The organism is Arenibacter sp. 6A1 (assembly GCF_012272855.1).
GTDB lineage: Bacteria > Bacteroidota > Bacteroidia > Flavobacteriales > Flavobacteriaceae > Arenibacter.
In genome coordinates, this window is sequence record NZ_JAAXCQ010000022.1 from 1 (window position 1) to 57671 (window position 57671).

A 57671-nucleotide genomic window follows, 5' to 3' on the forward strand; every position below is an offset into this window, starting at 1 on the left:
AATTACAGCTTTTTAAACAGTTTTCCTATTTTAAATCACCTCAAAACACTAGCAAAATCAATACTTCAACAGTTATTCAACTCTTTTTTCAGGGGATGGCTAAATTAACTAAACACAGTGCTACCGCTGGAAGACAACCATTTGTTTTCCCTAACTCATCTTACGAAGACGGATCTGGCGGATATGTAGCCAACAATAACCGTTTGACATCAGGAGGCGGGAATGCTTTTTGGGATTCATATAACGATGTAAAAGAAAATTATGTAACAGATGCGACCACCCTTAAATTAAGGGAAGTTTCTTTAACCTATTCTTTGGACCAAAAAGTATTGGAACAAATAGGAGTAGATAACTTAACCATTGGATTGTACGGCCGTAACCTTTTGACCTTAAGACCAAAGGACAATGTTTATACCGATCCTGAATTTAACTTCACCACAGGAAACGCTATAGGAGTTGGTACACAGTCTCAGACTCCTCCGACTAGACAGTTTGGTTTAAACTTATCTGTAACTTTTTAAAAAAAAAACATGAAAACAAGAAATTTTAAAAATTCTACCATATTACTGCTCGCCATTTTGTTGGGAGCCGTGAGCTGTAGTGACTACTTGGATGTCAACGACAATCCAAATGATCCTCCTATTTCTACCCCGCAATTGACTTTGCCGGTGGCACAGGCGAGTTTGGCAAACTTAAATGCCAGATCAATGACCTACTTGGGCCAATATATGGCCTACAACTGGGCTACACCCTCTAACTGGTCTGCCAACGCAGATTTTGCTAGATATAACGTTACCACAAACTTCTTCACGACTGTTTTTGAGACCAGTTATGTAGATATCTTCAAAAACCTGACGTATATAGAAACTTATGAAGACCCTACTGGCGCAGTTGATTATAGTGCTTACAAGGTTATTTCATCTACCCTTAAGGGGTTCCAATACCAATATTTGGTAGACCTTTATGGCGATGTTCCTTATAGCGAGGCAAATCAAAGAGGAGCAAATACGACTCCAAAGTATGACGATGCCGAAACCGTTTACAAAGCCAATATCGATGCTTTGACACAAGCGGCCACCTTGGCATTAAACTTACCAGACACCGCTGAAGATCCAGGGTCACAAGATATTATCTTTAATGGCCATATGGACGAATGGGCTGCCTTTGCCAACACTATTAAGCTTAGAATGTTGGTTAGATTGAGCAACACAGGACAAGACAGCTACATCAAGGATCAAATTGCATTAATCAACGCTAATGGTGCTGGTTATATCGCATCCGATGTTAATGTAAATCCTGGTTATTCTGATGCTTCAGACAAACAAAGTCCTTTTTACGGTTATTTCCGTAATGTAAACACCAATTCACAAACCGATAGAGGTGACTTTACAGTAGCTAGTGATTATGCCTTGGACTTCTTAGCCGAAACCAATGATGACCGTTTGTCTAGAATTTATGCGCCTGCTCAATCAGGAGGTGCCTTTAAAGGTGCTCCACAATCTACGGTACTTCCAGGAAGCGGATTCACCAGTAATGATCTTTCAAAAGTAGGTCCAGGCCTTCTAAGAAGTGCTGATCAGGACCAACCAATTATGTTACTTTCTGAAAGCTTATTGCTTCAGGCAGAGGCTGCTGTTAGAGGTTACATCCCTGGTGGAGACGCTGCTGCAGAGGCTCTTTACAATGAAGCCATTACAGAGTCTTATATCTACCTAGGTGTCGAAGATGCCGAAGCTGCTGCACAGGCCTACTACACGCAAGATTTGATTAATGTAGGATGGACCTCTTCTTCTAATAAAATAGAAGCAATCATTACACAAAAATGGGTGGCATTGAACAGTACTTCCTCTATTGAATTGTGGATTGAAAAAACAAGGACCGGTTTTCCAGCAGGATTACCTGTCCCTGCAGAATCTGATGGTGTACGTCCAGTAAGACTGTTATACCCAGCATCTGAGGTAGCAAGAAACAAAAACAATGTTCCTTCCCAATCTGTTGGTGACGCATTTACTAGTAACCCATTTTGGAAATAAAATATTCAAACGATGAAAAATATATTATATAAACTAAATTATGTTGCAGTCGCAATTGCTGCCATGTTCATGGTTTCCTGCGATGCACTTCTCGAACAAGATGAAACCGATTTTGGTCAAGGACCAATATTGGCTCAATTCGAAAAGACGAAAGCCGAATTAAATATCATAAAGGATCCTGAAAACACGCCTATTGATTATGAGGTTGCCATCACTTTTTTCGGTGGAAAAAATGTACCCTTAGACAGAGACGTTGAAGTATCTATTGCCACCAGTGCTGATTCGGAAGCTAAGGAAGGTGTAGAATTTGAGTTGAATGCCACCTCCTATACCATCCCAGCAGGTGAGACTTCGGTAATAGCGAGTATAAAGATCCTTACCGGAAATTTGGTTCCTTTTGAATTTAAGGACATTGTTCTTGAAATTACAAGTTCATCAGAATCGGTATCCGATAACAACACTACCGCTATCACCCTGAAGGCTCTTGACTCTAATACTTTGGCAGGAACTTACACGGTTGAAGTTGGTGAATATTGGAATTCTGGAAATTATATCGCTAGTTACGCAGGCAGAACCTTTGTTGTTGCCGCTATTGCACCAGGATTGTACAGACATGAAGGTATTGCCTTCTGGCCTGATGGAAACGATTTCTATTTTACGGTAGATGCAGAAACTAATGTTATAACCGTTTTAGGCAATGACCCTGATGGAACTCCGACCTTACTGAATGGATCTCCAATTATGAACTGTGCTGGCGGAAAATTTGAAATGGTTCCATGTACAGATGAGACCAACAAAGCTACTTTACAAGCAGATGGACATCATATTATAGAACTTACCACCGGTTATTTTAGAGGTGCAGGAGCTACTAGGGAATTTTTACAAAAGCTGGTTAGAAACTAATAGTAAACAGCAAACTTTTTAATACTCAAGAAAAGTCGCCTAAATTAAGTTTTAGGCGACTTTTTATTTAAAGAAAGTGCATGTCTAAATAACAGCATTGTTTAATACAACTTTTATTGGTTTATACTTGAAATAGCAAAAAATAGCCCTTCAAATCCTAGAGTGGCCCTGCCATAGCAGCAGTCACCTTTACCATGAATTAAAATTCTAAAGGAACACTCCTTATACTTTACAATAGTTAAACTTGAAAGAGGCATACATTAATTTGAATGCCTCTTTTTTTATTCTCCAAAATTATACAGCCCAAAAAATAAGACACCATCCATCAAGTTTAAAGCAATATGAATCACTGATACAATACCTTAAAGTATAAATCAAATGTTCTAATGAAAATTTTCCCCCATAACAACTTCAATTTTTTATACCTTTGCCAGATGAAAAATGAGGACTACCAAATTTTTGGGATTCGCGCTATTATAGAAGCTATAAACGCCGGTAAAACCTTGGATAAGGTTTTTATACAAAAGGGATTAAAAGGGGATTTAATCAAGGAACTAGAGACCTTGATCCGTAAAAACGGCATAGGTTTTTCCTATGTCCCTATTGAAAAACTAAACAGGCTTACCAGAGGAAACCACCAAGGGGTTATTGCCTCTATCTCGCCCATCGCATTTTACGAACTCGAAGAATTGGTCGAGAAAGTGCTGGCAAATGAAAACAAGGTTCCCTTGTTCCTATTGCTAGATCAGCTTTCCGATGTCCGTAACTTTGGCGCAATTATTAGAACTGCCGAATGTACCGGTGTAGACGGTATCATCATACAAAAGAAAGGTGCCGCTCCAGTAACTGCAGATACCATTAAAACTTCTGCAGGGGCCGCTTTTAAAGTACCTATTGCCAAAGTAAACCATTTAAAGGATGCTGTTTTCTATTTACAGGCCTCTGGCATTAAGGTAATTTCTGCTACTGAAAAAACAGAAAGCACCATTTATGACGTTTCCCTAAAAGAAGCTTCAGCAATTGTAATGGGCTCGGAAGATGTGGGTATAACCCCATCCATTTTAAAAGCCTCGGACGCTACGGCAAAACTACCATTATTAGGAGAAATAGGTTCGTTAAACGTATCTGTTGCCTGTGGAGTGTTTTTGTACGAAGCGGTAAGACAACGCTTAAATTAGGGATCTTTTTTCCTTTCCTTATACTCGTAAATAATTTGAATGGAGTCTACACTTGTGTCGGCTCCATTTTCTTTTTGTTCTATAAAATTCCCGTCCTCATCAAAATGTTGTAGAAATACATCATCCTCTTCTGGGTAATCTTCATGCTCCCAATCGTATTTTTTTACAGCTGGCAATTTGGCCTTGACAAGGATAGCCAACAGCAACCCGCTCAGGAACCCACCTAAATGCCCCTCCCACGATATATCTTCCTTTACGGGAAAAATATACCATAGCAAACTACCATACACAAACACCACTATAAGAGATAGGGCCACCAACCGATAGTGTTTTGTAAAAATTCCTTTAAAAAAAATAAAACTTGCCAACAGATAAATAACACCGCTTGCCCCAATATGATACGAAGGCCTACCGATGGCCCAGGTCATTAAACCAGAGAGCAACACCCCCCCTACCATTATACGCAGTGCTATACTCCTATAAAAATATACCAATGCCGCCAAAAGGATCGCCAATGGTATGGTATTATTATAAAGATGTTCCACAGAAGCATGCAAAAAGGGACTAAAAACAACCCCTCTTAATCCTTTTAAAGTCCTAGGGTAAACACCATACTCATTTAGGTTTATGCCAAATTGGAGCTCTGCCCAATAGACCGTCCATATAGAAAGTACAGCACCCAAAGGAACTAATAGTATCCAATCCGAATATGTAAAATACTTCTGCTCTGTCATAACGAACACCAAAAAAACTCTAGGACATGGTGCTATACGAATGTAACATATTGTCTCCTAATTCTAAACTTTTTTAAATACTATAAAGTAATACCAGGGGAATGCTCTGGGAATAAGAGTCCTGCACACATACTAATCCAAAGCCCATATTTCGTTGTTAAGCCTACCAGGTTTTTCCTGTAGACCATAAATTATAATGTATAATTTTTATCTTACTTTTATACCATGAACGAGCCACTTGCAGAAAGGGTACGCCCTAAAACCCTCGAAGACTATATCAGCCAAAATCATCTAGTCGGTGAAAAAGGAGCCTTGACCCATCAAATTAAAAAAGGCATTTTACCTTCCTTAATCCTTTGGGGGCCCCCAGGCACCGGAAAGACTACCTTGGCCAATATTATCGCCCAGGAAAGCGGACGCCCATTTTATACCTTAAGCGCTATTAACAGTGGCGTTAAAGACATTAGGGAGGTCATTGAAAAGGCCAAACAAAGTGGCGGACTTTTTACCGCTAAAAACCCGATTCTTTTTATTGATGAAATTCATCGTTTTAGCAAGTCGCAACAAGACTCTCTCTTGGCCGCTGTTGAAAAAGGCTGGGTTACCCTTATAGGTGCTACCACCGAGAACCCAAGTTTTGAGGTTATTCCCGCCCTATTGTCACGATGCCAGGTATATATCCTAAATGCTTTTGGAAAGGAAGATCTGGAAGCCTTGCTCTACAGGGCTATGGAGATTGACGATTACCTGAAGTCGAAAAAAATAACGCTTAAAGAAACCGAGGCACTCATGCGCCTTTCTGGAGGTGATGGCCGTAAACTGTTAAATATTTTTGAACTCATCGTAAATTCCGAGGCCTCGGATACCATCACTATTACGGATGAAGCCGTTCTAAGTAAAATTCAGAAAAACACCGTATTATACGATAAAACTGGGGAACAACATTACGATATCGTATCTGCTTTTATAAAATCTATCCGCGGCAGCGATCCCAATGCTGCTGTATATTGGTTAGCCAGAATGATCGAAGGGGGCGAGGACGTAAAATTCATCGCTCGTCGCTTGCTTATATTGGCTTCCGAAGACATAGGCAATGCCAACCCCACGGCTTTGGTCATGGCCAATACTACCTTTCAATCGGTAACCACTATTGGCTACCCAGAAGCGCGCATCATATTAAGTCAGTGCGTCATTTATTTGGCCACTTCGCCTAAAAGCAACGCTAGCTATATGGCCGTTAACCACGCCCAGCAATTGGTAAAACAAACCGGTGATCTTTCCGTTCCTATTGCCCTGCGAAATGCCCCAACCAAATTAATGAAGGATCTAGGGTATGGACAGGAGTACAAGTATGCCCATGACTACGCCAATAATTTTGTAGCCGAAGAGTTTTTTCCAACTGAATTGTCTGGCACCAGCCTCTATAAGCCTGGAAACAATCCACGTGAAAATTCCTTAAAAGACTTTTTAAAGAACCGCTGGAAGGATAAATACGATTTGTAGAAAAGGTGTGCATCGCAATGTACAACCCACCTCATCGAATAAGAAAGCTGTAGGGCCGCTCAATAAAATTAAGTAAATGAAATGCTTTTATACCTTGTAGCATTATTGTTTGGGCGTTCCCTCCTTCGTCGGTCGGGCCATTGGCTATATCCCTTGCGCTGCTGCGGGGATGCCGCCGCTGTCCCTAACGCGGAATTCAGGGAACCATAAACAGTTTTAGCACTAATCAGGGAAGTTCAAATATCTAAAGCGGGCAAGCTTAATAAGGATAGATCAATAAATCATATTCGCCGCTAGTCCCACAACTTGTCCGAAGAGGTACGGATTATTTCCCCATACCCGCAAAAGGGGCTAACTTCCCAATATATTTTTCAATGATTATTATCAACCTGCTAAAGCCAAGGCGCAGGCTGAAACCTTATTCTAACTGCAGGTCCTTGCATTTTCTGTGCGGTACCTTTGGGTAATCGTTCCATGGAATCTTGCGTTAGCTATTGCAGCGGCATCCTTTTTTAATAGGCCATGAGCCGTTTAAAAAAGATACAGCGGAAAGAGCGACCCGATAGGGGAACGCCCATATAGAGCCGGAGATTAGGCACTCTAAAAGACCGCCAAACCGCATTAAAGTAGAAACAAAAAATAATGGTTTGCTATGAGCCATTCGCCCATTACAAACCATTATTCTTAATTGTTCACAAGTGTCGCTGTAGCCGCTCTTAGAATTTAATATTCAGCTCCTTATTGATCAACTCCTCACCTTGGTAATATTCAAAAATCCATTTCTCGCCCTTTTTATAAACAATACCATCGACCTGTTGGTCCGTTTTGGCCATATAAAAATTCTTGAGACTGGTTTGATACAACTTCATGGTGATTTTAGGAGTACTATCTACCAATTGATAGCCGTTTGTAATGGCTTGGGCATACAAAACCGCGGTATCCTTTATAAGTTTTACGTGATGCAAAGCAGGATCGGCAGCAACGGGTTCCATACTTTTAAAATATTGTTCCTCCAAGGTAGCCTTTTGCTCTACTAGCTGTTGCTGCTTAGTTGCTGCTTCATTTTCAGCGGCATCTCCAAACCTTATATTTTTATCCTTTTCCGCTGGGTCTTGCAAGCGTACGACATCGTCCTTAAAACTAATGGATACCATAGCATTTTTGTCCTTGGGCGTATAGGTATAATTTAATTTTGCAATGTCCTTAAAACTGTTTTTTATGGCTTCTGAATACGCAGCCCTATACTCCTTTTCCTTGCTTCTACCTTCTCCCGTAAGAAACACTTCTTTATTAGCGCAATCCGTTAGAGACAGCTTTACCTTGGTAGTGAACAAGGAAGAGTCGTCTATTAATTTAACCAATAGGCCTTTGCAACGATCTACCATCAGCTCTTCTGGCAAATCATTGTCGTAGACCGCTGTAAATCCGTTTTCTACAAAAAGCTGTTTCATCAGGGTACTGGTCAAGTACTGGTTCTCTGACTTAAAGGCCTCAAATTTTGCAGGAACAATGATATACTTATAATTATTTATGTCAGATTGTGCCATCCCGTAATAACTAAAAAGAAAGCACAGGGATACTATAATATTTTTCATATGGGTTTTATTTATTGTTTTAACGTTCCCACGTAATTTGCATAGCTGAATTCGCCTTTGCGACCAGCTTTTGGCCATGCTCATTTCATAAGAATCGTAAATTGATTGCTATAGACTCAGACTTATTTCTTGCCCCAAGTTATGATATTTAATCCTAACTGAAAAGAAGTGTAATGGCTATCTGCTATATTTTCAAAGGCTAGAAGATTATCCACCATCGCGTAAAAATTTACCGGACCTGCCTGTACATTTAGCCCCAACCCTATATTTGAAAAGGAATATTTATCGATGGTATAGGTGGTCTTTAATGCCAGGGAATTCCCTAATCTACGCAAATAAAAGGCGGTAAGCGCTGCTTGCGGCCCCCTTGGCCTGTTGATGGCATATAATTGTGCTCCCACTGCGTTTACATATCTCTCGCTACCCCGATAGCTAGCATATCTATAATCGCATCCACAATAATCACGAGAAGACATTGTCTCTCCAAAGTTATACCGCAGGGATCCATATAGCTTGGTAGGCCGAAAAGAAATATAGTTTTGTTTGCTTTGGTTAAAAGGGACCAATGCTTCTACCTTATCTACCAATTCCTTCCAAAAGTCAGTCTCCGTTGGGGCAAAGGCATCGGGCAAGATCACTTCGATACCCTCAACAGTAGCCTTTCCTTTTACGGTATAATTACGAACATTGGTGCTATTATAAATAAAGCCCAAGTCTAAAACACTAGCGGTCATAACAGTTTGCTCATTCAGCTGATAAGAAAACCCAAAATCGACCCCTAGCCCTAGATTGCCTCCAAAAAATAACCGCTTTGTTAAAATTCCCGATAAACGATCGGGATCTTCATCTATGGCACGGTAAATCTCTTCTATTCCCGAAGATCTAAACTCCATATCGGCATCTATGGTATTTGCCAGAAGATTATTTTCCCCCTCCTCTGTGACATAATAACCACGGTTTTTAGTGCTGTTAAAATTCACAGCACCAGAATATATTTTGGCTCGTCCTCCAACGGTCAGTTCCCTATTGATCTTTTTATTGATCCCAAAATGATAAACATTCAGTATTTCACCACGCGTTTTAAGGTGCCCTAAATTAAATTCCTTTCCGATATAATCTGCATTACCTTCGAAACCTAGTATCGCATAATCCTTAAACCAATACCCAATAGCATCCCCTTCATTATAAATTCCGAAGGAATAAAAATTGGTTGGGTTCCTCCCCCTAAAGCCTCCGCTCAACAGTTCAACCTGATAGGTGCCGCTAAGGTCATCGCCACTACCCATTCCTTCGATCAAACGGTCCCGAACCTTGTCGTTAATATCTAAACCATCATCGGCAAAAATATCGTTTACGGTCACCCCACTAGAGCCATTTTGATAAGAAATTCCGGATAGCCCAGGGATACCGGCATACCATTGAAAATCTGTCTGCATTCCCGGATTAAGCATCAGGGCTTGCGGAATATCGGTAAAATCATACAGGAGTTCTTTGTTTTGGGCATTCACAAAACTGCAGCACAACAAAGCAAAAAATAAAATTAATCTATACATTCTTATTTTAATCGAATCTTGAATTCCGCACTGGATTTCAAAATAATTTTAGGATCATCCAAGGTAGACTGGGAAGCATTGTCACCCCGATTAATTACACTTAGTCTGATACTCGAAATATTTCTTATGATTCTTTGGGTGTCCGCTTGGTTATACTCTACGGTATCATCCAAAACGATTGGTTCATTGATTGCAGGGCCTACGGACAAATCAGCACTATCTAAAATAATACCGTTTTCATCTAAATACGTAACCATAATATCTAAAGACTTAGAGGTAGTGTTTACAACTTGGTAGGTAATACTGCCTTCAATAACCCTATCGGCTATAAAATCTTCATTAAAAGCATCAAAATTGTAGTCTTCACTAAAACCAAATACTCCTGGAGGGAGGTTGTTTATGGCCGTTTCTGAAACTTCATAGTACAAAAGGCTAGCCGGCACCGTTGGAGTAATTTCCAAATCTTGATACTGATCAAAATCCTGACGTTCTACACATGATACCCCTGTTGCCATTAGGGCTAATATCATTGCTATTTTTAAAATCCTTTTCATCCTCAATAAATATAAGTAGCCAACCCTAAACTAGTAAATAGGAATTACGCTAACTGTCTGTTACAAAGTATAACCTTATAAATAGGTTTTTATTTCCTCCAGATCGTGTATAATATCGCAATATCCATGAGCAGGTTCTTTGTGGGCATTAAAGTGAAGGGTATGAAACCCCACCGCCTTGGCTCCTAAAATATCCGCTTCTATACTATCCCCTATCATCATAGATCTTTCGGGGAGGGTATTTGCTCTTTGTAAGGCTAATTGAAAAATTACCGGATCGGGTTTCTTTACTCCCGCCATTTCCGAATTTACAACCTGCCCAAAAAAGCTATCAATATTGGCATTACGCAACTTTTTATCCTGAACCTCTTGAAAGCCATTGGTAATAATATGAAGCTTGTAGGAAGGTTTTAGATAATTTAAAATTTCCATCGTATTAGGAAAAAGATGGTTATAGGTCGATAAATATTCTATATACTGATCAGACAATCGATATATAAGCTCATCGGACACTGAATATCCCAAGCGCACAAAGGTAGTTTTTAATCTTTGATATCGCAGTTCCTCCTTTGTTATTTTTCCTTCTCTGAACAATTTCCAAAAATCCATATTTAGCGGCACATACACCTTAAGAAAATCGTCCAAGGCAATTTGCACGAAATTTTCCGCTAGAATTTTCTCGAAGGTCAAAGCCGAATTCTTTTCAAAATCCCAAAGGGTATGATCCAAATCAAAAAACACATCGGTAACTGTTTCTTTATACATGTACTTTTTCTATTACATTAGCATATAATTCTTTCCATTCTACGGTACCCTCACCTCCTAAAAGTTCATTGGAAAATACCGTGATAAATTTGCCATTGACCTTTTTCACCTCCTTGTACAGGGAGCTTACAGCCAATAGGGCATCCTCCTTATTTTGGTATTTTAACAAGCCGTAATCGTGCACAGAAAAGGGATGTACCTTAATGGGCTGCTGAACCTCCAACGTAATATCATATAAATAAAATGGGGTACAAGTGCCTGCCCTAAACCCTATTTCATGACTATACCCCATGGTGTAATCATCCGTAAATCCGGCATCAATCAAATCTCTATATGTTATAGGTACATCTACCCTGTTATACCGTAACCTACAATTATTAATAGGTCTATGGATAACATTGGACAAGTTCTTTTTCTCTTGCTGTAACAAGCTTAAATCATTGAAGGAACTATAAGAGCATGACAACGCTACAATATTATAATCGGCAACAGATTTAATAAGATGTTTAAACTGATTATTATTTGGGGACACATTCTTGTCGTAGGTAGAATACTCTGCAAACTGAAAAAAGAACATCCCTTTGATACTATATTTTTTATGGGCATCTAAGAGCTCAAAGAAATTATCATAAGGGTCCTTTTTTACATTTGCCCATACGGCAACCCGTTGAAAAACCCGTTTTATACGCAAGGACGCCAAATCTAGGAGGAGTCCGCCCAAGCCCCTCACCAATCCTCTATGGGAAAAACTATGGGAGGCAGTTACATCTATTACCGAAATATATTGATATGGCTTCAGTTTATAATCTAGTTCCTTAAAGCGCTCCTTTAATTTATCCAGCAACTTATAGGCCCAAATATCGACCACAGGTTTTTGTAAAAATTTATTTTGATAGGCCAAACTATCCTTGGGCGAAAACCGCCCATGCATATCTTTTACATGTGGCAAATACTCCTCATAACGGCTCAGCAGGTAAAAACTGGCAGAAAAAATATCGAAAGGCACACTACTGCGGTCACCAGCGGCAAAAAAACATGGTGTCCCTTCCCAATCCGATACGTGAATTTGTAAATCGTTGATCCCTTGTTCAAATAGTAAATCATTGCTACGGACAAAGAATTCGTTTTGTAAGGGCTGTTTGGTATAGGTGATTTTTGGCCCGGAATGCTTAATAAAATCCTCTACCTTGGTAGTATAAGTAATTTCTATCCCTAACACCTTGGTAAATATATGTCGCATAACATACGTAAACCTCGAGGTAATTTTGTGGGTATATATCAATAACATAAAACGTTGGCGTCTAAATTATAATATAGGGCAACAACCAAAAGGTTTACAGCCTATGCTCGCTTCTCAATATTGGTGAGCTACCTTGGTTATGTATTTCTTTTTAAAGAATGTGTTCATCTGCAAAGCTAAAATATTCTTTCTGAGTTATGATCAAATGGTCCAATACTTTTATATCCAGAGCCTGGGAAGCTGTTTTTAGCTTATTGGTAATTTGCTTGTCTGCCACACTGGGCTTTAAGGTTCCCGAAGGATGGTTGTGTGCTAATATTAAACCAACGGCCCCCAATTCTAGAGCCTGTTTGAGCACCAGGCGAACATCGACCAAGGTTCCTGTAATGCCCCCTTTGCTTAATTGCCCCATTGTAAGTACGGTATTGGCATTGTTCAGATAAACAACCCAGAATTCTTCATGTGACAAATCGGCTAGCTTTGGATGTAACAATTCAAAAACATGACCACTTTCTGTGATGGATACCACCTTTTTGACCCCATTTTTTCTACGCCTTAATCCAATTTCCAAGGCTGCCGCGATGGTCACTGCCTTGGCTTCCCCAATCCCTTTAAACTGCATGAGTTGTTTTACGGACAGTTTTCCCAAATCGTTAAAATCGTTATTTACCGTTGCCAAAATGCGTTTTGCCAAAGCCACAGCACTCTCATTTCGACTCCCAGAACCAATTAAGATCGCTATTAATTCGGCATTAGAAAGGTCTCCCCTGTGTTTTAGCAATAATTTTTCCCTTGGCTTATCATCAGAAGACCAATTTTTAATAGGGATATAGGTTGGTTTTGGTTGCATTATCTAAAGATAATAATAATCGCTTACCCCAACACAATTTGACTTTAAATTACAAAAAACGAAGATAATCCCCTCATTACCAATAATTCTGACTTACAATAGGTTTCAAAAAAGCCGATACTACTATAAAAAAGAGACCGTGTTAATAAAAAATGGTTCCATACTCACTAACACAAAAATAATTCTTATAAATCAGGATTTTTTAAGGCAAGTGTACCACTGCCTTTACAATTAAATGTATCTGTACTTGCGGAATAGGGGTCGTATTCGCTTTTTCAGGGAATAAATTTACCACCACTTAGGTCGGTTACAATACTGTCTTGATACTCAAAGTCAGCCTTTAATGTTTCTTGGGCAATTCCTTATCGCTCTAAATCAAAGAATCTATGGCCTTCCATAGCTATAAACTAGTGCTATAGGGGTAGTCTATTATTGAAAATATAAAAACACTATATATGGCATTTCTTTCAACATAAGGATGTCGAAAAAATAAAGGAAGGTATAAAAATCAACAGAGCTCCTATGATCGGAGCTCTGTTGATTTTAAAAAGGACGAGCGAGTAAAATGCTGGCGCTAATAATGGAATTTACTTTTTACAAAAATTGTTGATAAACGCTCTAGTGCGATTCGACCATCTCTTTTACAGCCAATAAATCGAGTCCGCCATAATTACCGGAACTCATTAACAACAAGGCTGAGTCTGTTATGTTTTGGGAAAATAAAAATTCTTTAAAAGCAGTGGCATCGGTAAAAACTTCTAAGTTTTGTCTCTCAAAAGCAGTCACAATTTGCGCTTTGGTCACCTCTTGTAATTGTTTGATCTTTACCGACTCTGGAGAATAAAATACGACTGCCATATCTGCGGCATCTAAAGCACCTTGGTATTCCTTTAAAAATTCTGCATTTAGACTACTATAAGTATGGAGTTCTAAACAGGCTATTATTTTTTTATTTGGATATTGTTCTTTTACGGCACTTGTTGTTGCCGCTACCTTACTTGGGGAATGGGCAAAGTCCTTATAGGCAACACTGCTTTTTCCCTCGCCAATTTTTTCCAGTCTTTTAGAAGCCCCTTTAAAACTAGCAATAGCCTCATAAAAGTCGTCCTCGTCTACTCCCATGTTCTGGCAAATCCACTTTGCCCCCGCCAAATTATTGAGGTTATGTTTGCCAAAAACCTCTATCGGCATAGGACCCTCTGAAGTTTCCAAGATGGTCTCTCCATTTTCTACCTGATATTCCGGAGTACTATAAGGTAATTTCCTAATAGGGTTTTCGGAAGCCTCCACTACCCTTCTTACTTCTGCATCCTCTTCATTATAAGTAATGCTCCCTCCTTTTACAATACTATCAACAAATATTTGGAATTGCTCTACATATCCTTCATACGTAGGAAACACATTGATATGATCCCATGCAATGCCACTTAGCAAGGCAATATTAGGCTTGTACAAATGAAACTTTGGTCTTCTATCGATAGGAGATGACAAATATTCATCGCCTTCTAAAACTATAAAATCATTTTCCTCGGTCAGATGTACCATTCTATCAAACCCATCTAATTGAGCCCCTACCATATAATCTACTTCCCTACCGTGATAATTTAACACATGCAGAATCATAGATGTTATAGTGGTCTTGCCATGGCTCCCCCCTATTACGACCCTTGTTTTATGTTTTGACTGTTCATATAAAAATTCTGGGTAGGAATAAATGGTAAGCCCAAGCTCCTGAGCTCTTAATAACTCGGGATTATCTGCCTTAGCATGCATGCCCAAAATAACAGCATCCAAATTGGCATTTATTTTCTCGGGAAACCATCCGAAAGATTCCGGAAAAAGCCCTTGGTCTTGTAATCGGGTTTTAGAAGGTTCAAAAATTACGTCGTCACTTCCAGAAACGGTATATCCCTTATGGTGCAAAGCTAAGGCTAGGTTGTGCATGGCACTTCCTCCAATGGCAATAAAATGTATGTGCATTTACAAAAAATTATGCCGTAAAGATAAGGATTGTCATCACCTTATGAAATTTTACAACCTGGTTTTATCCGTGTTCTTCTTACCTATTTAACGCTTCAACAATAGAAACTTCACACTTCCTAAAATGATAAGCTATCTAACAACAATCCCGTATAGGCAATAAATATATTTTAAATAAAATATGAACAGCCGATTTACAGCTACAGCTACTAAAGGTAAACCATCATAAAAAAAAGCTATAAAAGCATACTGTAAACCCTTAACTTTCTTATTTATTTTACCAAGGAACCAAGCTTGGTATCTTTTTTGCATCTATGCTACTTTAGAAAGATTCATACCTATTCTTATGAGAAACCTTACCATCCTTATTACCGTCTTACTTTTTTCCCATTGGGGACAATCACAATCTAAAGCGCCTACTTATGCAGTGCTATGGGAGCAGGTACAAACTTTAGAAAAAGAGGCCATGACCAAATCGGCTATGGAGGTAGTTACAAAAATCTCCAATAAGGCCAGAAAAGAACGTAATGCAGTTCAAATTATAAAAGCCTTATTATATAACTCTAAATACATCCTAATTTTGGAAGAGGATGCACAGCTCAACATTATAAATAATTTTAAATCGGAAATATCCCAAAGCAGTTTTCCTACTAAAAATATTCTAGAAAGTTATTTAGCGCAAATGTATTGGCAATATTTTCAGGAGAACCGATACCGCTTTTACGATAGAACACCTACAGCAACACCTGTTGATAACGATGATTTTAGGACTTGGGACCTGACAACAATTTTTACAGCTATAGGAAGTCATTTTGATAGTTCCTTGGCTACACCTGATGCACTTCAGCAAGTAGACATTAGAGAATATTTGGAAATATTACATAAAGAAAAGGGATCCGAAATTTATAGACCTACCTTATTTGACCTTTTGGCACATAATGCAATCGATTTTTATAAGAGTAGCGAAAATAGCATCGCCAGGCCTGCCGATAAATTTGAAATTGACAATCCCGAGTATTTAAGTGAATTCTCCAAGTTTTCAACCTTTAATTTTACATCTGACGACAATACCTCTCAACAATTAAAGGCTTTATTAGCCTACCAACAACTGATAAAAGCTCATCAAAACGACGCCCTACCTTTTGCTCTGGTGGATATTGATATAGAACGATTAAAATTTATCCGTGACAATGCTATTTTTGAGAAGAAGGACCAGTATTACCTGGAGGCCCTACAACATGCTGCCCAATTATATAAGAACCAAGAAGCAGAAAGTTTCTATACTTTTGAAATTGCGCTCTTGTACCATCAGCTAGCAGAAAATTATATTCCAGGCACACAAGAAGAGCATCAATGGAAGCGAAAAAAGGCCCTAGAAATTTGCGAAACAGCCTTAAAAAAGTATCCAAAGGGTAAAACAGCAGAAAAATTCAGCCATTTACGCGCATTAATTTTATCTCAAGAACTTCAAATTACAACCGAAAAACACCTTCCTATTAACCGTACAGCCCGCCTATTGGTAAATTATAAAAATCATGACAACCTAAAATTTACCGCTTATCAAATTTCCCAAAAAGAACTTACAGCACTCCAAAACATTTACCCATTAGAAAATCAATTGCCTTTTATAGAAAAATTAAAGGTTGCTACCACCTGGGAGGCCAGATTAAAAAATGAAGGAGACTATATACCTCATAAAACGGAAGTGCTATTGCCTTCTTTAAATCAGGGGAACTACATTGTTTTAGCAACCCCTGTAGACAACGATGATAAAAAAAGTTTTGCTTTTAGCCCTGTCCAAGTAACCGATCTAGCCTTTATAGAGACTAAATCTCCCACGCATCACTTCTATCAAGTTGTAGACAGAAACAACGGAAAGCCGTTAAGTGGAGCAAAAGTAAGCTTTACCTACCAGACAGATACTAGGGCCCCATTCTTAAAAAAGTCTTTTGTTGCCGATGAAACCGGTATGGTTATCCTACCCTTAACCAAGGAACGATGGTTAAACACCACGACTAAAATCGAATATCACGGCGATACGGCATATTTTGGAAAATACAGCCTCTACCCCCGAAATAATTACGACGATTATGAGCATAGTAAACACACTACTTTCCTATTTACAGATCGGAGTATTTATCGCCCAGGGCAGCCCGTTTTTTTTAAGGGAATAGCCGTTTCACAGAAAGGACACACATCCTCCTTAATCACCAATACCCTTGTCAAAGCCCATTTACGCGATGTCAATGGCCAGGAAATAGCTGCCCAGGAATTTAAAACCAATGAATTTGGTTCCTTTGACGGCGAATTTATAATTCCCAACAATGGTCTTACAGGAACTTTTTCGATTGCCAGTACATCCGAAGATATAGCTCTGTCCGGAATCACTTCTTTTTCCGTAGAAGAATACAAGCGTCCAAAATTTAAAACCTCCTTTGATCCCATTACCGATACCTTTAGCGTACATGATAGTATAGAAGTAAAAGGTACTGCCTTAGCCTATTCTGGAAGTGCGATCAGCGATGCAACAGTACGTTATAGGGTACGCAGGCTCGTCAATTTTCCAAGATGGTTCTATTGGTTCCGCCCGAATTACGGCAGCTCCCCCCAAGAAATCGCGCATGGCGAAACAAAAACCGATGCTTTAGGCTTCTTCAACATTCCTTTTGTAGCCATTCCTGATAGTAATGTTTCCAAGGATGACCTCCCTATTTTCCTATTTGAAGTTACTGCGGAGGTGACCGATATTAATGGGGAAACCCAAAGTAGCACCACCACCATAAAGGTTGGTTACCATGCGTTATTGGCGAATATAGAGACAGCCCCATTTTTGGATAAAAACAAAAAGAACAATCTTGTAAACATAAGAACTAGCAACCTAAACGGACAGCCAGTACCCGCACAAGGAACCCTAAAAATCTATAAGCTCAAAGGTCCGGAATATGTTCTGCGACCAAGACCATGGGAAGCACCAGAGTACAAATTGGGAACTAAGGAAGAGTTTAAAAAAATATTCCCCCACGATGCCTACGACAAGGAGTCCGACCCTAACACATGGGAAAAATCGACCCTAGCCTACGAAACCAATTTTAATACCGGAAAGACCGGTGAAATTAAGTTGGGAAAAATAAAAAACTGGACTTCTGGGGTGTACCAAATAGAATTAGAAACCACTGATGCTTTTGGACAAAAGGTAAAAGACATGGCCAAGATTACCGTCCATGGATCTAATGACAAGCAAGTAACTGATCAAAAGCTCTTTGAAATAAAAACAGATCAGCACACCTATGCCCCTGGAGAAAATGCTACCCTAACTATAGGCAGTAGTGCTAAAAACTTAACGGTCACCTTATTTATAGAAAAGAACAAAACAATTGTTGACACCCAAATCATAACGCTACACAACAACACCAAAACGATCAAAATCCCCATTACCGAATCAGATTTAGGAGGGTTTTCGGTTCATTACACCTACAGTGCCTTTAATTCTTTTGAAACGGGAATTGCCAATATTAATGTCCCATATCCCAAAACAGACCTTCAAATAGAAACTGTTACGTTCCGCGATAAACTACAACCAGGCAGTGAAGAACAATGGTCTTTCACTATAAAAGGTGGACAGGGACAAAAGGTAGCCGCAGAAGTATTGGCTAATATGTACGATGCCTCTTTGGACGCCTTTCAAGACCATTCATGGAGCTTTACCCCTAGGTGGCAACCGACCTATTATTCGAGCCTATACAGCAATGCTTACCACAGTTATCGCGTCGAAAACTTTACTTATTTTAAGACCCCAAATGCTAAGTATCCTACATTTTCCCAAGCATATGATTCTTTTAATTGGTTTGGTTTTTATTTTGGGGAACGACACCGACTGTACCGCAATACTATGGTCATGAAAAAAGCCAATGGAGAAAATATCATCATCCAAGAAGATTCAGCTGCAATGGAAGAATCGGTATTGGCAGGTTTTGGAACACAAGACCAACAATCTTCCACCGAAATTGATGCTGAGAAAAACAAGAATACTATTGATCAGGTTCAAATTAGAAAAAATCTACAGGAGACTGCTTTCTTTTTTCCTCAATTACGTACCGATAAAAATGGTAATGTAAGCTTTAGTTTTACGAGTCCCGAAGCACTGACTACATGGAAGCTACAATTACTGGCGCATACTAAAAACTTGGAAAGCAAGCTTACCACCATGGAAGCCGTAACCCAAAAAGAAATAATGATAACCCCTAACGTTCCACGATTTTTAAGAGAAAGCGACAAAATTACCATCAGTACTAAAATTGCCAATATTACCGACAGCCATTTAAACGGGACCGCCAGAATTATTTTGGTCGATGCCGTTTCCGGAAAAGATATAACCAAAAACCTTTTGGTCTCTTCCCTAAACTCAAAGGATAGTATACCACCACACGAAACCCTGTCCTCTATTGCCAAAATCTCTTATACGGTAAATGCCCATGGAAATACAGAAGTTTCATGGAATTTAACAATACCCGAAAATCTTCAAGGCGTTCAATACACGATCATGGCTACGGCAGGAGACTATAGTGATGGGGAACAAAACTTATTGCCGGTACTTACCAACAGAACGTTGGTTACAGAAACCTTGCCCATGTGGGTAAAAAGCAATCAAACAAAATCTTTTGATTTAGAAAAACTAAGAACCAATACCTCATCAACCCTGAAACATCATCAGTTAAGTCTTGAAATAACTTCAAATCCTGCCTGGTATGCGGTACAGGCACTGCCCTATTTAATGGAATACCCCTTCGATTGTAGCGAACAGATATTTGCTCGATATTATGCCAATACATTAGCAAGTAGTATTGTCCAAAACCAACCAAGAATTCAGGAAGTATTTAAGCAATGGGCCAATACTGATGCAGTATTGAGTAATCTAGAAAAAAATCAGGCTTTAAAATCCATCCTTATTCAAGAAACCCCATGGCTACGGGATGCCCAATCCGAAACCGAACAAAAAAAGCGCATTGCCCTTTTGTTTAATCTTAACAAAATGAAAAATGAGCGTGAAAATGCCCTGAGAAAATTACAGAACAGCCAATTAGCTTCTGGGGCTTGGCCTTGGTTTAAGGGAGGTATTTCTAATAGGTTTATAACCCAACATATCCTTGCAGGCTTAGGTCATTTAGATCACCTTAACATTCTTAACCTTGATATGGCTACAGAGGAAATCATTAAAAAAGCCATCGCGTATTTGGATGCTGAATTTATGGAAGATTATGAAAAAATGAGAAAGGATTCCAACGCTTCCAATGCAGATCATTTAAGCCCCATTCAACTTCACTACCTTTATACTAGAAGCTTTTTTAGTAGTATTCCCGCCTCCAAAAAAGTTTCAGAAATCACCCTCTACTACAAGAAACAAGCACAGAAATTTTGGGTAAAGAAAGACTTGTACTCCCAAGGTTTGTTGGCCTTATTCCTACACAGGAGCAAGGATACCGCCAGCGCAAAAAAAATCATTAAATCCTTAGAAGAAAATAGTGTTACCAGGGAAGAATTAGGCATGTATTGGAAAGCCAACACCAATTCTTGGAACTGGAACCAAGCTGCTATTGAAACCCAGGCCTTACTGATTGAAGCCTTTTCGGAAATCAACAATGATACAGAAACGATAGATCAACTAAAACTATGGCTGTTAAAAAACAAACAGACCAATCAATGGGAAACCACCAAGGCCACTACCGACGCTGTTTACGCCCTCTTGTTACAAGGCAGCAATTGGTTGTCCGTTACTGATGCGGTTGAGGTGTCAATAGGCGAAAAGAAAATAGCGCCTTCAAAATTAAAAAATACCGCTACCGAGGCTGGTACGGGCTATTTCAAAGTTTCTTGGACAGACGATGAAATAGTCCCGGAGATGGCAAAGGTAGTATTATCGAAAAAAGGAGAAGGACCAGCATGGGGAGCAATGTACTGGCAATATTTTGAAGAGTTAGACAAGATTAGTCCGGGAAAAAGTCCGCTTCAGTTGAAAAAGAAGTTATTTCTAAAACAAGACACCGATACCGGTGAAGAACTGAGAGAAATAACGGCCTCATCCGAATTAAATTTGGGCGATGTGATCAGGGTACGTATAGAGATCCGAACAGATAGGGCCATGGAGTTTATACATATGAAAGATATGCGGGCTGCCGGACTAGAGCCCGTAAAGGTGCTATCTCAATACCAATGGCAAGACGGCCTTGGTTATTATGAAAGTACAAAAGATGCCAGTACCAGTTTTTTTATAGACTACCTTCCCAAGGGCGTTTATGTATTTGAATACGACTTAAGAGTAAATAATAAAGGGGAGTTTAGCAATGGTATTACGAGCATTCAAAGCATGTATGCTCCAGAATTCAGCAGCCATAGCAAAGGTGAAAGAATAAGCGTAAATTAGAATTTTTTAAACATTTAGCATTTACGCGTTGATATTTTTCATAAATTAACATATAATTAATTTAAAACCAAACTATTATGAACGCAACCTTTTTCATTGGATTACGAATCGTATTTGGAGTATTCCTCATTATCTTCGGATCGAATAAGTTTTTTCATTTTATGCCTGCCGGCCAAATGTCAGAAGCTGCCATGAACTATTTTTCTGCCTTAATGAGCACCAATACCATTAACATCATTGCCTTGGTAGAAATTGTCGCTGGAATATCCCTATTAATCAATAAGTTTGCCTCCTTGATGATGTTGATTCTTTTCATTATTTCAATCAACGCTATATTATTCCATGCCTTTCTAGAACCGAGCTCTATAGGTTTTGCCTTGGTATTACTGCTTTTAAATATTACCATGCTCTACGCATACAAGGATAGATATAAGGACATTTTAAGACCATAACAGCCCCTTATTTAAAACTACATAAATTTCTGATCGGGATATTGGATGTATACTCCTTTAAATCATAGGCCTTTCTAGAACAGAAAGGCCAAACTTTTTATGGTATTTAACTTCTCTTTTACTCATTTTTTTTCAAAGAAGAGAAAACCATAATATGTGTTATTATATAAAAAAGTGCTTACTTTTTGGGAGGGTATTTAGAAAATGCTTTAGCAACCAATTGTAGAAATTTTTGTTCTCGAACTTCTGGAGAACTGTTTTCATAAAAAGAACTTACAGCAATAGCTTGCCAAATAAGAGCCTCTTTTTGGCTATCGACGAAGTCTATTTGAACTTCCCTCTCTAGCTTGGAATTCCTCATCGGGATACCAATATTTACACCACCGCCCACATTTCTGCCAGATCCACCAATCCCCACTCCTACGGTGTTTCTCTGAACCCCGGTGTAAGAACGAGACTTTATATCAATTAAAATGTCCGGTTCTTCGGAAAGTCTAATCCCCTTATCGCGCAAATTAAAATCTATTGCCTTTATAAGACGTTTCCTGTCCAGTTCACTTAAACCGGTATCCATGTCTGCATAATAATTATAGGTAGCATAGGCCGAAAAATCAGCTGTCCTATCGTAATCGTACTGTACCCTTACAGCACTACAAGAAGCCAAAACCAATGCCACTAGTAAGATTCCTATTTTTTTCATGATGACCGTTTTATATAAAAGTAACAAAAAATAGCCTCCCCCTTTTATGATCAGAGCCATTAAATACCATAAAGCGATATTAAGGGAACAATATCAAAGAGAGCGTCATAGGAATCTTATTAAGGAAAAACCAAACACACTACGCCTAATCAGCCACATTGCGATTTAGCATTTCCCAAAGTCTATCTTTAAGCTCTACCAATCCTTGTTGTGCCACTGAAGACATAAACATATATGGTATTCCTTGTAGGTCCTTGTCAAGCTCCAACCTCATTTCTTCCATCAGCTCCTCATCTAACATATCGCTTTTAGAAATAGCTATCAATCGATCTTTATCTAGGAGTTCTGGGTTATACCTACGAAGTTCGTCTAACAAAATTTCATATTCCTTGCTTATATCTTTGCTATCGGCAGGGATTAAAAAAAGAAGCGTAGAGTTTCGTTCAATATGTCTTAGGAAATAATGTCCTAGCCCCTTTCCTTCGGCAGCACCTTCAATAATACCAGGTATATCGGCCATCACAAAACTCTTAAACTCCCTATATTCTACAATTCCAAGATTGGGTTTTAAGGTCGTAAATTCGTAATCTGCGATTTTTGGCTGCGCGGAAGTCAACACCGACAATAGGGTCGATTTTCCAGCATTTGGAAAACCAACAAGCCCCACATCGGCCAGTACTTTTAATTCAAAGATAAGATCGGCTTCCTTTCCCGGAATCCCCGGCTGTGCATACCTCGGGGTTTGGTTGGTAGACGTTCTAAAATGCCAGTTTCCACGTCCTCCTAAACCACCTTCCAAAAGAATTATTTCCTCTTGGTCATTGGTGATTTCCATAATTATTTCGTTGGTATCGGCATCTCTGATGACCGTACCTAATGGCACATCTAAATAAACGTCCTGCCCATCGGCACCTGTACTTCGACTTTTAGCTCCATGCTCGCCATGGCCCGCCTTAAAATGTCTTTGAAACTTATAGCCTAATAAGGTCCATAAGTTTTTGTTTCCTTTTATAATAATATGCCCACCACGGCCACCATCACCCCCATCGGGACCTCCTTTGGTTATAAACTTTTCCCTATGTAAATGTATAGACCCTTTTCCTCCTTTACCGGATTCCAAGTGCACTTTTACATAATCCACAAAATTGCCTTCAGTCATTTTTTTAGTTTATTTCGTTCCTTTTCTTAATTGAACTTTATTTTGGCATGGGTAGGCCTTAAAAAGTGTAGGTATATACGCCAAAAACATCCCAATATCCTTGGCCACAAATGTATACATTCTGTTTTATTTTTTCAACACTAAAGTCAAATCCAAAAACCTTGGTTTTAGGGTATTCCATAAAACCAAACTTCGAGGTCATTTTGGCCTTATAAACACAACCTACTACATACTTCGTCATTAAAAGGCTCCAAATCCATAAAAAAACCTCAGGGCTTCTTTATCAAAACCACATCGCGCTAGTTTGGCGAAAGATTGGGATTAGGGTAATTCCTTGAATAGAATAAAGATCCCTAAAAGAATCTTTTCTATTTCTTTAATTCTTGGTATAAAACTGCGCCATAGTGCTATCGGATCTAAATCTGAAAAGGTCATTTTTAGATTTTTACCCTCTAAATTTTTCTAGCCATACTACTATCCTAGGGTAGTATAATAATTATGTTTTTGGTTATTTACAACAATCATTAAAATACTCAGAAGTAAGCCTTTTTAATGAATCCCTAATAAGCAACCAGGTGATATTCTATGGCGCTGGTCAACTTTCGTCGACTATAATAAGAAGCTATTCTATTTATATTTCTTCGATAACCTTAGTCAATCGACTGGTAATATCCTCTATAGACCCAATTCCGTTAACGCTATGGAATTTCCCTTGTTCCTCGTAATAATCCTTTAGGGGAGCTGTTTTTTCGTTGTATTCGTCAAAACGGTTACGGATTTTATCCTCGTCTTGGTCATCACTTCTTCCACTTACTTTTCCTCTCTCTAACAAACGTTGAATAAGCACTTCGTCATTGGCATCTAAGGCAATAGTCGCATCTATTTTCATGTTTTTAGATACTAAAAACTGATCCAAAGCTTTTGCTTGTGCTGTTGTTCTTGGAAAACCATCAAAAATAAATCCGCTTGCTTCTGGATTTTTTTCTACCTCGTCCTGAAGCATTTTTATGGTCACTTCATCCGGTACCAAACCTCCCTGATCAATATATGATTTGGCCAACAACCCTAGTTCCGTTCCGTTTTTTATATTATAACGAAACACATCCCCTGTAGAAATGTGTTTCAAATTATATTTCTCTTTTAAAAATGCAGCTTGCGTGCCTTTTCCTGCTCCTGGTTTGCCGAACAAAACAAGGTTTATCATATGTTTTATATTAAGTTGATATACTTCTCTTAAATTTCTTCCCAGTTCTTTGTAATCCAATCCGTATCCCACGATGAACTTATCTGGAATTTTCATTCCAAAATAATCAATATCGTACTCCCCGTTATACACTTCATCTTTGTAAAACAAGGTGGCTACCCTAAATTCTTTTACCTTGGTCTTGGAAAATAAATCTATTAATTTTTTAACGGTTCTTCCGGTATCGATAATATCCTCTAAAATAATAACAGAACGTCCATCTATATTTTCGGGCACATCTAGTAATGTTTCTACGATTCCTGTAGAAGTAAGCCCCTGATAAGAGCTTAATCGCACAAAGGAAATCTCACAAGGATGTTGATACGCTTTTAAAAAATCGGCAACAAACATAAAAGAACCGTTTAGAACCCCAATAAATATTGGTGTTTCATCACGGTAGTCCGCCGCAACTTTGTCTGCCACTTTTTTTATTGCTTGCAGTATCTCTCCTTCGCTAATAAATGGCTTGAAATATTTATCGTGTAGCTTTATCACCGTTAATAATTTAATAAGATCACAAATATACCATTTTGATTTTTCTTTTTTAGTTGTCCAAGGCCAGTTTCTAAGATTTAGCCGTATTTTTGTCCTCATACTACAATCACCATAACAAAAGTGAATCAATTCAAATGAACTATTTTTCTTCCGATTTTAAATTAGGAATTCTTGGAGGTGGCCAATTAGGTAAAATGTTGTTATACGAGACTCGTAAATTTGACATCCACACCAAAGTATTAGATCCATCACCAGAAGCTCCGTCCAAAATAGCGTGTAACGAATTTTTCGAAGGCGATTTATTAGATTATGACACGGTATATAACTTTGGAAAAAAGGTTGACGTTTTAACTATCGAAATAGAAAACGTAAATACCAAGGCTCTAGAAAAATTAGAGTCCGAAGGCGTCAAGGTGTACCCGCAAACTGAGGCCTTGCATATTATTCAGAACAAGGCCACTCAAAAATTATTTTATATAGACAACAATATCCCTACGGCTCCTTTTAGCCGCTTTGCTTATACTAGCGAAATTGAAGACAGTGTTGCCAATGGTGGCTTAACTTTTCCTTTTGTGTGGAAGAGTGCCCAATTCGGCTACGATGGCCAGGGGGTAAAGGTCGTTAGAAGTCTTAAAGACTTAGAAGGGCTACCTAATTCGGAATGCATAGCAGAGACTATGATCCCGTTTAAAAATGAATTGGCCGTTATTGTTGTTAGAAACCCAAGCGGACAAATTGTTTCCTACCCTGTCGTAGAAATGGAATTCCACCCAGAAGCCAACCAAGTAGAATACGTTCTTTGCCCGGCAAGGATCAGTGACGAAGTAGCGCAAAAAGCTACTGATGTTGCCTTGAAAGTTTCGGAAAAAATTAAGCATATCGGTATTTTGGCCGTAGAAATGTTCCAGACCAAGGACGATGAGATTTTGGTCAACGAAGTAGCTCCTAGACCTCACAATAGCGGGCACTATAGTATTGAAGCCAGTTACACCAATCAATTTGAACAGCATATCCGTGCTATTTTAGACCTTCCCCTTGGAAGAACAGAAAGCAAGGTGGCCGGAATCATGGTAAACCTAGTGGGTGCCGAAGGATATACAGGCGACGTAGTTTACCAAAATATGGAAGAAATTCTTCAACTAGAAGGTGTTACTCCCCATATTTACGGTAAAAAACAAACAAGACCCTTTAGAAAAATGGGGCACGTTACCATCGTAAACCAAGATATTGCACAAGCAAGAAAAATAGCAGAGAAAGTAAAGAACACTATAAAAGTAATCAGCAAATAAGTAATTATTATAGTTATGAGCAAAGTAGCCGTTGTTATGGGAAGCACCAGTGACCTTCCTATTATGCAGGAAGCCATTGATATTTTAAAAGGATTTGATATCGCCGTTGATGTAGACATTGTTTCTGCCCATCGTACCCCAGAAAAATTATTCGATTTTAGCATGAATGCCCATAAAAATGGATACTCTGTGATCATTGCAGGTGCTGGCGGAGCTGCCCATCTACCAGGAATGGTAGCCTCCATGTCTCCCTTGCCTGTCATTGGTGTTCCGGTAAAAAGCAGCAATTCGATCGACGGATGGGATTCTGTTTTATCTATTCTTCAAATGCCCGGAGGTGTGCCTGTTGCCACAGTAGCCCTTAACGGTGCTAAAAATGCAGGCATATTGGCAGCACAGATAATTGGTAGTGCGGACAAATGTGTTTTAGACAAAATTATTCTTTACAAAGAAGGATTAAAACAAAAGGTAATTGAAGGTGCCGAAGAAGTACGTAAAATAAAGTAATACTATTCCCTGCTATCTTGAACAGCCACGCTTGTAAGCCCTTTGGCTGCAAACAAGGACATTTCGTATATTTTTGTGATTGTTAATTTTCACAAAAACAAGATAGCAGGTATTTTCTCCTCTTGTTATAATCCTAAAAACAAAACAAAAATGAGCAATCCTTTATTGATCCCATTTGATACAGCCCCATTTTCAAAAATAAAAAACGAGCATTTTAAACCCGCTTTTATTGAGGCCATCGCCGATGCCAGGGCAGAAATAGACGCTATATCCCAGGCAAACGAGGCCCCTACTTTTGAAAATACCATTGTTGCTTTAGATTTTTCAGGACAACAATTGGACAGGATTTCTAGTGTCTTCTTCAACCTTAATTCTGCCGAAACCAATGCAGAAATCCAAAAAATAGCCCAGGAAGTATCGCCATTACTTACAGAGTTCAGCAACGACATTACCCTAAACCAAGATTTATTCCAAAGGATAAAAACGGTTTATGATCAAAAAGAAACTTTAGATTTAACCCCAGAAGAAAGCACTCTTCTGGAAAAAAGGTACAAAAGCTTTAGCCGTAACGGTGCTAATTTGCCCGAAGAAAAGAAGAAACGCTTAAGGGAAATTGATGCCGAACTAGCAAAACTAAAATTACAGTTTGGCGAAAATGTATTGGCAGAAACCAATAAATACCAGAAGCACCTTACCCAAGAGTCCGATTTGGACGGTCTCCCAGAAGGAGAAAAGGAGGCAGCGGCTCAACTGGCAAAATCCAAGGACCTGGATGGCTGGTTGATCACACTAGACTATCCTAGTTACATTCCTTTTATGAAATATGCTTCCAATAGGGAACTCCGCAAGGAACTTTCTATCGCGTTTGGCAGCAAAGGGTTCCATCAAGATGCATTGGACAACCAGGAAAACATTTTAAAAATTACTAGGCTGCGCCATGAAAGAGCGGTCTTATTAGGTTATAAAAGTCATGCCCATTTTGTATTGGAAGAACGCATGGCCGAAACCCCTGAGAAAGTATACACTTTTTTAAACGAATTGCTAGAAAAGGCAAAGCCTGCGGCAGAAAGGGAGTTTGCTGAATTAGAGCAATTCGCAAAAGACCTTGATGGTATATCACAGCTAGAGAAATGGGACAGCGCTTATTATTCCGAAAAATTGAAGCAAAAACTATTTAATTTAGATGATGAGCTATTAAAGCCCTACTTTAAATTAGAAAATGTTATTGCAGGGGTATTTAAGGTATCGGAAAAATTGTTCGGTCTACAATTTGAAGAAGTCTTTGATATTGACAAATATCACGAAGACGTAAAAACCTATCGCATTTATGATGCAAAAAAAGAACTAGTAGCCATATTTTATGCAGATTTTCACCCTAGAGCAGGAAAACGCGGCGGTGCATGGATGACCTCCTATAAATCCCAATACCTAGAAAACGGAAAGAATATAAGACCACATATCTCTAACGTTTGTAATTTCACCAAGCCTACCGCTAGCAAACCATCCTTGCTTACATTTAATGAAGTGACCACTTTATTCCATGAATTCGGACATGGATTGCACGGCATGTTGGCCAACACCACCTACCCTAGCCTATCCGGGACTTCTGTATATTGGGATTTTGTAGAATTGCCAAGCCAAATCCTGGAAAACTGGTGTTACGAAAAGGAGGCTTTGAAATTATTTGCTACACATTACCAAACAGGGGAATTGATCCCAATGGAATTGGTAACAAAAATTAAGGAATCATCTACCTTTCAAGAAGGTTTAGCAACCTTACGTCAAATAAGCTTTGGATTATTGGACATGTCTTGGCATGCAGCAGACCCGAGTCATATTACCGATGTTAAGAAACAAGAAGAATTGGCATTTATCGATACCGACCTTTTCCCAAGCATAGCCGAAACCTGTATGAGCACATCTTTCTCCCATATTTTTCAGGGCGGATACTCTTCGGGATATTACAGTTATAAGTGGGCCGAAGTTTTAGATGCCGATGCTTTTGCATATTTTAAAGAAAAAGGCATTTTCGACAAGGAAGTGGCTACAAAATTTATGGACCACGTACTTTCTAAAGGAGGAACAGAAAACCCAATGGTATTATACAAACGCTTTCGAGGCGCTGAACCCAAAATAGAAGCTTTATTGGAGCGCGCTGGGTTATTAGATACTCCCGTAAATAAGTAACGTAAAAAAGCTCATGGCTATGGAAGAAAACAAGGAGAAAAAGAGTGGATTATTTTGCTATCCACGCATCATATCCTCCCGTTAGGTTTATGACGTTCTTGAACCCTAATTTCTTTAATTTTTCCATAGCCATTAAACTACGCCCACCTACTTTACAATACAAGTAGATCGTTTTCTCTTTTTCTATTTTGCTAAAATTAGTCGCAAAATCGGGATCATACCAATTTATATTTACGGCTTCTTCTAAATGACCTTGAGAAAATTCTTGTGGAGTCCGCACATCGACTAAGATGGCATTTTCAAGTAAAGATTGCTCAAAGGATGCTATAGGAAAGTTATTTGTAGTTCCCTGTCCACAACTGAACTGTAGGGCCAAAACTACCAAAACCAAAAATACGGATCTCATTTCATTTATTATTTGATCCAAAAATAAGAAATCATTCTTAGAAAAAATCACTAACTTTTGGGTAACATACGAATATGACAAAGCACATATTACATCCAGACAATTGGGTAGACAACCACTCGGACTACCTCTTTAACTATGCTATAGCTAGGGTTAGTGATGTTGACATTGCGAAAGACTTAGTACAGGACACCTTCTTTGCTGGCCTAAAATCGGCACAAAACTATAAAGGGGAAGCTGCTGAACGCACATGGCTCATTGCCATTTTAAAACGAAAAATCATAGATCACTATCGTAAAATAAACTCCAAAAAAGCACAGGCAACGGTACGGATTACCCCAAAGACCGATAGCGATTTTGACAATAACTTTTTAGAACACCAAGTAGCAGACCCCTTAAGTCTATTAGAAAATAGCGCCATGGAAAATGAAGAATTGGGAGTCGCTATACATGAGTGTATTTCCAAGCTCCCTAAAAAACACGCCCTAGCTTTTTCCTTAAAAACAATACAGGGATTAAGTACCGAAGAAGTCTGTAAGGAGCTGAAAATTAATCCGTCTAATCTTTGGGTAATCATCCACAGAGCAAGAACCTCGCTCATGGAATGCCTTAATAACAATTGGTTCAAGATATGAGTTCATGTAAAAAAGCTGCAATCATCTGCACTAAAAAACAATACCAAGAAGCTACGCTATGGGAAAGAATACAATTTATATTCCACATCAACATTTGCAAGGCATGCAAGGTTTTTTCGAAAAAAAACGGGCAATTGTCCACACTCTGCCATCAGGCCAATCTTAAGTCGCTTCCACCCGAAGAAAAAGAAAGATTAAAGGAATGTTTAAAGAATGAGATTAAATCCAATACCCTAACCCCCAAATAAGTCCCCACCAAAATATAGGAATGGCTTCTACCCAAAAGGAGGCAAAATATGTCGACTGATTTTCTTTGGTATTCCATATCATTGTTCCCAAAAAAATAGCTGCCACAGCTTTAGAGAACAGTTCCAAAGACTGCCAGGAATCCTTGAAAAAAGTCAGCAAGAAAAAAAATAACATTAGGAGCATTCCAAACCTTTTTACCTTTGGAATCCCAAACCGCTGAGGCATTGTTTTTAGTTCGGGAGCGTCATATTTTAAATCCCGTATTTCAAAAGGCAACATTAAGGCTAGCACAAAAAGAAAGCGTTGCCCCCCTTCAATAGCAACATCCCACGATAAAAGACCTTTACCGGGTATCATAGGCAAAAACACCGTTGTCCCCGCCCAAACCATAGCTACAATAAATATTTTCCAGCCCCCTAAGCTCCTTAGATTTTTAGACTTTGGCAACATGGGAATAGCATATAAAGCCGTTGCAAAACCCAATACCATTAAACCTACCAACATATTTACATCTAAGTAAAAAGCATGATAAACAGCGGCTCCCATAGCTATAATACTGATTATCTGAATTTTTCTATGATAGGTTTGGGCAACTAAAATATACTTTTTGGCCTCTACCCCATACTTTACAAAATTATAACAGCTTATAGTCCCGAAAAATATAAAATAGGAAATGTGAACTTCCCTAGGCTTATCAAAAAAATACCAGGTAAGATCTAACAAGGCAAGCACAGCAAAGGATACATGAATACTTGCGTCTAGATAAAAAACGAATAATTGTTTTATCCACTTCATTCAACAAAAGTAGGTAATGTGCTGTTAACCTTTTTATTTCAGAAAAAACTTTATAAATGTTCCACTACAATCCTAACATTTAAAAATAAATAATGAGTATTTTTGCACACCTTAAATTTAGAAAAACAGCTTGAATCATGAGGACAGATGTATTTGCTTTGCGTCACATCGGCATTAGAGAAGAAGACCTTCAACCAATGCTAAAAACTATTAATGTAAAAAATATTGAGCAGCTTATTGTTGAGACTATTCCAGATGACATTCGTCTAAAAGAACCTCTTGATTTGGATGCCCCTATGAGTGAACATGAATATTTATCACATATTCAAAACTTATCGGAAAAAAACAAGGTATTTAAAACATACATTGGTTTAGGATACCATGAAAGTTTTACGCCTTCAGTTATAAAAAGAAATATTTTAGAAAATGCAGGTTGGTATACTGCATATACTCCTTATCAAGCAGAAATTGCCCAAGGCCGTTTGGAAGCTTTATTAAATTTCCAAACCATGATTTCTGATCTAACGGGCATGGAATTGGCCAATGCCTCACTTTTAGATGAGAGTACTGCAGCAGCGGAAGCTATGAGCATGCTTTTTGAAGTGCGCGATAGAGCACAAAAGAAAAATAATGTCGTAAAGTTTTTCGTTTCTGAAGAAATACTACCACAAACACTTTCTCTATTACAAACAAGATCTACTCCTATCGGCATAGAACTGGTTATAGGAAACCATGAAGAATTTTCATTTACAGAAGATTTTTACGGGGCCTTATTACAATATCCTGGCAAACATGGTCAAGTTCATGACTATGCTGCTTTTGTTGCCAAAGCCGCCGAAAAGAACATTAAAGTAGCAGTAGCTGCCGATATCTTAAGCTTAGTATTATTAACCCCTCCTGGAGAATTTGGCGCAGACGTTGTCGTTGGAACCACCCAAAGATTTGGTATACCATTAGGATATGGAGGCCCACATGCCGCCTTTTTTGCTACGAAAGAAGCGTACAAAAGAAATATTCCAGGACGTATCATTGGTGTAACTAAAGACACCGACGGTAAGCGTGCTTTACGTATGGCTTTACAGACCCGTGAGCAACATATTAAAAGAGACAAAGCCACATCGAACATTTGTACGGCCCAAGTATTGTTGGCAGTAATGGCAGGGATGTATGCTGTTTATCACGGTCCAAAAGGCCTTCAGTATATTGCCAACAAGGTGCATAGTGCTGCTGTTACCTTAGCCGATAGTCTGGAGAAATTGGGCTTATACCAACTTAACACTTCTTATTTTGATACCATCGTTGTTAAAGCCGATGCTGCCAAAGTAAAACCTATTGCCGAAAAGAACGAAATTAACTTCTGGTATGTAGATGCCGATACCATCTCTATATCATTGAACGAAGCTACTTCTTTAAAAGACGTACAACTTATTGTTGATGTTTTTGCCGAAGGATTAGGAAAGGACACCTTGATTTTAGACGAGTTGACTACCGACAATAAAATTGTTAGCAGTGTTACTCGTACTTCATCATTCTTAGATAATGTCGTATTTAACTCTTACCATTCCGAGACTGCTTTAATGCGTTACATTAAGCGATTGGAAAGAAAAGATTTAGCGCTTAACCATTCCATGATTTCTTTGGGATCTTGTACAATGAAATTGAATGCAGCCTCTGAAATGCTCCCTTTAAGTATGGCAAGATGGGCTAACATTCATCCATTTGTACCAATAGATCAGGCCGAAGGGTACCAAATTATATTGAAGGAATTAGAGCAAGACCTTACTGTGATTACAGGATTTTCAGGTACCTCGTTACAACCTAATTCTGGGGCTCAAGGAGAATATGCCGGACTAATGGCTATTAGAGCATACCATGAATCAAGAGGAGAAGGTCACAGAAACATATGTTTAATACCTTCATCTGCCCACGGAACCAACCCAGCTTCTGCGGTTATGGCGGGAATGAAAGTGGTAGTTACCAAGACAGATGAAAGAGGAAATATAGATGTGACCGATTTAAGGGAAAAAGCCATCTTGCACAAAGACAATCTTTCGGCTTTAATGGTTACCTACCCATCTACCCATGGGGTCTTTGAATCCTCCATAAAAGAAATCACTAAGCTTATCCATGACAATGGCGGTCAGGTATATATGGATGGTGCCAATATGAATGCCCAAGTAGGATTGACCAATCCTGGAACTATTGGCGCGGATGTTTGCCACCTTAACCTACACAAGACTTTTGCCATACCACATGGTGGTGGTGGACCAGGTGTAGGCCCAATTTGTGTTGCAGAACAATTAGTGCCATTTTTACCTGGGAACCCAGTGATAAAAACCGGTGGAGAAAAAGCTATTACTGCTATCTCTGGAGCCCCTTGGGGATCTGCATTAGTATGTCTAATTTCTTACGGCTATATTAAAATGTTAGGTGAATCTGGCCTTTCTAATTCTACCAGAACAGCCATTTTAAATGCTAACTACATTAAAAACAGCCTAAGCGGGAAATTTGAGGTGCTTTATACAGGTGAAAAAGGAAGAGCTGCCCACGAAATGATCATTGACTGTAGGCCGTTTAAAGAAAAAGGAATTGAAGTTTCCGATATCGCCAAGCGTTTAATGGATTATGGTTTCCATGCCCCTACGGTTTCATTCCCAGTGGCAGGTACCTTAATGATTGAACCTACCGAGAGTGAAAGTGTCGCGGAATTGGACAGATTCATAAGCGCCATGTTATCTATACGAGAAGAAATTGATGAAGCCTCTATAGACAACCCTAACAATGCCCTTAAGAATGCGCCGCATACTTTAGAGATGATTACAGCTGATGAATGGCAACTACCTTACAGCAGACAAAAAGCAGCCTTTCCGTTACCATATATTTCGGAAAATAAATTTTGGCCTAGCGTAAGACGTGTTGATGAAACATATGGAGACCGTAATTTAATCTGTACATGTGCTCCTATTGAAGCGTATATGGAAGCATAAAACCCCTAATAAAATCAAACCTTTACAGCCTTTCAATTTATTTTGAAAGGCTTTTTTTATGCCATTTTTTTTGGCAGAAATAATCTTGAACATCATATATAATCTTATGCACGCATAATGGACAAAGTCATTATATTTATATTTATTCTAATTAATTAGCAACAACCTATGAATATCGCAATTACCGGTACCGGTTCGTATCTTCCATCACTTACTATCGAAAACTCCGATTTTGGTTCTCATGAATTTTTAAACGAGGACGGAACTCCCTTTAAACAGAATAACGAGATTATAATTCAAAAGTTCAAAGGCATCACAGGTATTAAGGAAAGACGCTATGCCAAAGAGAACATTAACAATTCTCATTTAGCCTTTTATGCGGCCGAGAAGGCCATTGCCGATGCTGATATTGACAAGGAGGAGTTAGATTATATCATCTTTGCCCATAATTTTGGAGACGTTTCACATGGAAAAACCCAAGGAGATACGCTTCCTAGTTTGGCAACTAGAGTAAAAAATCTTCTAAAAATCAATAATCCACGCTGTGTAGCCTACGATTTATTATTTGGTTGTCCCGGATGGATTGAAGGCGTTATTCAAGCCAATGCTTTTATAAAAAGTGGTATCGCAAAAAAATGTTTGGTCATTGGTTCTGAAACCCTTTCACGAGTCGTTGACCCCCACGACAGGGATTCTATGATTTATTCGGACGGGGCCGGCGCTACGGTAATAGAGGCCAAAGAAGACGCTGGACAAATTTTATCCCACGCCAGTGCAACCTATGCCAATGATGAAGCCTATTTTCTGTTTTTCGGAGAATCCTACTCAAAGGAATTAAAGCAAACAGACACGAGGTTTATTAAAATGTACGGTCGTAAGATATATGAATTTGCCTGTACCCATGTTCCACAGGCCATGAAAGAATGCTTGGATAAGAGTGGCGTAAACATTACGGAGATCAAAAAGATTTTTATCCACCAAGCCAATGAAAAAATGGACGAGGCAATTATAAAACGCTTTTATAAGCTATTCGGTATGGATATGCCCGAGGGAATTATGCCCATGAATATTGAAAAATTAGGCAATAGCTCTGTGGCCACCATCCCTACCTTGTTCGATATGGTAAAAAATGGAAAAGTAGAAAACCAATCTATTCAAAAAGGAGATATTGTTCTCTTTGCCAGTGTTGGAGCCGGAATGAATATAAACGCTATAGTATATAAAATTTAAGAATATACTTTTTCTATAAAAGTTTCATTGTTATAAAAAATAAACCATAGTCTAACCACTATGGTTTATTTTTTAACTTCGCATGATCCAAAAAGGAATTTCAATTAGCTACAACAGCGAGTCCTTTTAAAATCTGACATCCATGTACGAAAAAACATTCCCGAACAAAAGATTTAAGCACACGCTAAATTTCCTAGAAAAACATATTTCAAAAGATGAAACCATCCTAGATTTAGGGGTAGACAATCCCTTTTCTAAGATCATGAAAGAAAACGGTTATCAGGTAACTAATACCCATGGTGAAGATTTAGATTTGGATTTTTCGACTGTCACAAATGCGAAGGTCGATGTAGTTACCGCCTTTGAAATATTTGAACACTTATTATCGCCACTCAATGTACTCACCCATATAAAAGCCGATAAATTAGTCGCTAGTATACCTCTTCGACTATGGTTTTCCCCTGCCTACCAAAGTAAGACCGACCCGTGGGACAGGCATTACCACGAGTTTGAAGATTGGCAATTTGATTGGTTGTTAGAAAAATCGGGCTGGGAAATTAAGGACCGTGCAAAATGGACCAATCCAGTAAAAAAAATAGGCATCAGACCGCTACTACGATCTTTTACACCGAGATATTATATTATTTATGCAGAACGAAAAGCCCAATAATTGTACATTATCCAAACGTTAGACTTCAAACAATAAAAAAGTCCTTTTTATCTAACTTAACTATACCAAGTACATTCACCTATTGGAATTTAAAAGATGCATTACTACATTATCATACCTGCCCATAATGAGGCATTATTTTTATCGGACACCCTACATTCGATAGTCAACCAAACCCTTCTTCCTAAAAAGGTGGTTGTAGTCAACGATAATTCTACCGATGATACCGAAGGTATTATTGATACGTTTATAGCCTCTTATCCTTTTATAGAGAAATTAAACGCAACATCATCTTCCGTGCATATGCCCGGCAGCAAGGTTATTAATGCTTTTAACAAAGGGCTGCAGCTATTAGACTCTCACTATGACTTTATAGTAAAGTTAGACGCAGATATAATTCTCCCCAATCACTATTTTGAAAAAATAGCTTCAATTTTCCGATCCAACCCCACGATTGGAATCGCCGGAGGGTTTGCCTATGAAGAAGATGTAACGGGCGCTTGGAAATTAAACCACCCTATGGACAAGGACCATGTTCGCGGTGCCTTTAAAGCGTATACCAAAAATTGTTTTACAGCCATAGGCGGACTAAGGAATGCCATGGGATGGGATACCGTAGATGAATTACTGGCCCGTTACCACCGCTTCAACATCTGTACAGACGATACATTGCATGCTAAACATTTACGCCCTTTGGGCAAAGCCTATAATCCTAAGGCTAAATTGCTTCAGGGAAAAGCTATGTATACCATGAGATACGGATTTTGGATTACGTTGATTGCTTCTCTAAAAATGGCAGCAAAGCAAGGTAAACCACAAGCATTTTGGGACAATATAAAAGGATTCTTAAAAGCTAAAAAAGAGAAAAAACCTTATTTAGTGAGTATTCAAGAAGGTGATTTTATACGGCGTCTCCGCTGGAAAAAAATAAAAGCCAAGCTTTTCCGATAACAGAAATGCTTGGCTTATAATATACTTAATGAGCTTTTTTACTCTACAACTTCAATAATAGGTTCTCCTGTAGCTCCAAAAGGAAAAGCTATTCCCAATAAAGCAGAAATAGTAGGCGCTATATCCGGAATTTCGGTTCTCTTTACAGTGCTACCATTTTTAATGCCCTTTCCAAAAAACAACAAAGGTGCGTGGGTATCGTATTTCCATGGAGATCCATGGGTAGAGCCTGTCCTGGCATAACTAGCACTACCTGGTTTTAGCACTAATACAACATCGCCCGAGCGTTTTGCATTATACCCATTTTGAATGATATTAGGTATACCGACAGTGTACTCGTTTTGTAACAATTGATGCGCTGTAAAAACCTGATGTATTTCTTTATTCTGTAATAAATGCTTCGCTACAGCCTCCTGAACAGCCACCAAATTAAGATTTAAATTTTCTACTACTTCATGATTCAAAAACACCTGATTATTAGAAAAATTACGAACCAAGTCCACTGTACCATAAGTATCTTTTAAATACGTGTTAAGTTCCTCTTTAACAGCTCTAAAATCTACGTAGGAACCAGGAAGCTTATTGTCCTGAAGATATGCTGGCACATGCACTCCGGCATGATCAGATGTCAAGAAAACTGTATACTCCCCTTTACCTACTGTCTTGTCAAGAGAATTAAAAAGACGTTCAAGCTCTAGATCCAAGCGAACATAGGTGTCTTCTATTTCTTTGGAATTTACGCCATACTTATGGCCTACATAATCCGTACTAGAATAACTAACTGCCAGGAAATCTGGAATATCATCTGTTCCCAAAGCCTCTTCTTTTACCGCTGCCAAAGCAAAGTCTGTGGTTATATTGCTACCATAAGGAGTTCCCTTTAAAATAGAATATTGTCCATTTTCATCCCAGTATGCTTCCAAGTCATGAGGAAAGGTAGGGCTAGTCTGTCCTTTAAAAAGCCCTTCATAAGCATTGTCGTCGGATCCGCTTGCCGTATAGGTTTTTATATCCTTTAAAGTGGTCCATGGTTTTTTATACTTATCGACACTTCTTGCCGTATTAAAATCGGATACCCATTTTGGCAATTCATCCATATAGTAAGAACTAGTAATCCAATTACCTTCATTTTCCCCATGGAACCAATAGGCCGCATTTGCCGAATGTCCTCCTGGCAATACAGCTCCCCTATCCTTTAAGGAAATTGCAATTACCTTACCGCGCATTTGGGTATGCAATCTCAATTGATCCGTAAGGGTTGTCGATGTCATCCTATGAGGAGACATCTCTCCGGCCTTGGAGGCCGTTCCAACAGAGGAATATGCCGGATCTCCTGCACAATACACGCTTTTATCCGACTCTTTATCGTACCAGTCATTCCCGATTATTCCATGACTGGACGGTGTTGCTCCGGTATATACGGAAGCATGACCAGGCCCTGTATAGGTTGGGGCATAGTTAAAGTGATTATTTTTGCAATTAAACCCTTCTTGAACCATGCGTTTAAAACCACCGTCCCCGTATTGGTGCCAAAAACGACTTAAGTAGTCGTATCTCATTTGATCTACCACAATACCCACTACCAATTTTGGGGTAGTCGCAATAGCAAGCTGTTCGTGACTATCAGTTTTCTGCTTTATTTTTCGCTGGGCGTTCAGCACCCCGACATTAAAGCTCAAGAAAAGAAGAAAATAAAATAAATGGAACTTTCTATGACACATATATCTATAAATTTAACCACCAAAAATATAGAAATAAATCCTTTAATATTTTAAATCAAGGTTAAATGACATCTAATATTGTTATTTTTACAGTCATAAGCATATTTTTACTGCATGAATTACATCGCATCAATTGGCAGCTATTTTATCATGATTAGGGAGGTTTTCAAAAAACCTACAAAATGGCCCATAATGAGGAAATTAATTTTGAAAGAAATAGATGAATTAATTTACGGCTCTCTCGGGATTATTATTTTTATCTCCTTTTTTATCGGAGGGGTTGTCGCCATTCAAACGGCATTGAATATTACAAATCCGTTGATTCCTCGTAACCTTATTGGTTTTGCCACACGGCAATCGGTGATTTTAGAATTTGCGCCCACTTTTACCTCCATTATCATGGCCGGGAAGGTAGGTTCTTATATTACTTCCAGTATCGGTACTATGAGGGTTACCGAGCAGATCGATGCCTTAGAAGTAATGGGGATCAACTCTCTTAACTATTTGGTGTTCCCCAAGATTATTGCCATGTTATTATATCCTTTCGTGATTGCCATTGCCATGTATGTTGGTATTTTCGGTGGATGGATCGCCGGTGTTTTTGGCGGGTTTAGTTCTAGTGCCGACTTTGTAGAAGGTATTCAGTTAGATTTTATTCCTTTTCACGTGGCCTATTCTTTTATAAAGACTATTGCTTTTGCCCTCATTATAGCTACCATCCCTTCATTTCACGGATTTTACATGAGAGGCGGAGCCTTGGAAGTCGGTAAGGCTAGTACGACCTCTTTCGTGTGGACCAGTGTGGTTATTATTATTGTAAATTATGTACTCACCCAATTATTATTAGGATAATGATCAAAGTAGACGATATACATAAATCTTTTGGGGAAGCCCATATTTTAAAAGGTGTGAGTACTCAGTTCGAGAAAGGAAAAACAAACCTTATCATAGGGCAGAGCGGATCTGGTAAAACTGTATTCCTAAAGTGCCTGCTAGGGCTATTTTCACCTGATAAGGGAAATATTATTTACAACGGTAAAATATATAGGAACCTAACAGGGGATCAACAAAGGAATTTAAGACAGGAAATAGGCATGGTATTTCAGGGAAGTGCCTTATTTGACTCTATGACCGTAGAAGAAAACGTTATGTTTCCTTTGGACATGTTTACAAAACAATCGAAATCCGAAATGCAAGATAGGGTCAATATCGTTTTAAGAAGGGTCAACTTAAAAGATGCCCACCACAAATATCCTTCCGAAATCTCAGGAGGTATGCAAAAAAGGGTTGCTATTGCCAGGGCTATTGTCATGAACCCCAAGTATTTATTTTGTGACGAACCAAACTCGGGACTCGATCCTAAAACAGCCATCCTTATAGACAACCTCATTCATGAAATTACCCAAGAATTCGATATCACTACAGTCATTAACACTCATGATATGAACTCTGTTATGGAAATCGGAGAAAAAATTGTTTTCCTAAAAAATGGTTATAAGGAATGGGAAGGTAGTAATAAAGAAATATTCAAAACAGACAACAAAGCCGTTACCGACTTTGTTTATTCATCTGATTTGTTTAAAAAAGTACGTCAAATGTATTTGGAAGAGCGAAATTAAAGCGGATGTTCACCGCTTTAATTCAATTCTTTTTTCACCTGAATCTTAGGGTCCTTTAAGCGCAATTGCAACCATTTCGATAATTTTTCGGACTGCTCATTCATCTGCCTTTCCGAAAGTCCAGCCTTCCATTTTACACGAAATACAGGAATAGTATCTAGGGTATTGAAGTCAGTCGAAATAGTATAGGCAAAAGCTATGCTTGCCATATTATCATAATTCAATTTGGCCTCAGCACTAATATCTTGGAAAGGAATTTGCTTTTCCGCCATTTTATTCAATTTAGTCACCTCACCCCTCAACACCTGAATCTGCTGTTCCCTGCTTAACAATTCTGTCTTTTGGGATTCGTACAGTTCGTTTACATATTTCATCTGGTCTAATTCCAAATTCTTAGATCCCTGGACGATTTTTAATTCGGTATTCTTCAATTTCGCATAACTATCTTTTTGGGCATTCCATGTCGCTATCACGTTCTCCGGTATAGGTTCACTCCCCATAAAAACTAACTCGATAAATCCGTTTACCCCATGGTTATATTGGATTTCCGTTAAATTTTCCAAATACCTTCCTTCCCCTGGCAATTTATAAGGAACGATATTTTTCTTCACAAAATCTTTTGCATCCTTTCTAAATATCGATTCCTGAAACACATCATAAAAAGTAAATCCGGCTGGGATCATAACTGCAACAGCTACTATAGAAGCCATTCTAGCAATAAATCTCCTTCGTTGAGAATTGGCATAACGCACCATTGGGAAACGCAACACTTTAATCACTAAAAAGGTTGCTAAACCAATAAATATGGTATTGATAGTAAAAAGGTACATTGCCCCAGTGGCATAACTAAAATTTCCAATCGCCAAAGCAAAACCAACGGTACAAAGAGGAGGCATTAAAGCCGTAGCAATCGCCACTCCAAAAATAACACTGGCAATGGTTCCTTTCTTTGCCCTAGCTATTACCAAGGCCAAGCCTCCAAAAAAAGCAATGAGCACATCCCTTATATCTGGAGCGGTACGGGCCAACAATTCCGAAGACTCATCCCGTAACGGAAAAAAGTAAAAAAACAAAAAGGCGGTAAATACACTAAGCACAACCATCACCGTAAAGTTTTTTATAGAACGTCTTAAAGTGTCTATATCATTAATCGCTAAGGACAGCCCTATTCCCAAAATAGGCCCCATTAGCGGAGAAATTAACATCGCTCCAATAACCACTGCTGTAGAATTGGCATTTAATCCGACGGAAGCTATAAAAATAGAACATATTAAAATCCACGAGGTATGCCCTTTAAAGGGGATATCGGCTATAATAGACTCCTTAGTAGCCTCCTGATCTGTATTTTGCCTAATATCCAATAAGTCGACAAGAAATACCTTTATCCCTCCTAAAAGCCCCTTTAAATCCTTTTTTATTTCTTGTTTGTTTTCGTCAGCCAACCGCTTCTCTCTATCTTGTTCTGTATTTTCTTTCATTATTAAATATATTGATCCCCAAATTTCTCTTTTACTCCGGAAAGCACCTTTTTGATATCTTGTTCTTTGGACTTAGGGTATATCAAAAGCACCTCTTCTTTGTCTACAATAATATAATCGTTTAGTCCGTCTACAACCACTATTTTCCCTTTAGGGGAGCGGATAATATTCCCTGTGGAGTTCTCGGAAAGTAACCGACAATTAACGACGGCATTATTGTGTTCGTCCTTTTCCAATTTATCGTACAAAGACCCCCAGGTCCCCAGATCGTTCCAATCGAAGTTAGCCGGTAACACGTAAATATTTTTAGCAGGCTCCAAAATAGCATAATCTATGGACACATTATCGGCTTTGGGATATTGTTGTTTAATAAAAGCTTGTTCATCGTCTGTATTTAAAACCGGAATCCCGACTTCAAATAAAGAATATTGTTGGGGTTGATAATTTTTAAAAGCATCTAATATAGCCTTCGCGCTCCACATAAAAATCCCTGCATTCCACAAAAAATTCCCTTGAGAGATAAATTCCCTAGCCGTATTATAATCGGGTTTTTCCCTAAATTGAAGAACATTTTTTAAATTCTCATCTTTCCCTTTTTCATATTCTATATATCCAAAACCAGTATTGGGAAAAGTAGGTTTTATACCTAAGGTACACAACACACTTTCTTTTTCACATCGGTCAAAGCATTCAATTACATCCTTAGAAAAGGCTTCTTCATCTTCTATCCAATGATCACTTGGAGCCACTATCATAACAGCATCGGGATCCATCTTCTGTATTTTTAAAGCAGCATATAATATACAAGGAGCAGTATTGCGCATTGCCGGCTCTAAAACTAATTGCGAGGGCTTAACCATTGGTAATTGCTGCAAAACCAAGTCGTTGTATCGCTCATTGGTCAATACCAGTATATTTTCTTTGGGAATAAAATCAGAAAGTCTTTTAAAAGTTTTTTGCAACAGGGTTTCCCCGGACCCCAACATGTCGTGAAACTGTTTTGGGAACTCGGAGGTACTTGTTGGCCAGAACCTAGATCCAATGCCACCTGCCATTAAAACCGCATAATAATTTTTCTTCATTAAATAATGCATTTAACTTTTTATCAACTCTACTTCTGCGTTTGGCTGAAAGAGATAAACCTTCCCCGTTGCCATCTCAACGCACTCGTAGCGTTTTATTTTTTTATACTTTTTCTGAAATAACTTCCCGTTATATATTCTAAAAATACTGTCATGTGGCAATTCAAATATATAACTGAGCTTCCTTTCTATATCATCAAACTGTTTTAAAGCCAAGGACAAACGTGCATCCGTATCACTGCTAGCTTTCGGATTCTTAAAATGATTGGCTAGGAACGGTAACAGTTCAGAAGGGAATATTTCAGGACGAAGGAAAGGTAACATTAAATACTGAAAAGTTTTCTTCCATTCCAAACCGTGTGGCTTAATGTTATAACCATATTTCTCAAAAGCCATTAAATGCGCTATTTCATGAATCAATGTGACTAAAAACCGGTACTTATTAAGGCTGGCATTAACGGTTATTTGATGGGAACCATTAGGCCTTCTCCTATAATCCCCATGCCTAGTAACCCTTTGATTAACAATTTTAAGGTTAACCCCAAATTGCTTTATTAATTCCAAACATGGACTCACTGCCCTTTCTGGTAGATACTTTTCTAAGATGCCCTGCATACCCGCAAAAATAGAAATTTTAAAATCCGTTTTGAATGTGCTCCTCGATATTTAAATAAATTAGTCAACACCAGACATAAAAACTATAATTTACAGCCTTTTTTAGATTTTAATTAACGATTAAAGATAACATCTTTCACCTAACTTTGCACTTTCTAGTGCCAATAGCTTTTATAAACTCGAATTTAAGAAATGAATAGTATAAAAACCACCAATAAACTATTACTAATTATAGTGATCCCATTAGTATTTTATTTGCTGAAACTATTATCGTTCATCTTCATACCTTTGGTATTTTCTATGTTCATAGCCCTCTTGTTTTTACCTTTAATGAGATGGTTGAGCAAAAAAAAACTACCTAGACCCTTTAGTATTTTTATAGTAATCCTAATTATCATAGGGGCTTTAAAAATTGGAGGCGAACTGATACAACTTACCAGCAAAGAAATCTTATCTAGCGATAAAGCTTTCCTTGAAAAGGCCGAACCAAAACTAAAGACCTTATTAGTTGGTATGGAAGAATACTTCGGTATTCCTTATTCTGAGGACGAATCTATCTTTAACAATATAGTTCCCAAGGAAAGTATTGTTAAAAACTTTAGCTCCACCCTTAATTTTCTGGGGAATACATTGACGATGACCTTAATGACTGTATTTTTCGTCGTTCTTTGGCTAGCAGAATCCATCAATGTTCAAAAATTGATGAATAGCACCATATTGAAGCAAAAACACACTTCAGTAAAGGCTTTTATGAAAATTGAAAATGACCTTATAAAATTTATCAAGGTTAAATTCCTCGTAAGTTTGTTTACAGGAATCGGCACTGGAATTGCCTGTGTTGTTTTCGATGTTAGTTTCCCTATTTTCTGGGGACTATTTGCCTTTGCTATTAACTTTATACAAATGGTAGGATCATTTGCCACGGTAATCTTATTGAGTATTTTCGCCTTTGTGGAATTAGAACCGAGCAGTACTTTATTGTTCTTTACGCTTTCCATTACAGGAGTACAAGTACTATTTGGATCTATTTTGGAGCCTATTTTTATGGGTAAATCTTTTTCTATAAACATCATTACCGTATTGGTAATGTTAATGTTTTGGGGATTTATCTGGGGGATTCCTGGACTTATAATGGCCATCCCAATAACGGTATTCCTAAAAATTATTTTAGAACAGTTTCCGCAAACAAAACTCATTGCCGATTTGCTTTCGGGATCGGGGCAACCTATCAATATACCGTTGAAAAAAAAATAATTATTTCTTAGAAATTATTCTAAAACCAACAATATAAACCCCCTAACGGATATCATAATATCCATTAGGGGGTTTCGAATTAATAGAAGATTTACCTCTGATACCACAACATCCCTCATCGTTGGTTTTGAGAAGATGCTGTTAACACACTTTTAAATAACACCTATCTAATCTAAGGGGTGCTATTAGAAACCTGCAACATCTTCCCATTGTACAATTTGTTTCCTGTTAAGGCAAAGTCCATAATATAACTAGCCATTTCCAAGGGCGATACTTGAGCCTCATATCCCGGAAAAGCTTCCTGCAGCATTTCTGTGTTTACCGCCCCCAAAGCCAAGACGTTAAAAGAAGGACCTGCTTCTTTAAATTCCTCTGCCCATAATTCTGTCAGTGTAATTACAGCTCCTTTACTAGAGCTATAGGCCGATAGACCGGGAAATTTCATGCTCCCTTGTACACCTCCCATAGAACTAATCGTAACCACATGCCCGGTTTTAGGCATTAATGGGATTATTTTTTTAGTCAATTCGGCCACCCCAAAGACATTTACCTTGTACACCGCCTCAAATTCCTCCATAGAAGATTCCAAAAAGGGCTTGTTCAACAATTTCCCAGCATTGTTGATAAGAACATCTACCTGATTCCAATTTTCGGCTAAAAAAGCATCCAATTTCGCATAGTCCGATGGTTTGGAAAGGTCAAAGGGAAAACTATAAATATTTTTGTTGTTCAGTGCCGCTATAGGCCCGTCGTTTCTCGACAAAGCCAAAACCTTGTGCCCTTGATCTGCAAACAACTTTGCCATTTCAAATCCTATCCCCCTACTGCTTCCTGTAATAATAATATTTGCCATTACTTATAACTTATTTCTTTTGTTGGTGCGTTGATGATTTTTTCCAGAACCGGAATCGTTCTATTTACCAATAAGCTCATGTGCTCCATATCGATCGCAGAAACCTCATCACCTACCTTGTGGTAATGGTCAAAATTGGTAAAATCGAAAGTACAAAATGTTTGAGACGGTACCCCAAAGGTTTCATGAAACGGATAATTGTCAGATCTTTTAAACAAATTATACTCCTTCGCGGTTGGCAAAAATCCAACCAGTTTATCCTTACCATAGGCGTTAAAAACCTCCGCTAAATTAGAGTTTTCATACCCAGTAACATACATCATATAGTCCTTATTGACCAAGGGAACCCCTACCATTTCAAAATTGAGCATGGTATATAAATCAAGCTCTTGTTCCTTCAATCGATCGGCTAAGTGCTTAGACCCTAAAAGCCCTTGTTCTTCCGCACTGAACAAGGCAAAAATAACAGATCGTTTATTGGCCTTGGTATGTCCAAAATAACGAGCGAACTCTAACACTGCAGTAGTTCCAGATCCATTATCATTAGCGCCATTAGCTATATCATCTCCGGCTACTCCGGCAATTCTACCGATATGGTCGTAATGCGCCCCAATGATAACATATTCATTTTTTAAGTTCTCATCGGTACCTTCGATATAACCAACCATATTAAAGGTTGTTTTCTCAAAATTAGCAAGGGTATCCCGATAGCTAGTAAAAAAAGGTGCTATCCCATAATTTTTAAAAAGGTCTTCTATATAGGCTGCAGCCTTATCTATACCTTCGCTTCCAGCTTCTCTTCCCTCTAGTTCGTCAGAAGCCAAATACCCCAAAATTTCGCCTACCCGTTCCTTCTTTGAAAATGCCAAAGGGGCCTCCAGATATTTTTCAACTGTGGTTATTTGATCTCCCTGGGCACTTCCCGTAGTAGGAGTTGATTTCTTTAGCGCGACTTCATTTGTATTATGAACCCCACAACTAGCTATTAATAGCAATAACAGTAAACTTTTAAAAATTCCCTTCATATCGTTGTTTATTATTGAATTAAATTTAACAAAAAAAGCATCCCGTACAGTAGGATGCTTTTTTGAATTATAATGTCCCGTCTTGAAAAAAATTGACGAATGAATTTATCATTTATGCTAACATAGTCACCGGATTCTCTAGATATGCTCTTAGCGTCTGTAAAAACTGAGCTCCTGTTGCTCCGTCTACAGTTCTATGATCACAAGCCAAAGTAACTTTCATAGTACTACCAACAACTATCTGACCATTTTTAACAACAGGTTTTTCTACGATCGCCCCTACGGACAAAATAGCAGAATTTGGTTGATTGATAATCGAAGTAAACTCGGTTATTCCAAACATTCCAAGGTTAGAAACGGTAAAAGTACTGCCTTCCATGTCTGCTGGAGCAATTTTTTTGTTTCTTGCCTTACCCGCCAAATCTTTAACAGAGGCACCTATTTGAGTTAAGCTCTGCTGATCTGCAAACTTAATCACAGGAACTAACAGACCATCCTCTACTGCCACGGCCACACCAATATGAACATGTTGGTTGTAACGTGTAGTATCGTTGTTCCATGAAGTATTTACCTGAGGGTGTTTTTTCAAAGCCATAGCACAAGCCTTAACCACCATATCGTTGAACGACACCTTAGTATCTGGCAGACTATTGATCTGTGATCTAGAAACTTTGGCATAATCCATATCGACCTCAATAGTCAAATAATAGTGTGGTGCCGAAAATTTAGACTCACCCAATCTTTTAGCGATTACTTTTCGCATTTGCGAATTCTTAACCTCAGTAGTGCTTTCTTCTCCTACAGCCAAAGCAATAGGCGCAGGGGCCGATGGCTTAGCTGCTTGGGTTGCAGCAGCAGTTGTTGGTGCAGCTTGTTTAGGCTGATATGCTTCCACATCTTTCTTCACAATTCTGCCCTGATCGCCAGTACCTTTTACATCTCTTAGGTTTATTCCTTTATCCTTGGCAATTTTCCTTGCCAATGGAGAAACAAAAACACGTTCACCATCTTGAGCAATAGCCTCGGTAGATGTTGCCGTTGGAGCTGCTTCCTTGGTTACTTTTTCAGTTTCTTTAGCAGCAGCCTGCTTTTTGGGAGCACTGCTTTTCCCAGCATTCAATACAGCATCTACATCGGTGCCTTTTGGCCCAATAACTGCTAATACTGAATCAACAGGAGCGGTTTCTCCTTCCTGAACTCCTACATATAATAGCACCCCAGAATAGAAAGATTCGAACTCCATGGTAGCTTTATCGGTTTCAATCTCCGCAAGGATATCACCTTCTTCAACATCATCCCCTACCTTTTTCAACCAACTGGCCACAGTACCTTCTTCCATGGTATCGCTTAGCCTAGGCATCTTAACAACCTCTACTCCTTCAGGAATATCTTGGTCGCTATCTTCATTGTTAACCTCTTCTTCGGCAGCCGCTTCCACAGTTTCTTCCACTTCTGCATTAGAAGCTCCGTTAATCAGTCCTGAAATATCCTCACCTTCTTCACCTATGATAGCCAAAAGAGAATCGACCGGTGCGGTATCGCCTTCTTTAATACCAATATATAACAATACCCCTTCATTGAAAGATTCGAACTCCATTGTAGCCTTATCTGTTTCAATTTCTGCTAGGATATCTCCTTCTTCTATGTTGTCTCCTACTTGTTTCAGCCACTTAGCAACAGTACCCTCCTCCATGGTATCGCTAAGTCGCGGCATGTTTATTACTTCTGCCATTTACTTATAGTTTATGTTGTACAAATGGAAAATCTTCTTGGTCGTATACCATGTCATACAATTGGTTTACTGGTGGATAATCCGATTCTTCCGCGAATTTCTCACATTCATTCACTAATTTCTTAACCCTTTTATCAATTCCTTTTATTTCCTCTTCTGTAGCGTAATTGTTTTCCTTGATTACGGCTAACACCTGAGAAATTGGGTCAATTTTTTTGTATTCCTCTACTTCTTCCTTCGTTCTATAATGCTGGGCATCAGACATAGAATGTCCTCTATACCTATACGTTTTCATTTCCAAGAAAGTAGGACCTCCTCCAGATCTAGCACGTTCTATAGCCTTGCTCATTTCCTTGGCAACGGTTACAGGATCCATACCATCTACAGGACCACATGGCATTTCGTAGCCCAATCCTAGTTTCCAAATTTCTGTAGAGTGTGAGGTTCTAGCGACAGAAGTACCCATAGCATACCCGTTGTTCTCACATATGAAAACTACTGGCAACTGCCATAACATAGCCAAGTTAAAGCTTTCGTGAAGCGCTCCTTGTCTTACCGCTCCGTCCCCCATATAACATAGGGTCACTGCATCTCTTTTAAAATACTTATCAGCAAAAGCCAATCCAGCTCCCAAAGGTATTTGTCCACCTACAATTCCGTGACCCCCGTAAAAACGGTGCTCCTTAGAAAAAATATGCATAGAGCCACCCATTCCTTTAGAAGTACCGGTAACTTTACCATATAATTCTGCCATTACATTCCTAGGATCGACTCCCATTCCTATCGGCTGAACATGATTCCTGTAAGCTGTGATCATCCTATCCTTAGTCAAATCCATTGCATGCAATGCTCCAGCAAGAACTGCTTCTTGACCATTGTACAAGTGTAAAAATCCACGAACTTTTTGTTGAATGTATACTGCAGCTAGTTTATCTTCAAACTTTCTCCAGAACAACATGTCCTCATACCATTTAAGGTAGACCTCTTTGGTTACTTTTTCCATTAATTGTTGATTTTGTAATATTTCCCTTTACCCAATACCTGGTTATGATAAAAACGGAGAACAAAAATACATATATAATTCAACAGGAAAAAAATTTAAATAAAAAGCTTTTCATAAAGCTATAATCTGAACCAAATTCAGCTATTTTTAAGAAAAATTCAAAAATAGGATTCAAAAAAAGGCAATAAACAATTTTTTATAGGAAAGACTTGTTAAAGGCAAGTGGAAGAATATCAGAAATAGACTGACACTTAAGTACCTCCCCTGTTTCTCCCATCAAAATTATAGCAATGGGTTGCTCTTGTTTTACTTCATATTCTGAAATAACCTGTCTACAACTCCCGCAAGGGGCAGCTGGTTTATCCATACAATAATTTTGGGAGGTGGCACTAATGGCAATACTTCTAATAATTGTACCTGGATATTTTGCCGAGGCGTAAAATATGGCTACTCTTTCTGCACATAGTCCTGCAGGATAACAGGCGTTTTCCTGATTGTTTCCGATCACCACTTCCCCGTTATCTAATAAAATAGCAGCGCCGACATTAAATTTTGAATAGGGCGAATAGGCATCATTCCGGGCATTTATGGCAGCTTCCATTAATTCTTGATCCTTCTGTTCCAATTCATCCTTCGTCTCATAAACCATAAGATCGAAACTTATTTTCTGCTTTTTCATGGACTACACCTTATATATTATGGGCTAAATTTAGTAAAAAACCACCTAAAAACAGTTGTTGGCTATGACTCCTATACTTCCTGACCACAGCCATTTCCCTACAACGCTTGTCCTAAGTTAAAGGTAAGAGAGAAGCGTAGGGTATTCTCTAATGGATTTCTTACTTGTGAGGTAGAGAATAGATATGACAAATCTATTTCAGCAGATTTAAATCTGAAGCCAGCTCCTAGGGTAAAGTATTTACGAGACCCTTTTAATTCGCTTTCGTGAAAGTACCCGGTCCTTAACATAAACGATTCCTGGTAGACGTATTCTGCTCCAAGCGCCCATGTAATTTCTTTTAGCTCCTCATTAAATCCACCTGGTGCATCATTAAAAGATTTAAAGACACCTTCAAAAAAAGTAATGTTTTGGTATTCTTCATTATCTACTTCATTAATTTTCCCATCGTCATTAAAATCTTTCGGAGTTGGCACCAATAATTTATTAAACTCTGTAGTAACAGAGACTACATTGTCAAAATCTAAAATGAAATCGAAACCAAGTCCAACTTTTAAATTGGTCGGCAAAAAGTTTTCCTGTCCTCCGTTATCGTATTTAATCTTTCCCCCAAGATTAGAAAGGTTAAAGCCCGCTCTCCAACGCCCATCAAAAGTATTGTAAGCCCTTTCGCGTGACTTGTAATATCCTGCAACATCAACAGCGAAGGAACTAGCCGCTCTAGAATCTTCAAAACCATCATCGGGCAGCTTTAAATTGGAACTGATAAAACGCCCCCCTACGGCCATAGAAAAAGTTTCACTGAGCTTTAAGGAATAAGACCCATCAAAAGCAACCTCATTAGGCTTGGCAGGCCTTCCCGGATCCCCGGCAAATTGCCTTAGCTCTATCTCCCCAAGAGTAAAATACCGTATTCCAAAAGCATAGGCACTCCGATCATTTATTTTACTAAAAAAACCAGCACTTAACAAGGATATGTCGGTAATGATACTTTCTAAATATGGAGTATAACTTAAGCCTAGTCCCGTTCTCACTTTAGAAAAGGCGAATTTTGCCGGATTCCATTGTTGTGAAAAAGCATCTGCAGAAGTAGCTACTCCCATATCGCCCATACCAGATGCCCGCGCATCAGCAGCGATGGTTAAAAATGGAACTGCAGTAGTAATAACCCGCTCTTCCTGAGCCGCAACTTTCCCCATAAACACTATAAGAACCAGTGTTAATATTTTTCTCATTTCCCCCATTATAATGTAGTAGTTTTCTATAAAAAACGTAAATCTAGTTAAAACTAATAAAACCTAACCGTAACAATGAAACGATCTTTTTCAACATATCTTGTGCAAACAACCGCTTTTTTTAAAGAATTCTGCTCCTTAGTTATAAATAGAGATAAACATTATTAATTTTACGGCCCAATTAAGAATCTCTTTTTTAATTTTACAGATTTCTTGGGAAGAAAAAATAAAAGTCCATACTATATTATATTTTAAGCCGTTATTCTTGTGAAGCGTCGGCATTAAGCCATAGATTTATTTCGTAAAATATCAGACCAGTGATAAAATATTCTATCTTAATTGCCGTTTTATAAGCCGATAGCGCCAGAAATTTTTAACAAAAATAAGAACAACAATCCCATTTAACAGTGGTTTGTTTTTGAACACAAGTCCAAATTATGAAAAAACAATTCATCAAAGTTGTACTTTCTTTCGCAGTGATTGCAGGTGGTTTTACAAGTTGTAAAAACTCCTCGTCCAAAAATGTCTCGAGAGCCACCGGCTGGAAGATCAATGCCAAAGAAGGTGGATTTCAGTACAATTCAGACTTTAAAGAGCAAGCAACAGCTCCAGGCCTGGTTTTTATTGAAGGAGGTACATTTACAAAAGGCCAGGTACAGGATGATGTGATGCACGATTGGAACAACACCCCTACTTCACAACATGTGCAATCTTTTTACATGGATGAAACAGAGGTCACAAACGTTATGTATCTGGAATATTTGGATTACCTAAAAAGCGTATACCCCCCATCGGATTCTAAGTATGCCCACATTTACACCGGAGCCTTACCAGATACCTTGGTATGGAGAAATCGGTTAGGCTTTAACGAAACGATGACCAATAATTACCTGCGCCACCCTGCTTATGCGGAATATCCTGTGGTTGGGGTAAATTGGATACAAGCAACTCAATTTGCGGAATGGAGAACAGACCGTGTAAACGAGATTATGCTTGAAAGGGAAGGATACCTATCCAAGGATGCCAAATACAAGGTGATTTCTGGCGAAGTAGAAGGCGGTTTTAGCACCGAAGCCTATTTAAACAGACCAGAATCTGTATACAACGGCCAAATAGATTCGCTTCAGGGAAAAAGAAAGAAAGATTCCATTTCTTCTTTTGCCAAAAGAAGTAGCGGTATTATTTTACCAGAATACAGATTGCCTACAGAAACCGAATGGGAATATGCCGCCCAAGCACAGATTGGCAATAGAGAATACAACAATTACAAGGGAAGAAAAAAATATCCTTGGGCCGGCGATTATACCAGAAACGGTCAGCGTGTAGGCAGAGGAGACCAATTAGCTAATTTCAAACAAGGAAAAGGTGATTATGGTGGTATTGCAGGATGGTCCGACGACGGAGCAGACATTACCGCAGAAGTGAAATCATACAAACCTAACGATTTTGGCCTTTACGATATGGCCGGTAACGTTGCCGAATGGGTGGCAGATGTATACAGACCTATTGTAGACGATGAAATAAGCGACTTTAATTATTTTAGAGGAAACGTGTACATGAAAACAGCTATCGGAAAAGACGGCAAGGTACATGTCATAAGAGACTCAATCGTATACGACACCCTTCCTAACGGAAAGATCATGGCCGTCAATTTACCCGGAGAAATAAAAATGGTTCCAGTTGGAGAAGAAGAAACTTTTTTAAGAACCAATTTCTCCTCTAGTGACAACCGTGGTTATAGGGATGGCGAACCTGGATCTACCAGATTCTACGACCGTTTTAATGAAGATGATGATGAAGAAAATAAAATTAAAATGTACAACGCTCCCGTTAGCAAGGTTCAAGTAGACGAAAGAGGCGAACTCGTTAGGGCTTATGACAAATCTAACACCAGAACTTCCTTGATAAATGACGAGGTAAGAGTGTTTAAGGGAGGCTCATGGAGAGACAGAGCCTATTGGTTAGATCCAGCTCAAAGAAGATATCTGCCACAATACATGGCAACAGATTACATAGGTTTTAGATGCGCCATGTCTAGGGTCGGCTCAAAATCTAAGAGCAAAAACAAAACTCCAAGAGCTAAAAAAGTCAGATAAGAATTTCATAAATAATTCATAAGAAGCCCTTTTCAAAAAGGGCTTTTTTTATATCTTCGATTTATGACAATTGAAGCCCTACACCAACTCTTCTTAGAGTTTCCCAACATCTGTACGGACACCAGAAAAATTACCGACAGCTGTATTTTTTTCGCCTTAAAAGGCGATAATTTTAACGGTAACACCTATGCGCAAGAAGCCTTAAAAAAAGGTGCCTCTTATGCCGTAGTCGATGAAAAACTTACCGATCACCATGACAACATTATTGTCGTTAAGGACGTCCTTACCACCTTGCAACAACTTGCCCAAAGGCATAGGGATTATTGCAAAGCTACTGTTATCGCCCTTACTGGGAGCAACGGCAAAACAACTACCAAGGAACTGATTGCCGCGGTACTTTCCACAGAGTTTAAAACCATCGCCACAAAAGGCAATTTAAACAACCATATCGGTGTTCCTTTAACACTACTTACCATTACCCCTGAGACCGACATCGCTATCGTTGAAATGGGCGCCAACCACCCAAAAGAAATTGAATTCCTTTGTAACCTCGCCAAACCCGATTATGGTTATATAACCAATTTCGGAAAGGCACATTTAGAAGGCTTTGGAAGTGTTGAGGGCGTTATTAAGGCCAAGGGCGAGCTATACGATTACCTTATACTAAACAAAAAACACATTTTCTTTAACGGAGACGACCCAATACAAACCAATAGACTTCACTCATACCCTCATAAATCGGGCTATAGCGATAATAAACAATACTATCCCATTACATTTATAGATGCCGATCCGTTTGTGCGCTTAACCGTAGAAAATTTAACCATACAAACTCAATTGGTAGGGCGTTATAATTTTACAAATTGCTGTGCCGCTATTTTAATAGGACACTATTTTAAAATAAAATTAGACCTCATTAAACAAGGCATAGAAAACTATTCTCCTCAAAACAACCGCTCCCAAATTATAGAGAAAGATGGCTACCAAATTGTTTTGGATGCCTATAATGCCAATCCCACAAGCATGAAACTGGCTTTGGAAAATTTTAAGGAACTAAAAGCGAGCAATAAGGTTGTTTTTTTAGGTGATATGTTTGAACTAGGAAGCTCATCAGAAAAAGAACATCAAGAATTATCAGATCTTGCCATAAGCATGAATTTTAATGCCCTGTTTTTGGTAGGTGAAAACTTTAACAAAACACAAAACAGCCTTACCAAGTACAGATCGTTTGATGAGTTGGCACAATATTTAAAAGCAACAAAGCTTGAAAAGTCCACTATTCTGATCAAAGGTTCTAGAGGCATGGCCCTAGAACGAATACTGGAACTGCTGTAGAAAATAGCAGTGTAAAAGAAAATTATTGTAGTGGGACATACTGGATTCGAACCAGTGACCTCTGCCCTGTCAAGGCAGCGCTCTAAACCAACTGAGCTAATACCCCATTAAATTATTACCGCAACAAACATACATCAAAATAAAGTAACTGTCTAAAATTCTTTTTAAAAAATTTAGACAGTTACCATAACATACTAGTCGTTGCTAAAAGCTGTAAACCTACCTTTATTAGGAGTTTCCAAAACTAAACACCTTAGAAGGGGTTCTTGCCTCACGGAGTATTTTGTCTATTTTTTCAACAATTTCAGGATACTCATCCGCCACATTATTTTCCTCCTTCACATCCTTAGAAAGGTCATAAAGCTCCAATTTTGCTGAAGGATTTTTCAATACATTATATTTTACAGCCTTCCAATCGCCCATTCTCACTGCCTGTCTACCACCTAACTCATGAAATTCCCAATACAGATATTCATGCGTTTGTTGCTGCGCTTCATTCCCCAATAAAGTCGGTAAAAAAGAAATACCATCTAAACCATTTTTCTTTTCCTGCCCTGTAATTTCCACGACTGTAGGAAATACATCCCAGAAAGCCGACACATGTGACGTTTTAGAACCTTCCTTAATTTTTCCTGGCCATTTAACGATCATTGGAACACGAATCCCACCTTCGTATAAATCTCTCTTATATCCTTTAAGAGATGCATTGCTATTAAAATAATCCGGGTCTGCACCACCTTCTTTATGAGGACCGTTATCGGAAGCAAAAATAATTATGGTATTGTCTGCGATCCCTAAATCTTCTACCTTCTTCATAATTTCGCCTACTTGTTCATCCAACAAGGTAATCATGGCTGCAAAGGCCGCCCTGGGTTCTGGCTGCGAACCGTACCCCCCAATTTTATAACCACGACCACTATCTACGCCTTTATAAGGTTTTTCAGGGGCAAATTTCCCACTAAACTTGTTGTGGATATCCTCTGGCACTACCAACTCTGCATGCGGAATTATAGAAGGCACATAAGCAAAGAAAGGAGTATCCTTATTCTCTTCTATAAATGCTATGGTTTTTTCATGAATAAGCGTCGGTGCATAGGTTCCTTTATTAAAACCAGCATTCGCAGGCAAGACAATAGAATCTTGATTTGACCATAAATGATACGGGTAATAGTTATGCCCAATCATTTGGCAATTATAACCGTAGAAAGTATCAAAACCTTGGTAGTTTGGATCTCCTTCGGAACCAGGATACCCAAGCCCCCATTTTCCAAAAGCACCTGTAGTATACCCTGCTTCTTTTAAAAGCTCAGCAATCGTATAAGTATCATCCGGAATCGGGTATTGTCCTTCTGGATTAATTTCATAATTCCCTCTTACCACAGTATGCCCTGTATGCATCCCCGTCATCAGTGCAGATCTAGAAGGTGCGCAGACGGTACTACCAGAGTAATGCTGGGAAAACAACATACCCTCAGCAGCCAATTTATCGATATTGGGAGTCTCAAATTTCTCTTGTCCATAGACACCGAGATCACCATACCCTAAATCATCGGCCAAAATATAAATAATATTCGGCTTCCCTACCCTTGCCGCATCTGTAGATGATATACTACTACCCTGGGCAACGGTAGACTTATTGTTTAAAAAATTACAGGAAACAAGCCCTAAAGCAGCAATAGACACTAGGACACTAACACTTTTAATATTCATTACAATCGTTTTAATTAACCAAACATACGAAGTTAACACAAGTCTAAATAAAACATTAGCCTCATATTAATTAAATCTAACAAATTTGTATGGATGTCTATATTTTACAACCTCATTCTAGAAAAAAGGTATAGTAACCAAAAAAGGCTCCCAATTTCTTGGAAGCCTTTTCTTTTACTGTGGGCCCTACTGGATTCGAACCAGTGACCCCCTGCTTGTAAGGCAGGTGCTCTGAACCAACTGAGCTAAGAGCCCTCTCTCGAGGATTGTATTTCAGTCTTTCGACTTTGATAAAAAGAAGCTTCCAATTTTACTTAGAAGCTTCCTTCTTATCGTGGGCCCTACTGGATTCGAACCAGTGACCCCCTGCTTGTAAGGCAGGTGCTCTGAACCAACTGAGCTAAGAGCCCTCTTTCGAGGAGTGCAATTTCGGTTGCTATAACCGCGTTGCGAGTGCAAATGTAAGCTTGTTTTTCGTTTCACCAAAATAAAATCGAAAAAAAAATTAAATAATTTCTGCTACTACAAAAGTACTCCCTCCAACATAAATAAAATCGTCTTTACCCGCAGCCTTTTTTGCCGCCTCAAGCGCCTCATTTACAGAATTATAACTCAAGCCAACCAAACCAAACCCATTGGCACGGGCCTTTAACACCGATTCATCTAGTCCTCTTAAAATATTTGGTTTACAAAAGTAATAGGTGGCATTTTTTGGAAAAAGAGGAAAAACCCGCTCCAAATCCTTCTCCTTTACAAACCCCAACACCATATGTAAGTTACCGTATTGTTGTTGCTTTAATTGTTCCATAACTATGGTCAGCCCTTCCGTATTATGAGCTGTATCGCAAACTACGGTCGGTTCACTCCCTAAAAGCTGCCAACGCCCCAAAAGGCCAGTATTCTTCACCACATTCATCAATCCATCCTTAATATGACTTTCCCGTACATCAAATCCTTTTAGCTCCTTAATAGC

At 38.7% G+C, this 57671-nt stretch carries 45 protein-coding genes, 3 tRNA genes and 1 pseudogene (1 of these 49 running past the window's edge); 20 read left to right on the plus strand and 29 right to left on the minus strand.

From position 1 onward, the window contains the following. The 4 genes and pseudogenes from HCG49_RS16260 to rlmB all read left to right on the plus strand — a co-directional run. Nucleotides 1-521: pseudogene (locus HCG49_RS16260) on the plus strand (hypothetical protein); the annotation flags it as partial. A gap of 9 nt (nt 522-530) precedes the next feature. Continuing rightward, on the plus strand, nt 531-2033 hold the full coding sequence (locus HCG49_RS16265) for a SusD/RagB family nutrient-binding outer membrane lipoprotein (protein WP_168470579.1): 1503 nt from the start codon (nt 531-533) through the stop codon (nt 2031-2033). 12 nt (nt 2034-2045) lie between these two features. Then, a complete protein-coding gene (locus HCG49_RS16270) occupies nt 2046-2936 on the plus strand; it encodes a hypothetical protein (RefSeq protein WP_168470580.1) in 891 nt (296 codons plus the stop codon). 434 nt (nt 2937-3370) lie between these two features. Then, complete coding sequence (gene rlmB / locus HCG49_RS16275) at nt 3371-4114, plus strand: 23S rRNA (guanosine(2251)-2'-O)-methyltransferase RlmB (protein WP_168470581.1); 744 nt, start codon at nt 3371-3373, stop codon at nt 4112-4114. Here rlmB and HCG49_RS16280 read toward each other — a convergent pair. After that, the gene (locus HCG49_RS16280) at nt 4111-4848 is read right to left on the minus strand and encodes a rhomboid family intramembrane serine protease (protein ID WP_168470582.1); all 738 of its coding nucleotides are present in this window, start codon (nt 4846-4848) and stop codon (nt 4111-4113) included. The genes rlmB and HCG49_RS16280 overlap by 4 nt on opposite strands. A gap of 225 nt (nt 4849-5073) precedes the next feature. On the opposite strand from HCG49_RS16280, the gene HCG49_RS16285 reads away from it, so the two are divergent. After that, nucleotides 5074-6351, plus strand: coding sequence for a replication-associated recombination protein A (locus HCG49_RS16285; RefSeq protein WP_168470583.1), 1278 nt, complete (start codon nt 5074-5076; stop codon nt 6349-6351). A 716-nt stretch (nt 6352-7067) separates the two neighbouring features. Here the strand turns inward: HCG49_RS16285 and HCG49_RS16290 are convergent. From HCG49_RS16290 to HCG49_RS16320, 7 genes are all read right to left on the minus strand, one after another. Further along, nucleotides 7068-7946 carry a hypothetical protein gene (locus HCG49_RS16290; protein WP_168470584.1) on the minus strand — a complete coding sequence of 293 codons (879 nt, stop codon included), beginning with the start codon at nt 7944-7946 and terminating at the stop codon, nt 7068-7070. Between the two features lie 122 nt (nt 7947-8068). Further along, a complete protein-coding gene (locus tag HCG49_RS16295; protein WP_168470585.1) occupies nt 8069-9499 on the minus strand; it encodes a DUF5723 family protein in 1431 nt (476 codons plus the stop codon). Between the two features lie 2 nt (nt 9500-9501). After that, complete coding sequence (locus HCG49_RS16300; protein ID WP_168470586.1) at nt 9502-10053, minus strand: hypothetical protein; 552 nt, start codon at nt 10051-10053, stop codon at nt 9502-9504. A gap of 75 nt (nt 10054-10128) precedes the next feature. Further along, nucleotides 10129-10818 (minus strand): YjjG family noncanonical pyrimidine nucleotidase, encoded by a 690-nt coding sequence (locus HCG49_RS16305; RefSeq protein WP_168470587.1) that lies wholly within the window; start codon nt 10816-10818, stop codon nt 10129-10131. Further along, entirely contained in the window at nt 10811-12058 is a 1248-nt protein-coding gene (locus HCG49_RS16310; RefSeq protein ID WP_240938724.1) for a polysaccharide deacetylase family protein, read from the minus strand. The genes HCG49_RS16305 and HCG49_RS16310 overlap by 8 nt, the downstream gene beginning before the upstream one ends. Nucleotides 12059-12209: 151 nt before the next feature. Further along, nucleotides 12210-12908 carry a RadC family protein gene (gene radC, locus HCG49_RS16315; protein ID WP_168470589.1) on the minus strand — a complete coding sequence of 233 codons (699 nt, stop codon included), beginning with the start codon at nt 12906-12908 and terminating at the stop codon, nt 12210-12212. Nucleotides 12909-13526: 618 nt separating this feature from the next. Next, complete coding sequence (locus HCG49_RS16320; protein ID WP_168470590.1) at nt 13527-14888, minus strand: UDP-N-acetylmuramate--L-alanine ligase; 1362 nt, start codon at nt 14886-14888, stop codon at nt 13527-13529. 346 nt (nt 14889-15234) lie between these two features. Here HCG49_RS16320 and HCG49_RS16325 point away from each other — a divergent pair, with 346 nt between their 5' ends. Together HCG49_RS16325 and HCG49_RS16330 are read left to right on the plus strand one after the other, a co-directional pair. Beyond that, nucleotides 15235-21306 carry an alpha-2-macroglobulin family protein gene (locus HCG49_RS16325; RefSeq protein ID WP_168470591.1) on the plus strand — a complete coding sequence of 2024 codons (6072 nt, stop codon included), beginning with the start codon at nt 15235-15237 and terminating at the stop codon, nt 21304-21306. A 77-nt stretch (nt 21307-21383) separates the two neighbouring features. Next, nucleotides 21384-21758 (plus strand): DoxX family membrane protein, encoded by a 375-nt coding sequence (locus HCG49_RS16330; RefSeq protein WP_072763887.1) that lies wholly within the window; start codon nt 21384-21386, stop codon nt 21756-21758. Nucleotides 21759-21936: 178 nt separating this feature from the next. Here HCG49_RS16330 and HCG49_RS16335 read toward each other — a convergent pair whose 3' ends face one another. The 4 genes from HCG49_RS16335 to HCG49_RS16350 form a co-directional block, all read right to left on the minus strand. Beyond that, nucleotides 21937-22458, minus strand: a complete 522-nt coding sequence (locus tag HCG49_RS16335; RefSeq protein WP_168470592.1) for a DUF4136 domain-containing protein — start codon at nt 22456-22458, stop codon at nt 21937-21939. Between the two features lie 145 nt (nt 22459-22603). Then, nucleotides 22604-23617, minus strand: coding sequence for a GTPase ObgE (gene obgE / locus HCG49_RS16340; protein ID WP_168470593.1), 1014 nt, complete (start codon nt 23615-23617; stop codon nt 22604-22606). A gap of 58 nt (nt 23618-23675) precedes the next feature. Next, complete coding sequence (locus HCG49_RS16345) at nt 23676-23858, minus strand: hypothetical protein (protein ID WP_168470594.1); 183 nt, start codon at nt 23856-23858, stop codon at nt 23676-23678. Nucleotides 23859-24248: 390 nt separating this feature from the next. After that, nucleotides 24249-25355 (minus strand): adenylate kinase, encoded by a 1107-nt coding sequence (locus HCG49_RS16350; RefSeq protein WP_168470628.1) that lies wholly within the window; start codon nt 25353-25355, stop codon nt 24249-24251. 134 nt (nt 25356-25489) lie between these two features. Between HCG49_RS16350 and HCG49_RS16355 the strand changes: the two genes are divergently transcribed. From HCG49_RS16355 to HCG49_RS16365, 3 genes are all read left to right on the plus strand, one after another. Continuing rightward, on the plus strand, nt 25490-26644 hold the full coding sequence (locus HCG49_RS16355; protein ID WP_168470595.1) for a 5-(carboxyamino)imidazole ribonucleotide synthase: 1155 nt from the start codon (nt 25490-25492) through the stop codon (nt 26642-26644). A 15-nt stretch (nt 26645-26659) separates the two neighbouring features. Beyond that, on the plus strand, nt 26660-27151 hold the full coding sequence (gene purE / locus HCG49_RS16360) for a 5-(carboxyamino)imidazole ribonucleotide mutase (RefSeq protein WP_168470596.1): 492 nt from the start codon (nt 26660-26662) through the stop codon (nt 27149-27151). A 150-nt stretch (nt 27152-27301) separates the two neighbouring features. Next, nucleotides 27302-29338 carry a M3 family metallopeptidase gene (locus HCG49_RS16365; RefSeq protein ID WP_168470597.1) on the plus strand — a complete coding sequence of 679 codons (2037 nt, stop codon included), beginning with the start codon at nt 27302-27304 and terminating at the stop codon, nt 29336-29338. Nucleotides 29339-29387: 49 nt separating this feature from the next. On the opposite strand, the gene HCG49_RS16370 is transcribed toward HCG49_RS16365, so the two are convergent. Then, the gene (locus HCG49_RS16370) at nt 29388-29744 is read right to left on the minus strand and encodes a rhodanese-like domain-containing protein (protein WP_205764424.1); all 357 of its coding nucleotides are present in this window, start codon (nt 29742-29744) and stop codon (nt 29388-29390) included. Nucleotides 29745-29818: 74 nt separating this feature from the next. Between HCG49_RS16370 and HCG49_RS16375 the strand changes: the two genes are divergently transcribed. After that, nucleotides 29819-30379, plus strand: a complete 561-nt coding sequence (locus HCG49_RS16375) for a sigma-70 family RNA polymerase sigma factor (RefSeq protein ID WP_168470598.1) — start codon at nt 29819-29821, stop codon at nt 30377-30379. Nucleotides 30380-30598: 219 nt separating this feature from the next. On the opposite strand, the gene HCG49_RS16380 is transcribed toward HCG49_RS16375, so the two are convergent. Continuing rightward, complete coding sequence (locus HCG49_RS16380; RefSeq protein WP_168470599.1) at nt 30599-31423, minus strand: hypothetical protein; 825 nt, start codon at nt 31421-31423, stop codon at nt 30599-30601. 137 nt (nt 31424-31560) lie between these two features. Here HCG49_RS16380 and gcvP point away from each other — a divergent pair, with 137 nt between their 5' ends. The 4 genes from gcvP (at nt 31561) to HCG49_RS16400 (ending at nt 37261) form a co-directional block, all read left to right on the plus strand. Then, nucleotides 31561-34410 (plus strand): aminomethyl-transferring glycine dehydrogenase, encoded by a 2850-nt coding sequence (gene gcvP / locus HCG49_RS16385; RefSeq protein WP_168470600.1) that lies wholly within the window; start codon nt 31561-31563, stop codon nt 34408-34410. Nucleotides 34411-34578: 168 nt separating this feature from the next. Further along, nucleotides 34579-35640 carry a 3-oxoacyl-ACP synthase III family protein gene (locus HCG49_RS16390; protein WP_168470601.1) on the plus strand — a complete coding sequence of 354 codons (1062 nt, stop codon included), beginning with the start codon at nt 34579-34581 and terminating at the stop codon, nt 35638-35640. A gap of 142 nt (nt 35641-35782) precedes the next feature. Beyond that, nucleotides 35783-36310 carry a class I SAM-dependent methyltransferase gene (locus tag HCG49_RS16395; RefSeq protein WP_168470602.1) on the plus strand — a complete coding sequence of 176 codons (528 nt, stop codon included), beginning with the start codon at nt 35783-35785 and terminating at the stop codon, nt 36308-36310. Between the two features lie 96 nt (nt 36311-36406). After that, the gene (locus HCG49_RS16400) at nt 36407-37261 is read left to right on the plus strand and encodes a glycosyltransferase family 2 protein (protein WP_168470603.1); all 855 of its coding nucleotides are present in this window, start codon (nt 36407-36409) and stop codon (nt 37259-37261) included. A 38-nt stretch (nt 37262-37299) separates the two neighbouring features. On the opposite strand, the gene pafA is transcribed toward HCG49_RS16400, so the two are convergent. Continuing rightward, nucleotides 37300-38982 (minus strand): alkaline phosphatase PafA, encoded by a 1683-nt coding sequence (pafA, locus tag HCG49_RS16405; protein WP_168470604.1) that lies wholly within the window; start codon nt 38980-38982, stop codon nt 37300-37302. A 114-nt stretch (nt 38983-39096) separates the two neighbouring features. Between pafA and HCG49_RS16410 the strand changes: the two genes are divergently transcribed. Both HCG49_RS16410 and HCG49_RS16415 read left to right on the plus strand, forming a co-directional pair. Next, nucleotides 39097-39834, plus strand: coding sequence for an MlaE family ABC transporter permease (locus tag HCG49_RS16410; protein ID WP_168470605.1), 738 nt, complete (start codon nt 39097-39099; stop codon nt 39832-39834). Beyond that, complete coding sequence (locus tag HCG49_RS16415; protein WP_168470606.1) at nt 39834-40601, plus strand: ABC transporter ATP-binding protein; 768 nt, start codon at nt 39834-39836, stop codon at nt 40599-40601. Before HCG49_RS16410 ends, HCG49_RS16415 begins: the two co-directional genes overlap by 1 nt. Before the next feature lie 17 nt (nt 40602-40618). Here the strand turns inward: HCG49_RS16415 and HCG49_RS16420 are convergent, their stop codons facing one another. Genes HCG49_RS16420 through HCG49_RS16430 form a run of 3 tightly spaced genes read right to left on the minus strand, consistent with a single transcriptional unit; the run spans nt 40619 to nt 43776 of the window. Next, on the minus strand, nt 40619-42079 hold the full coding sequence (locus HCG49_RS16420) for a DUF389 domain-containing protein (RefSeq protein ID WP_168470607.1): 1461 nt from the start codon (nt 42077-42079) through the stop codon (nt 40619-40621). Nucleotides 42080-42081: 2 nt separating this feature from the next. Beyond that, nucleotides 42082-43161: a mannose-1-phosphate guanylyltransferase gene (locus HCG49_RS16425; protein WP_168470608.1), complete on the minus strand. Its 1080-nt coding sequence runs from the start codon at nt 43159-43161 to the stop codon at nt 42082-42084. A gap of 12 nt (nt 43162-43173) precedes the next feature. Beyond that, nucleotides 43174-43776, minus strand: a complete 603-nt coding sequence (locus tag HCG49_RS16430; RefSeq protein ID WP_168470609.1) for a SprT-like domain-containing protein — start codon at nt 43774-43776, stop codon at nt 43174-43176. A gap of 192 nt (nt 43777-43968) precedes the next feature. On the opposite strand from HCG49_RS16430, the gene HCG49_RS16435 reads away from it, so the two are divergent. Beyond that, entirely contained in the window at nt 43969-45030 is a 1062-nt protein-coding gene (locus tag HCG49_RS16435) for an AI-2E family transporter (RefSeq protein WP_168470610.1), read from the plus strand. Nucleotides 45031-45202: 172 nt separating this feature from the next. Here the strand turns inward: HCG49_RS16435 and HCG49_RS16440 are convergent, their stop codons facing one another. The 6 genes from HCG49_RS16440 to porV all read right to left on the minus strand — a co-directional run bounded on the left by HCG49_RS16440 (nt 45203) and on the right by porV (nt 51557). Continuing rightward, nucleotides 45203-45883 carry an SDR family NAD(P)-dependent oxidoreductase gene (locus HCG49_RS16440; protein ID WP_168470611.1) on the minus strand — a complete coding sequence of 227 codons (681 nt, stop codon included), beginning with the start codon at nt 45881-45883 and terminating at the stop codon, nt 45203-45205. Continuing rightward, entirely contained in the window at nt 45883-46908 is a 1026-nt protein-coding gene (locus HCG49_RS16445; RefSeq protein WP_168470612.1) for a M28 family metallopeptidase, read from the minus strand. Before HCG49_RS16445 ends, HCG49_RS16440 begins: the two co-directional genes overlap by 1 nt. Before the next feature lie 112 nt (nt 46909-47020). Continuing rightward, on the minus strand, nt 47021-48640 hold the full coding sequence (locus tag HCG49_RS16450; RefSeq protein ID WP_168470613.1) for a pyruvate dehydrogenase complex dihydrolipoamide acetyltransferase: 1620 nt from the start codon (nt 48638-48640) through the stop codon (nt 47021-47023). Nucleotides 48641-48644: 4 nt separating this feature from the next. After that, entirely contained in the window at nt 48645-49643 is a 999-nt protein-coding gene (pdhA, locus tag HCG49_RS16455) for a pyruvate dehydrogenase (acetyl-transferring) E1 component subunit alpha (protein WP_168470614.1), read from the minus strand. 196 nt (nt 49644-49839) lie between these two features. Further along, nucleotides 49840-50322, minus strand: a complete 483-nt coding sequence (cdd, locus tag HCG49_RS16460) for a cytidine deaminase (protein WP_168470615.1) — start codon at nt 50320-50322, stop codon at nt 49840-49842. A 98-nt stretch (nt 50323-50420) separates the two neighbouring features. Beyond that, nucleotides 50421-51557, minus strand: coding sequence for a type IX secretion system outer membrane channel protein PorV (gene porV, locus HCG49_RS16465; RefSeq protein WP_168470616.1), 1137 nt, complete (start codon nt 51555-51557; stop codon nt 50421-50423). A 437-nt stretch (nt 51558-51994) separates the two neighbouring features. Between porV and gldJ the strand changes: the two genes are divergently transcribed. Then, a complete protein-coding gene (gldJ, locus tag HCG49_RS16470) occupies nt 51995-53653 on the plus strand; it encodes a gliding motility lipoprotein GldJ (protein WP_168470617.1) in 1659 nt (552 codons plus the stop codon). A gap of 63 nt (nt 53654-53716) precedes the next feature. Then, the gene (locus HCG49_RS16475; RefSeq protein WP_168470618.1) at nt 53717-54988 is read left to right on the plus strand and encodes a UDP-N-acetylmuramoyl-tripeptide--D-alanyl-D-alanine ligase; all 1272 of its coding nucleotides are present in this window, start codon (nt 53717-53719) and stop codon (nt 54986-54988) included. A 31-nt stretch (nt 54989-55019) separates the two neighbouring features. Here the strand turns inward: HCG49_RS16475 and HCG49_RS16480 are convergent. The 5 genes from HCG49_RS16480 to HCG49_RS16500 form a co-directional block, all read right to left on the minus strand. After that, a tRNA-Val gene (locus HCG49_RS16480) sits at nt 55020-55094 on the minus strand. A 122-nt stretch (nt 55095-55216) separates the two neighbouring features. Then, entirely contained in the window at nt 55217-56698 is a 1482-nt protein-coding gene (locus HCG49_RS16485; RefSeq protein WP_168470619.1) for an arylsulfatase, read from the minus strand. A 180-nt stretch (nt 56699-56878) separates the two neighbouring features. Beyond that, nucleotides 56879-56953, minus strand: a tRNA-Val gene (locus HCG49_RS16490). 80 nt (nt 56954-57033) lie between these two features. Beyond that, nucleotides 57034-57108: transfer RNA gene (locus HCG49_RS16495), tRNA-Val, on the minus strand. Between the two features lie 95 nt (nt 57109-57203). Continuing rightward, a protein-coding gene (locus tag HCG49_RS16500) for a bifunctional folylpolyglutamate synthase/dihydrofolate synthase (protein ID WP_168470620.1) crosses the window boundary here: on the minus strand, nt 57204-57671 show its end. The gene runs 744 nt beyond the window's last position; 468 of the gene's 1212 nt are visible here — the last part of the coding sequence; its start codon lies beyond the right edge, outside the window — the gene reads right to left on this strand; the stop codon is at nt 57204-57206.

What these genes read in the sequence shown, in the direction of transcription:
- HCG49_RS16265 (WP_168470579.1), top strand. Translation starts at nt 531, where the DNA reads ATGAAAACAAGAAATTTTAAAAATTCTACCATATTACTGCTCGCCATT.
- HCG49_RS16270 (WP_168470580.1), top strand. Translation starts at nt 2,046, where the DNA reads ATGAAAAATATATTATATAAACTAAATTATGTTGCAGTCGCAATTGCT.
- rlmB (WP_168470581.1), top strand. Translation starts at nt 3,371, where the DNA reads ATGAAAAATGAGGACTACCAAATTTTTGGGATTCGCGCTATTATAGAA.
- HCG49_RS16280 (WP_168470582.1), bottom strand. Translation starts at nt 4,848, where the DNA reads ATGACAGAGCAGAAGTATTTTACATATTCGGATTGGATACTATTAGTT.
- HCG49_RS16285 (WP_168470583.1), top strand. Translation starts at nt 5,074, where the DNA reads ATGAACGAGCCACTTGCAGAAAGGGTACGCCCTAAAACCCTCGAAGAC.
- HCG49_RS16290 (WP_168470584.1), bottom strand. Translation starts at nt 7,946, where the DNA reads ATGAAAAATATTATAGTATCCCTGTGCTTTCTTTTTAGTTATTACGGG.
- HCG49_RS16295 (WP_168470585.1), bottom strand. Translation starts at nt 9,499, where the DNA reads ATGTATAGATTAATTTTATTTTTTGCTTTGTTGTGCTGCAGTTTTGTG.
- HCG49_RS16300 (WP_168470586.1), bottom strand. Translation starts at nt 10,053, where the DNA reads ATGAAAAGGATTTTAAAAATAGCAATGATATTAGCCCTAATGGCAACA.
- HCG49_RS16305 (WP_168470587.1), bottom strand. Translation starts at nt 10,818, where the DNA reads ATGTATAAAGAAACAGTTACCGATGTGTTTTTTGATTTGGATCATACC.
- HCG49_RS16310 (WP_240938724.1), bottom strand. Translation starts at nt 12,058, where the DNA reads ATGCGACATATATTTACCAAGGTGTTAGGGATAGAAATTACTTATACT.
- radC (WP_168470589.1), bottom strand. Translation starts at nt 12,908, where the DNA reads ATGCAACCAAAACCAACCTATATCCCTATTAAAAATTGGTCTTCTGAT.
- HCG49_RS16320 (WP_168470590.1), bottom strand. Translation starts at nt 14,888, where the DNA reads ATGCACATACATTTTATTGCCATTGGAGGAAGTGCCATGCACAACCTA.
- HCG49_RS16325 (WP_168470591.1), top strand. Translation starts at nt 15,235, where the DNA reads ATGAGAAACCTTACCATCCTTATTACCGTCTTACTTTTTTCCCATTGG.
- HCG49_RS16330 (WP_072763887.1), top strand. Translation starts at nt 21,384, where the DNA reads ATGAACGCAACCTTTTTCATTGGATTACGAATCGTATTTGGAGTATTC.
- HCG49_RS16335 (WP_168470592.1), bottom strand. Translation starts at nt 22,458, where the DNA reads ATGAAAAAAATAGGAATCTTACTAGTGGCATTGGTTTTGGCTTCTTGT.
- obgE (WP_168470593.1), bottom strand. Translation starts at nt 23,617, where the DNA reads ATGACTGAAGGCAATTTTGTGGATTATGTAAAAGTGCACTTGGAATCC.
- HCG49_RS16345 (WP_168470594.1), bottom strand. Translation starts at nt 23,858, where the DNA reads ATGACGAAGTATGTAGTAGGTTGTGTTTATAAGGCCAAAATGACCTCG.
- HCG49_RS16355 (WP_168470595.1), top strand. Translation starts at nt 25,490, where the DNA reads ATGAACTATTTTTCTTCCGATTTTAAATTAGGAATTCTTGGAGGTGGC.
- purE (WP_168470596.1), top strand. Translation starts at nt 26,660, where the DNA reads ATGAGCAAAGTAGCCGTTGTTATGGGAAGCACCAGTGACCTTCCTATT.
- HCG49_RS16365 (WP_168470597.1), top strand. Translation starts at nt 27,302, where the DNA reads ATGAGCAATCCTTTATTGATCCCATTTGATACAGCCCCATTTTCAAAA.
- HCG49_RS16370 (WP_205764424.1), bottom strand. Translation starts at nt 29,744, where the DNA reads ATGAGATCCGTATTTTTGGTTTTGGTAGTTTTGGCCCTACAGTTCAGT.
- HCG49_RS16375 (WP_168470598.1), top strand. Translation starts at nt 29,819, where the DNA reads ATGACAAAGCACATATTACATCCAGACAATTGGGTAGACAACCACTCG.
- HCG49_RS16380 (WP_168470599.1), bottom strand. Translation starts at nt 31,423, where the DNA reads ATGAAGTGGATAAAACAATTATTCGTTTTTTATCTAGACGCAAGTATT.
- gcvP (WP_168470600.1), top strand. Translation starts at nt 31,561, where the DNA reads ATGAGGACAGATGTATTTGCTTTGCGTCACATCGGCATTAGAGAAGAA.
- HCG49_RS16390 (WP_168470601.1), top strand. Translation starts at nt 34,579, where the DNA reads ATGAATATCGCAATTACCGGTACCGGTTCGTATCTTCCATCACTTACT.
- HCG49_RS16395 (WP_168470602.1), top strand. Translation starts at nt 35,783, where the DNA reads ATGTACGAAAAAACATTCCCGAACAAAAGATTTAAGCACACGCTAAAT.
- HCG49_RS16400 (WP_168470603.1), top strand. Translation starts at nt 36,407, where the DNA reads ATGCATTACTACATTATCATACCTGCCCATAATGAGGCATTATTTTTA.
- pafA (WP_168470604.1), bottom strand. Translation starts at nt 38,982, where the DNA reads ATGTGTCATAGAAAGTTCCATTTATTTTATTTTCTTCTTTTCTTGAGC.
- HCG49_RS16410 (WP_168470605.1), top strand. Translation starts at nt 39,097, where the DNA reads ATGAATTACATCGCATCAATTGGCAGCTATTTTATCATGATTAGGGAG.
- HCG49_RS16415 (WP_168470606.1), top strand. Translation starts at nt 39,834, where the DNA reads ATGATCAAAGTAGACGATATACATAAATCTTTTGGGGAAGCCCATATT.
- HCG49_RS16420 (WP_168470607.1), bottom strand. Translation starts at nt 42,079, where the DNA reads ATGAAAGAAAATACAGAACAAGATAGAGAGAAGCGGTTGGCTGACGAA.
- HCG49_RS16425 (WP_168470608.1), bottom strand. Translation starts at nt 43,161, where the DNA reads ATGAAGAAAAATTATTATGCGGTTTTAATGGCAGGTGGCATTGGATCT.
- HCG49_RS16430 (WP_168470609.1), bottom strand. Translation starts at nt 43,776, where the DNA reads ATGCAGGGCATCTTAGAAAAGTATCTACCAGAAAGGGCAGTGAGTCCA.
- HCG49_RS16435 (WP_168470610.1), top strand. Translation starts at nt 43,969, where the DNA reads ATGAATAGTATAAAAACCACCAATAAACTATTACTAATTATAGTGATC.
- HCG49_RS16440 (WP_168470611.1), bottom strand. Translation starts at nt 45,883, where the DNA reads ATGGCAAATATTATTATTACAGGAAGCAGTAGGGGGATAGGATTTGAA.
- HCG49_RS16445 (WP_168470612.1), bottom strand. Translation starts at nt 46,908, where the DNA reads ATGAAGGGAATTTTTAAAAGTTTACTGTTATTGCTATTAATAGCTAGT.
- HCG49_RS16450 (WP_168470613.1), bottom strand. Translation starts at nt 48,640, where the DNA reads ATGGCAGAAGTAATAAACATGCCGCGACTTAGCGATACCATGGAGGAG.
- pdhA (WP_168470614.1), bottom strand. Translation starts at nt 49,643, where the DNA reads ATGGAAAAAGTAACCAAAGAGGTCTACCTTAAATGGTATGAGGACATG.
- cdd (WP_168470615.1), bottom strand. Translation starts at nt 50,322, where the DNA reads ATGAAAAAGCAGAAAATAAGTTTCGATCTTATGGTTTATGAGACGAAG.
- porV (WP_168470616.1), bottom strand. Translation starts at nt 51,557, where the DNA reads ATGAGAAAAATATTAACACTGGTTCTTATAGTGTTTATGGGGAAAGTT.
- gldJ (WP_168470617.1), top strand. Translation starts at nt 51,995, where the DNA reads ATGAAAAAACAATTCATCAAAGTTGTACTTTCTTTCGCAGTGATTGCA.
- HCG49_RS16475 (WP_168470618.1), top strand. Translation starts at nt 53,717, where the DNA reads ATGACAATTGAAGCCCTACACCAACTCTTCTTAGAGTTTCCCAACATC.
- HCG49_RS16485 (WP_168470619.1), bottom strand. Translation starts at nt 56,698, where the DNA reads ATGAATATTAAAAGTGTTAGTGTCCTAGTGTCTATTGCTGCTTTAGGG.